The organism is Pseudomonas muyukensis, from assembly GCF_019139535.1.
GTDB classification, from domain to species: domain Bacteria; phylum Pseudomonadota; class Gammaproteobacteria; order Pseudomonadales; family Pseudomonadaceae; genus Aquipseudomonas; species Aquipseudomonas muyukensis.
Genome location: NZ_CP077073.1, coordinates 4969416 through 5025542 on the forward strand (window position 1 = coordinate 4969416; position 56127 = coordinate 5025542).

At 65.1% G+C, this 56127-nt stretch carries 52 protein-coding genes, 1 tRNA gene and 2 pseudogenes (1 of these 55 cut by a window edge); 10 read left to right on the plus strand and 45 right to left on the minus strand.

Going from position 1 to position 56127, the window contains the following annotated elements:
- Positions 1 to 26 precede the first annotated feature (26 nt).
- From prfB to KSS95_RS22110, 13 genes are all read right to left on the minus strand, one after another.
- Positions 27 to 1122, minus strand: a protein-coding gene (prfB, locus tag KSS95_RS22050; RefSeq protein ID WP_217849609.1) for a peptide chain release factor 2 whose coding sequence is annotated in 2 segments (ribosomal slippage) — positions 27 to 1049 and positions 1051 to 1122 — 1095 coding nt in all. Because the reading frame shifts where the segments join, the coding sequence is not laid out codon by codon here.
- Positions 1048 to 1383 carry a hypothetical protein gene (locus KSS95_RS22055; RefSeq protein ID WP_217854087.1) on the minus strand — a complete coding sequence of 112 codons (336 nt, stop codon included), beginning with the start codon at positions 1381 to 1383 and terminating at the stop codon, positions 1048 to 1050. Before KSS95_RS22055 ends, prfB begins: the two co-directional genes overlap by 75 nt.
- Before the next feature lie 772 nt (positions 1384 to 2155).
- Complete coding sequence (locus KSS95_RS22060) at positions 2156 to 3160, minus strand: response regulator (protein WP_217849611.1); 1005 nt, start codon at positions 3158 to 3160, stop codon at positions 2156 to 2158.
- Positions 3161 to 3211: 51 nt separating this feature from the next.
- Positions 3212 to 4225 (minus strand): chemotaxis response regulator protein-glutamate methylesterase, encoded by a 1014-nt coding sequence (locus KSS95_RS22065; protein ID WP_217849613.1) that lies wholly within the window; start codon positions 4223 to 4225, stop codon positions 3212 to 3214.
- Complete coding sequence (locus tag KSS95_RS22070; RefSeq protein WP_217849615.1) at positions 4222 to 6504, minus strand: hybrid sensor histidine kinase/response regulator; 2283 nt, start codon at positions 6502 to 6504, stop codon at positions 4222 to 4224. The genes KSS95_RS22065 and KSS95_RS22070 overlap by 4 nt, the downstream gene beginning before the upstream one ends.
- Entirely contained in the window at positions 6501 to 7148 is a 648-nt protein-coding gene (locus KSS95_RS22075; protein ID WP_437179627.1) for a chemotaxis protein CheW, read from the minus strand. Before KSS95_RS22075 ends, KSS95_RS22070 begins: the two co-directional genes overlap by 4 nt.
- A gap of 8 nt (positions 7149 to 7156) precedes the next feature.
- A complete protein-coding gene (locus tag KSS95_RS22080; RefSeq protein ID WP_217849619.1) occupies positions 7157 to 8413 on the minus strand; it encodes a CheR family methyltransferase in 1257 nt (418 codons plus the stop codon).
- Positions 8410 to 8916 (minus strand): chemotaxis protein CheW, encoded by a 507-nt coding sequence (locus tag KSS95_RS22085; RefSeq protein ID WP_217849621.1) that lies wholly within the window; start codon positions 8914 to 8916, stop codon positions 8410 to 8412. The genes KSS95_RS22080 and KSS95_RS22085 overlap by 4 nt, the downstream gene beginning before the upstream one ends.
- A 5-nt stretch (positions 8917 to 8921) precedes the next feature.
- The gene (locus tag KSS95_RS22090) at positions 8922 to 10544 is read right to left on the minus strand and encodes a methyl-accepting chemotaxis protein (protein ID WP_217849623.1); all 1623 of its coding nucleotides are present in this window, start codon (positions 10542 to 10544) and stop codon (positions 8922 to 8924) included.
- A gap of 128 nt (positions 10545 to 10672) precedes the next feature.
- On the minus strand, positions 10673 to 11356 hold the full coding sequence (locus KSS95_RS22095; RefSeq protein WP_217849625.1) for a tellurite resistance TerB family protein: 684 nt from the start codon (positions 11354 to 11356) through the stop codon (positions 10673 to 10675).
- A 117-nt stretch (positions 11357 to 11473) separates the two neighbouring features.
- Positions 11474 to 12580 (minus strand): NADH:flavin oxidoreductase/NADH oxidase, encoded by a 1107-nt coding sequence (locus tag KSS95_RS22100; RefSeq protein ID WP_217849627.1) that lies wholly within the window; start codon positions 12578 to 12580, stop codon positions 11474 to 11476.
- Between the two features lie 1041 nt (positions 12581 to 13621).
- Positions 13622 to 15331 (minus strand): single-stranded-DNA-specific exonuclease RecJ, encoded by a 1710-nt coding sequence (gene recJ, locus KSS95_RS22105; RefSeq protein WP_217849629.1) that lies wholly within the window; start codon positions 15329 to 15331, stop codon positions 13622 to 13624.
- 30 nt (positions 15332 to 15361) lie between these two features.
- The gene (locus tag KSS95_RS22110) at positions 15362 to 15904 is read right to left on the minus strand and encodes a YaeQ family protein (RefSeq protein WP_217849631.1); all 543 of its coding nucleotides are present in this window, start codon (positions 15902 to 15904) and stop codon (positions 15362 to 15364) included.
- Between the two features lie 129 nt (positions 15905 to 16033).
- On the opposite strand from KSS95_RS22110, the gene KSS95_RS22115 reads away from it, so the two are divergent.
- Both KSS95_RS22115 and KSS95_RS22120 read left to right on the plus strand, forming a co-directional pair.
- Entirely contained in the window at positions 16034 to 17233 is a 1200-nt protein-coding gene (locus KSS95_RS22115; protein WP_217849633.1) for a CaiB/BaiF CoA transferase family protein, read from the plus strand.
- Positions 17234 to 17252: 19 nt separating this feature from the next.
- A complete protein-coding gene (locus tag KSS95_RS22120) occupies positions 17253 to 18113 on the plus strand; it encodes a TIGR02285 family protein (protein WP_217849635.1) in 861 nt (286 codons plus the stop codon).
- Between the two features lie 173 nt (positions 18114 to 18286).
- On the opposite strand, the gene KSS95_RS22125 is transcribed toward KSS95_RS22120, so the two are convergent.
- The 8 genes and pseudogenes from KSS95_RS22125 to xerD all read right to left on the minus strand — a co-directional run bounded on the left by KSS95_RS22125 (position 18287) and on the right by xerD (position 23871).
- Entirely contained in the window at positions 18287 to 18568 is a 282-nt protein-coding gene (locus tag KSS95_RS22125) for a DUF3509 domain-containing protein (RefSeq protein ID WP_217849636.1), read from the minus strand.
- A 91-nt stretch (positions 18569 to 18659) separates the two neighbouring features.
- A complete protein-coding gene (locus KSS95_RS22130) occupies positions 18660 to 19070 on the minus strand; it encodes a histidine kinase (RefSeq protein ID WP_217849638.1) in 411 nt (136 codons plus the stop codon).
- Positions 19071 to 19208: 138 nt separating this feature from the next.
- Positions 19209 to 19532, minus strand: a complete 324-nt coding sequence (locus KSS95_RS22135) for a PALP domain-containing protein (RefSeq protein WP_217849640.1) — start codon at positions 19530 to 19532, stop codon at positions 19209 to 19211.
- Positions 19530 to 19634 (minus strand) — tRNA-OTHER (locus KSS95_RS22140). Before KSS95_RS22140 ends, KSS95_RS22135 begins: the two co-directional genes overlap by 3 nt.
- 51 nt (positions 19635 to 19685) lie before the next feature.
- Positions 19686 to 20618: pseudogene (gene thrC / locus KSS95_RS24715) on the minus strand (threonine synthase); the annotation flags it as partial.
- A gap of 53 nt (positions 20619 to 20671) precedes the next feature.
- The gene (locus KSS95_RS22150; protein ID WP_217849642.1) at positions 20672 to 21976 is read right to left on the minus strand and encodes a homoserine dehydrogenase; all 1305 of its coding nucleotides are present in this window, start codon (positions 21974 to 21976) and stop codon (positions 20672 to 20674) included.
- A gap of 82 nt (positions 21977 to 22058) precedes the next feature.
- Positions 22059 to 22820 (minus strand): thioredoxin fold domain-containing protein, encoded by a 762-nt coding sequence (locus KSS95_RS22155; RefSeq protein WP_134694042.1) that lies wholly within the window; start codon positions 22818 to 22820, stop codon positions 22059 to 22061.
- 154 nt (positions 22821 to 22974) lie between these two features.
- Entirely contained in the window at positions 22975 to 23871 is an 897-nt protein-coding gene (gene xerD, locus KSS95_RS22160; RefSeq protein ID WP_217849643.1) for a site-specific tyrosine recombinase XerD, read from the minus strand.
- Between the two features lie 68 nt (positions 23872 to 23939).
- On the opposite strand from xerD, the gene KSS95_RS22165 reads away from it, so the two are divergent.
- Positions 23940 to 25745, plus strand: coding sequence for a cation:proton antiporter (locus KSS95_RS22165; RefSeq protein WP_217849645.1), 1806 nt, complete (start codon positions 23940 to 23942; stop codon positions 25743 to 25745).
- Between the two features lie 498 nt (positions 25746 to 26243).
- Here KSS95_RS22165 and KSS95_RS22170 read toward each other — a convergent pair whose 3' ends face one another.
- The 6 genes from KSS95_RS22170 to ffh form a co-directional block, all read right to left on the minus strand.
- Entirely contained in the window at positions 26244 to 26651 is a 408-nt protein-coding gene (locus tag KSS95_RS22170; RefSeq protein ID WP_134694046.1) for an acyl-CoA thioesterase, read from the minus strand.
- 100 nt (positions 26652 to 26751) lie between these two features.
- On the minus strand, positions 26752 to 27102 hold the full coding sequence (gene rplS, locus KSS95_RS22175) for a 50S ribosomal protein L19 (RefSeq protein WP_023629812.1): 351 nt from the start codon (positions 27100 to 27102) through the stop codon (positions 26752 to 26754).
- 42 nt (positions 27103 to 27144) lie between these two features.
- A complete protein-coding gene (gene trmD / locus KSS95_RS22180; protein WP_008094486.1) occupies positions 27145 to 27897 on the minus strand; it encodes a tRNA (guanosine(37)-N1)-methyltransferase TrmD in 753 nt (250 codons plus the stop codon).
- A gap of 3 nt (positions 27898 to 27900) precedes the next feature.
- Positions 27901 to 28437, minus strand: a complete 537-nt coding sequence (gene rimM, locus KSS95_RS22185) for a ribosome maturation factor RimM (protein ID WP_134694047.1) — start codon at positions 28435 to 28437, stop codon at positions 27901 to 27903.
- Between the two features lie 5 nt (positions 28438 to 28442).
- Positions 28443 to 28694, minus strand: coding sequence for a 30S ribosomal protein S16 (gene rpsP, locus KSS95_RS22190; protein ID WP_011535318.1), 252 nt, complete (start codon positions 28692 to 28694; stop codon positions 28443 to 28445).
- Between the two features lie 232 nt (positions 28695 to 28926).
- Positions 28927 to 30303, minus strand: a complete 1377-nt coding sequence (ffh, locus tag KSS95_RS22195; RefSeq protein WP_186658580.1) for a signal recognition particle protein — start codon at positions 30301 to 30303, stop codon at positions 28927 to 28929.
- Between the two features lie 221 nt (positions 30304 to 30524).
- Here ffh and KSS95_RS22200 point away from each other — a divergent pair, with 221 nt between their 5' ends.
- The 3 genes from KSS95_RS22200 to KSS95_RS22210 all read left to right on the plus strand — a co-directional run bounded on the left by KSS95_RS22200 (position 30525) and on the right by KSS95_RS22210 (position 34078).
- Complete coding sequence (locus KSS95_RS22200; protein WP_217849647.1) at positions 30525 to 31334, plus strand: cytochrome C assembly family protein; 810 nt, start codon at positions 30525 to 30527, stop codon at positions 31332 to 31334.
- 9 nt (positions 31335 to 31343) lie between these two features.
- Positions 31344 to 32531, plus strand: coding sequence for a transporter associated domain-containing protein (locus KSS95_RS22205; protein WP_217849650.1), 1188 nt, complete (start codon positions 31344 to 31346; stop codon positions 32529 to 32531).
- A gap of 242 nt (positions 32532 to 32773) precedes the next feature.
- Positions 32774 to 34078 (plus strand): MFS transporter, encoded by a 1305-nt coding sequence (locus KSS95_RS22210; protein ID WP_217849652.1) that lies wholly within the window; start codon positions 32774 to 32776, stop codon positions 34076 to 34078.
- A 113-nt stretch (positions 34079 to 34191) separates the two neighbouring features.
- Here the strand turns inward: KSS95_RS22210 and purT are convergent, their stop codons facing one another.
- The 5 genes from purT to KSS95_RS22235 form a co-directional block, all read right to left on the minus strand.
- A complete protein-coding gene (gene purT / locus KSS95_RS22215) occupies positions 34192 to 35373 on the minus strand; it encodes a formate-dependent phosphoribosylglycinamide formyltransferase (protein WP_217849654.1) in 1182 nt (393 codons plus the stop codon).
- A 74-nt stretch (positions 35374 to 35447) separates the two neighbouring features.
- The gene (locus tag KSS95_RS22220; protein WP_217849656.1) at positions 35448 to 35915 is read right to left on the minus strand and encodes a VUT family protein; all 468 of its coding nucleotides are present in this window, start codon (positions 35913 to 35915) and stop codon (positions 35448 to 35450) included.
- Positions 35916 to 36127: 212 nt separating this feature from the next.
- Complete coding sequence (locus KSS95_RS22225) at positions 36128 to 36325, minus strand: DUF1289 domain-containing protein (protein ID WP_217849658.1); 198 nt, start codon at positions 36323 to 36325, stop codon at positions 36128 to 36130.
- Entirely contained in the window at positions 36318 to 36842 is a 525-nt protein-coding gene (locus tag KSS95_RS22230) for a gamma carbonic anhydrase family protein (protein WP_217849659.1), read from the minus strand. The genes KSS95_RS22225 and KSS95_RS22230 overlap by 8 nt, the downstream gene beginning before the upstream one ends.
- A 66-nt stretch (positions 36843 to 36908) precedes the next feature.
- Positions 36909 to 37508 carry a CoA pyrophosphatase gene (locus KSS95_RS22235; RefSeq protein ID WP_217849661.1) on the minus strand — a complete coding sequence of 200 codons (600 nt, stop codon included), beginning with the start codon at positions 37506 to 37508 and terminating at the stop codon, positions 36909 to 36911.
- 136 nt (positions 37509 to 37644) lie between these two features.
- Here KSS95_RS22235 and KSS95_RS22240 point away from each other — a divergent pair, with 136 nt between their 5' ends.
- From KSS95_RS22240 to KSS95_RS22255, 4 genes are all read left to right on the plus strand, one after another.
- The gene (locus KSS95_RS22240; protein WP_217849662.1) at positions 37645 to 38199 is read left to right on the plus strand and encodes an NUDIX hydrolase; all 555 of its coding nucleotides are present in this window, start codon (positions 37645 to 37647) and stop codon (positions 38197 to 38199) included.
- A gap of 20 nt (positions 38200 to 38219) precedes the next feature.
- Positions 38220 to 38798, plus strand: coding sequence for a L,D-transpeptidase family protein (locus KSS95_RS22245; protein WP_217849664.1), 579 nt, complete (start codon positions 38220 to 38222; stop codon positions 38796 to 38798).
- Between the two features lie 354 nt (positions 38799 to 39152).
- Entirely contained in the window at positions 39153 to 40826 is a 1674-nt protein-coding gene (locus KSS95_RS22250; RefSeq protein WP_217849666.1) for a ShlB/FhaC/HecB family hemolysin secretion/activation protein, read from the plus strand.
- 31 nt (positions 40827 to 40857) lie between these two features.
- Complete coding sequence (locus KSS95_RS22255) at positions 40858 to 45294, plus strand: two-partner secretion domain-containing protein (protein ID WP_217849668.1); 4437 nt, start codon at positions 40858 to 40860, stop codon at positions 45292 to 45294.
- A gap of 426 nt (positions 45295 to 45720) precedes the next feature.
- Here the strand turns inward: KSS95_RS22255 and KSS95_RS22260 are convergent, their stop codons facing one another.
- The 13 genes and pseudogenes from KSS95_RS22260 to gspD all read right to left on the minus strand — a co-directional run.
- Positions 45721 to 46788 carry a type VI immunity family protein gene (locus KSS95_RS22260; RefSeq protein WP_217849670.1) on the minus strand — a complete coding sequence of 356 codons (1068 nt, stop codon included), beginning with the start codon at positions 46786 to 46788 and terminating at the stop codon, positions 45721 to 45723.
- A gap of 137 nt (positions 46789 to 46925) precedes the next feature.
- A pseudogene (locus tag KSS95_RS24945) lies at positions 46926 to 47083 on the minus strand (VgrG protein); the annotation flags it as partial.
- Positions 47074 to 47319 carry a hypothetical protein gene (locus KSS95_RS22265; protein ID WP_217849671.1) on the minus strand — a complete coding sequence of 82 codons (246 nt, stop codon included), beginning with the start codon at positions 47317 to 47319 and terminating at the stop codon, positions 47074 to 47076. The pseudogene KSS95_RS24945 and the gene KSS95_RS22265, both read right to left, overlap by 10 nt.
- Positions 47320 to 47508: 189 nt before the next feature.
- On the minus strand, positions 47509 to 48156 hold the full coding sequence (locus KSS95_RS22270) for a type II secretion system protein N (protein WP_217849673.1): 648 nt from the start codon (positions 48154 to 48156) through the stop codon (positions 47509 to 47511).
- Positions 48153 to 48539 (minus strand): type II secretion system protein GspM, encoded by a 387-nt coding sequence (gene gspM / locus KSS95_RS22275; protein WP_217849675.1) that lies wholly within the window; start codon positions 48537 to 48539, stop codon positions 48153 to 48155. Before gspM ends, KSS95_RS22270 begins: the two co-directional genes overlap by 4 nt.
- On the minus strand, positions 48536 to 49612 hold the full coding sequence (locus tag KSS95_RS22280) for a GspL/Epsl periplasmic domain-containing protein (RefSeq protein ID WP_217849678.1): 1077 nt from the start codon (positions 49610 to 49612) through the stop codon (positions 48536 to 48538). Before KSS95_RS22280 ends, gspM begins: the two co-directional genes overlap by 4 nt.
- The gene (locus KSS95_RS22285; protein WP_217849679.1) at positions 49609 to 50199 is read right to left on the minus strand and encodes a prepilin-type N-terminal cleavage/methylation domain-containing protein; all 591 of its coding nucleotides are present in this window, start codon (positions 50197 to 50199) and stop codon (positions 49609 to 49611) included. Before KSS95_RS22285 ends, KSS95_RS22280 begins: the two co-directional genes overlap by 4 nt.
- Positions 50196 to 50564, minus strand: coding sequence for a type II secretion system protein (locus KSS95_RS22290; protein ID WP_217849681.1), 369 nt, complete (start codon positions 50562 to 50564; stop codon positions 50196 to 50198). Before KSS95_RS22290 ends, KSS95_RS22285 begins: the two co-directional genes overlap by 4 nt.
- Positions 50561 to 50998: a type II secretion system minor pseudopilin GspH gene (gene gspH / locus KSS95_RS22295; protein ID WP_217854060.1), complete on the minus strand. Its 438-nt coding sequence runs from the start codon at positions 50996 to 50998 to the stop codon at positions 50561 to 50563. Before gspH ends, KSS95_RS22290 begins: the two co-directional genes overlap by 4 nt.
- A 145-nt stretch (positions 50999 to 51143) precedes the next feature.
- A complete protein-coding gene (gspG, locus tag KSS95_RS22300; protein ID WP_217849683.1) occupies positions 51144 to 51578 on the minus strand; it encodes a type II secretion system major pseudopilin GspG in 435 nt (144 codons plus the stop codon).
- A gap of 14 nt (positions 51579 to 51592) precedes the next feature.
- Positions 51593 to 52795, minus strand: coding sequence for a type II secretion system inner membrane protein GspF (gene gspF / locus KSS95_RS22305; RefSeq protein ID WP_217849685.1), 1203 nt, complete (start codon positions 52793 to 52795; stop codon positions 51593 to 51595).
- A gap of 2 nt (positions 52796 to 52797) precedes the next feature.
- Positions 52798 to 54246 (minus strand): GspE/PulE family protein, encoded by a 1449-nt coding sequence (locus tag KSS95_RS22310; protein ID WP_217849687.1) that lies wholly within the window; start codon positions 54244 to 54246, stop codon positions 52798 to 52800.
- On the minus strand, positions 54246 to 56127 hold the 3' portion of the coding sequence (gene gspD / locus KSS95_RS22315) for a type II secretion system secretin GspD (protein WP_217854061.1). 68 nt of this gene lie beyond the right edge of the window; only the last 1882 of its 1950 coding nucleotides appear in the window; its start codon lies off the right edge, out of view; its stop codon occupies positions 54246 to 54248. The genes KSS95_RS22310 and gspD overlap by 1 nt, the downstream gene beginning before the upstream one ends.

Genomic DNA, 56127 nt, shown 5'->3' on the forward strand with positions numbered 1-56127 from the left:
CAGGTAGCGCGGCGGTGGTGCACGGCTTACAGGCCCTGCTTGAGGCTCGCTTCCAGGTACTGGTCGATGTCGCCGTCCAGCACCTTGTTGCAGTCGCTGCGCTCGACGCCGGTACGCAGGTCCTTGATGCGCGAGTCGTCGAGCACGTAGGAGCGGATCTGGTGGCCCCAGCCGATGTCCGACTTGCTGTCTTCCAGGGCCTGGGAGGCGGCGTTGCGTTTTTGCATCTCCAGTTCGTACAACTTGGCCCGCAGCATTTTCATGGCGGTGTCCTTGTTGGCGTGCTGGGAGCGTTCGTTCTGGCAGGCCACCACGGTGTTGGTCGGCACGTGGGTGATGCGCACCGCCGAGTCAGTGGTGTTGACGTGCTGACCGCCGGCACCGGAGGAGCGGTAGGTGTCGATGCGCAGGTCGGACGGGTTGATCTCGATTTCGACCTTGTCGTCGATCTCGGGCGACACGAACACCGCGCTGAACGAGGTGTGGCGACGGGCGCCGGAGTCGAACGGGCTCTTGCGTACCAGGCGGTGCACGCCGATTTCGGTGCGCAGCCAGCCGAAGGCGTACTCGCCCTTGATGTGCACGGTGGCGCCCTTGATGCCGGCGACTTCACCTTCGGAGAGTTCGATGATGGTGGCGTCGAAGCCGCGCTTGTCGGCCCAGCGCAGGTACATGCGCAGCAGGATGTTGGCCCAATCCTGGGCCTCGGTGCCGCCGGAGCCGGCCTGGATGTCCAGGTAGGCGTTGTTCATGTCCATCTCGCCGCTGAACATGCGACGGAACTCGAGCTGGGCGAGGGATTCCTCAAGCCCTTGCAGCTCGGTCTCGACATCGCTGACGGCGCCTTCATCGTTCTCCTCGACAGCCATGTCGAGCAGGTCCTTGCAGTCGGTCAGGCCGTTGGACAGTTTGTCCAGGGTCTCGACCACCTGTGCCAACATGGCGCGCTCGCGGCCCAGGGCCTGGGCGTACTCGGGCTTGTTCCAGACAGCGGCGTCTTCCAGCTCGCGGTTTACTTCGACCAGACGATCATGTTTGTGATCGTAGTCAAAGATACCCCCGAATGGACTGGGAACGCTCGGTGAGGTCCTTGATGGTGTTCAGGATCGGTTGGATTTCCATGGGCGGGCAGCTCTCGTACGAATTCGGTGAAAAGCCCGCGAGTATAACCGAGTCTGGAGGATGGCGGCAGACCCGCCGGGCGGTATGGACGCATTCCATGAACACAGTGTTGCCGTTGCCGTTGCCGTTGCCGTTGCCGTTGCCGATCAAGAGGCTAGCGCCATAGCCCACGAGCGACAGCTGCGCCAGCCCAGGCGCCGCCCGTAACTTCGCGACTTCAGGAGGCCGAACGCAGGCCTTGCGTAGGGAGGTGACGGGCATGGATGCCCGTCAAGCGCTGGGGCCCAGGATGGGCCCTACAGCGCGGTCCTCCCGGGAGCAAGGCCGGAGTGAGGGAACCCGGAGCGTAGCGTAGGGCCGGATGAATGGAGCGCAGCGTTTTTTGGTTACTTTTTGTCGCGTTTGACAAAAAGTGACTCGCCGTAAGGGCGAAAAGGTGATTAAGCGTCGATATAGCAAATGAATGCGTTTACATCTGTGAATACCCACGCCGATTGACTTTGACTTTGACTTTGACTTTGACTTTCAGAGCGTGAGTTTTGAAAGCTATACGCGTATTCATTGGCGATGGCGACGCATAGTCACCTTTCCGCCCTTACGGCGGGTCCCTTTTTTAAGGATCAAAAAGGAACCAAAAAATCCTCGCTCCATTCATCCGGCCCCTACGCTGCGCTCCGGGGTCCCCTCGCTCCGTTCTTGCTCCCGTGGGTACCGCGCTGTACGCCCCATCCTGGGGCGCAGCGCTCGACGGCCATCCATGGCCGTCGCCCCACTACGCAAGAACTCCACTCGGCCTCCTGAAGTCGCAATTGGTGTTGCCTAAACTATCGCGCGCTTAGAAGCAACAGCAACAGCAACAGCAACAGCAACAGCAACAGCAACAGCAACAGCAACAGCAACAGCAACAGCAATTAAAATGAGCAAAGAGCAAAGCGATTAGAATCTCAGTCTTTGACTGTCATTTCCTCTCGCCGGCAAGCCGGCTCCCGCTGGACGAATACAAGTCTTGAAACTTCACCCTGCGGGAATACACTTAGGCAATCCCAACCTGATTACGCCCATTGTTCTTGGCCAGGTACAACCCCTTGTCCGCCGCCGAGATCAACTGCCGGCAATGGCTGCCCACCCCGGGCGTCAAGGTCGCCAGGCCGATGCTCACGGTCAGGTGCGAAGCCGCCTCTGGCACGGTGTGGGCGATGTTAAGCGCCATGATGGTCTGGCGCAGTTTCTCGGCAATCAGCCGCGCGCCCCCCGGCGAGGTATTCGGCAACACCAGGGCGAACTCCTCCCCCCCATAACGCGCCGGCAAATCGGTGGGCCGCGAACAGCAACCACGGATTGCCTCGGCTACCTGGCGCAAGGCTTCATCGCCGGCCAAGTGGCCGAAACTGTCGTTGAACACCTTGAAGAAATCCACGTCGATCATCAACAACGACAACTGCTGCTGTTCCCGCATGGCCCGGCGCCACTCCAGCTCCAGGTATTCGTCGAAGTGGCGGCGATTGGACAGCCCCGTGAGCCCATCCGAGTTCATCAGCCGCTGCAGCATCAGGTTGGTGTCGAGCAACTGCTGCTGGCTCACGCGCAAGGCCCGGTACGCCTCGTCGCGCTGCAGCAAGGTCAGGTACGAGCGCGAGTGGTAGCGGATACGCGCCACCAACTCGATGGTGTCGGGCAACTTGACCAGGTAATCGTTGGCCCCGGCGGCGAACGCCGCGCTCTTGACCAACGGGTCCTCCTTGGTCGACAGCACGATGATCGGGATATCCTGGGTGGCCGGGTTGTTACGGTACTCGCGCACCAGCGTCAGGCCGTCCAGCCCGGGCATGATCAGGTCCTGGAGGATCACCGTGGGCTTGATGCGCATGGCCTGGGCCACCGCCTGGTGCGGGTCGGCGCAAAAGTGGAAGTCGATGTTCTCCTCGTGGGCCAGGCCACGACGCACCGCCTCGCCGATCATCGCCTGATCGTCTACCAGCAGGACCATCGCCGCACTTTCGTTGATGGTCGTAAAACCTTCGATTGGTAGATCATTCATCCGTAGTCACCCGATCACTACCGCAGCGGCGGCGTGACTCAATACATATCGTCATTTCGAAAAGATTTCCATCAGCCGCCCGGCAATTCGCTCCAAGGGGCGGATCTCCACCGCCGCGTGGATCGCCGCAGCGGCCTTGGGCATGCCGTACACCGCGCTGCTCTGCTGGTCCTGGGCGATGGTCAGGAAACCCTGCTCGCGCATCAGCTTCAGGCCCTGGGCGCCATCGCGGCCCATGCCGGTGAGCAGCACGCCCACCGCCTCGCCCGACCAGTAGCGCGCCACACTCTCGAAGAACACATCGATCGAGGGCCGGTAGATTTCGTTGACAGGTTCGGCAGTGTAGGCCAGTTCGCCGTTTTTCAGCAGGCGGATGTGGTGGTTGGTGCCCGCCAGCAGCACCTGCCCCGGTTGCGGCGGCTCGCCTTGGCGGGCCAGGCGCACCGGCAGGCCGGATGCCGAGCTGAGCCATTCGGCCATGCCGGCGGCAAACACCTGATCGACATGCTGGACCAGCACGATGGCCGCCGGGAAATTGCGCGGCAACCCCTTGAGCAACACCTCCAGCGCCGCCGGCCCACCCGCGGAGGAGCCAATGGCCACCAGCGCCCGGCGCTGCGAGACGTCGCGCAGGGGGGCGGCGACCGCCCGCGGCGCGCTGGGCCGCTGCTGGCCGATCAGCCAACCGATATTGAGGATCTTGCGCAGCAGCGGGGCCGCGGCTTCGCGGGCATCGCCAGCACCCAGCGCCGGGGTGTCGACCACGTCCAAGGCGCCGTGGCCCATGGCCTCGAACACCCGGTGCACGTTCTGCTTGCGGTCTACCGTAACGATGACGATGGCGCACGGGGTCTCGGCCATGATCCGCCGGGTGGCCTCGACGCCATCCATCACCGGCATGATCAGGTCCATGAGGATCAAATCCGGCGTCTGCTCGGCGCAGCGCTGAACCGCCTCGGCGCCATTGCCGGCGACCCACAGCACCTCATGGGCCGGTTCGAAGGCCAACGCCCGACGCAAGGCCTCCACGGCCATGGGCATGTCGTTGACGATGGCGATCTTCATCCCTGAGCACCTCCGATCAGTTCCACCACCGCGTCCAGCAACGCATCATCGTGGAAGCTGGCCTTGGCCAGATAATAGTCGGCGCCGGCATCCAGGCCACGGCGGCGGTCTTCCTCGCGGTCCTTGTAAGACACCACCATCACCGGCAACGACTGCAGGCGCTGGTCGCGGCGGACCAGGGTGACCAGTTCGATGCCGTCCATGCGCGGCATGTCGATATCGGTGATCAGCAGGTCGAAATCGTCGCTGCGCAGCGCGTTCCAACCGTCCATGCCATCCACCGCCACGGCTACGTCGTAGCCACGGTTGCCCAGCAGCTTGCGTTGCAGTTCGCGCACCGTGAGCGAGTCGTCGACCACCAGGATGCGCTTGCGCGCAACGCCCTTGCCACTGCGGCTACCACGCTCGATACGCTCCAGGCGGCCGGTGCTGAGCAGCTTGTCGACAGAGCGTAGCAGGTCCTCGACATCGATGATCAGCACCACCGAGCCATCATCGAGCAAGGCCCCGGAGGAAATGTCCTGGATTTTGCCCAGGCGCGGGTCGAGCGGCATCACCACCAGCACCCGTTCACCGATCAGGCGCTCCACCGCCACCCCATAGAGCTGGTCGCGCTCACGAATCACCACCACCCGCAGGCTCTGCTCATCGCCCTGGGTGGTTGGCCGGTTGAGCAACTGGCTGGCGGCCACCAAGCCGATATGTCGCTCGTCGTGCCAGAAGTGCTGACGCCCTTCGATCTGCACGATGGCCTCGGCCGGGACCTCGACGGTGCGCTCGATATGCGCGAGCGGGAAGGCATAGGCCTCGCCACCGACCTCCACCACCAGGCTGCGCACCACCGACAGGGTCAAGGGCACTTCGAGGTGGAAGCAGCAGCCCTGCCCCGCGACCTGGGTCAGCTCGATCGAACCGCGCAGCTCGCGCACCATGTGCTGCACGGCATCCAGGCCAACGCCACGGCCGGACACCTCGGTCACCGTGTCGCGCAGGCTGAAGCCCGGCAGGAACAGGAACGTCAGCAGCTCGGCCTCGCTCATCTGCGCCACGGTCTCGGCCGGCGACAGCGCCCGCTCGACGATGCTCTGGCGCAAGCGCTCAAGGTCGATGCCGGCGCCATCGTCGGCCAGTTCCAGGATCAGCAGGCCGGCCTGGTGCGAGGCGCGCAGGCGTACCGTGCCCTCGCTGGGCTTGCCCGCCAGCAGCCGGCGCTCGGGCAGCTCGATGCCGTGGTCGACGGCATTGCGCAACAGGTGGGTCAGCGGTGCTTCGAGTTTCTCCAGCACATCGCGGTCGACCTGGGTCTTCTCGCCCTCCACCACCAGCCGCACCGGCTTGTCCAGGGAACGGCCGAGGTCGCGGACCATGCGGCTCTGCCCGGCCAGCACGTCGGCGAACGGGCGCATGCGGCACGCCAATGCAGTGTCGTACAGCAACTGCGCGCGCTGGCTGGCCTGCCAACCGAATTCGTCCAGGTCGGCGGCCTGCTGCAGCAGGATCTGCTGGGTCTCAGCCAACAGTTGCTGGGTCTGGGCCAGGGCCTCGAGCACTTCCGGGCCCTGGCCGCTGTCCTCCAGCTGGGTCTTGAGGCCGTCCAGGGCACGCATGCCCTGCCCGTGCATGCGCTTGAGGCGCTGCAAGGTCGCCAGGTAGGGTTTCAAGCGCTGGGTCTCGACCAGCGACTTGCTCGACAGGTCGAGCAAGCTGTTGAGGCGATCGGCGGTCACCCGCAGCACCCGCTCGCCACCCTCGCCACCCCGCTTGCCCACTTTGCGTGCGGCGCCAGTTTCCGGTTCAGGCTCCGGCTCGCTGGGCACCGTGGGGGTGGCGATGGGCTCGGCCGGCAGCGGCGCGACAGGCTGCGGCAGCGGCGCCATCAGCACCGGCGCCGCCGGGTCGAGCACCGCCGCCATCTGTGCCAGAAACGCCGGGACCATCGCCTCGCCAGCCGGGTCGCCCGGCGTGGCAATGCGCATCAATAGATCGGTGCCCTGCAGCAGGACATCGATGTGCTCGGCACGCAGCAGCAGACGCCCCTCCTGGGCCGCCACCAGGCAGTCCTCCATCACGTGGGCAACGCTCACCCCGGCATCGATGCCGACGATACGGGCCGCACCCTTGAGGGAATGCGCCGCGCGCATGCAGGCTTCGAGCTGGTCGGGCTGGGCCGGGTTGCGCTCCAGCGCCATCAGGCCCGCGCTGAGCACCTGGGTCTGTGCCTCGGCCTCCAGGCTGAACAGCTCGAGCAGCGAGGCGTCGCGCATTTGCTCCGGGGTCATGACAGGCTCCGCTTCACGGCTGACAGCAGCTGTTGTTCATCCAGCACGCGCACGCTGCGCCCACGCCACTGCAACACAGCCGTGGTGAAATGCGCGGCGTCGCGGCCATTGTCCTGGCCGGCGAGGTCGAGGCGGTGGATGCCGTCGATCTCATCCACCGCCACCACCACCGGCCCGCCCTCCACCGCCAGGATCAGCATCCGCGGCATGGCCCGGCCATCGCGCTGCGCACCCGCTTCGCCCGGCAAGCCGAGCAGATCGCCCAGCGACAGGCAAGGCACCAAGGCCCCGCGCACATTGGCCACCCCCTGCAATACCCGTGAGCGCTGGTGCGGCAGGGAGTGCACCGGTTGCAGGGGGGAAATTTCGCTCAGGCAGGCGGTGGCCAGGGCCAACCACTCCTCCCCCAGGCGAAACAACAGCAGCGAGCGACCGACGACGGCCTGCACCGTCGCTGGCACCGCGATCTCATCCTCCTGCAGCAGCGCATAGCGGTCCAGCAAGCGCGTTGCAGCATCGGCATAGACTTCGCAGTTGCGGCAATGCACATGCCGCTCGAGCAATGGGCATTGCTTGTCGCCATGTACGCCAATGCGATTCCAGCAATCGTCGATTGCCTGGTCATCGTGGGCAATCAGTTGCATGTCGTAACTCATCGTTCAGACTCCCTGCCAGCCCGCGCCGCACGTTCCTGCAGGCGCCGGGCGCCCACCTCGTCCCCTTGCGAGGCCAGCAGCGCGGCCAGGTGCACCAGCGCTTCCGGGTGCTGGGGTTCGAGGTACAGGGCCTTGCGGTAATGGGTGATGGCCTGGGCGACTTCGCCCTGGGTGTCGCTGAGCAACCCCAGCCAGTAGAAGATCTGCGCCTTGGGCGCAAAGTGGCGCAGGTAGCGCTCGCAGCCTTCGCGGGCCTGCGCACTGTCCCCGGCATTGGCATGGCGAGCGATAGCCGCCAGCAACTGCGCCTCGCCTTCGGCCGCGGCGGGTTTCGCCGCCACCGTGGGGCGGGGCGGCGGCAGCCGTGGCGGCAGCGCCACGAGCCGCGGCGACGGGTTCGCCGGCGCAGGTTGGCGCGCAACGGGCAGTGGCTTGCTGACCGGCGCAGGCGCAGGCGGGTTGTCCTGGCGTACATAGGCGAACGACTGGGCAATGCCCAGCGGGCGCATGCCCAGGCGCGCCAGCAGGCTGCCTTCGGCTGGCCCGATGAACAGCACGCCCTGGCCGTGGGTCAGGTGCTTGAGCACCTCGAACACCCGCTGCTGGGTCGGTACATCGAAATAGATCAGCAGGTTGCGGCAGAACACAAAGTCATACAGGCCCTCGCGCCCCTTGAGCAGTGGGTCGAGCACATTGCCCACCTGCAGGCTGACCTGCTGGCGCACCCGCTCGGCAAGGCGATGGGCCTCGCCGGCTTCGCTGAAGTAGCGCTCGCGAAACGCCAGGTCAGTGCCGCGGAAGGAATTGCGCCCATACACGCCCTGCTCGCCCTTGGCCACCGAGCTGGGGCTGATGTCGATGCCGTCGATGCGAAACGCACCCGGATTGATCCCGGCATCGAGCAGCGCCATGGCGATCGAGTAGGGCTCCTCGCCGGTCGAGCACGGCAGGCTGAGGATACGCAGCGGCCGCGCGCCGGCCAATTCGGCCACGCGCTTGTGGGCCAGCCCGGCCAGGGCGGTGAAGGATTCGGGATAACGGAAGAACCAGGTCTCCGGGACGATGACCGCCTCGATCAGCGCCTGCTGCTCTTCGGCAGACTGCTGCAGGCGCAGCCAGTAGTCATCCAGGTCGGCGGCCTGCAGCAGCGTGCAGCGCTGACGCAAGGCACGCTCGATCATGGGCGCGCCAACCGACTCCACATCCAGGCCGATGCGCTCCTGCAAGAACCGGAAAAAACGTTGTTCGTTCATGTGGGCACCTGCCCAGGCTCGGCCGGGTACAACAACGCCTGCACTTGGTCGCTGAGCAGGTCGTCCACCCGGATGCGCTGCAGCAGCCCCCGCGCATCCTGGCGCACCGGCCCCAGGTAACGGGCCTCGCCGTTGTCCAGGCCATAGGGCTGGAACGCCTCGGGGTCGCAGCGCAGGGTATCGGTGGCCTGTTCAAGGATCAGCCCCAGCTGCAAGCCCTGGCGATAGTGCACCAGGACCAGCCGCGTGCTGCTGCGCGCCGCCGCTGGCACGGCGAAGCTCAGCGCCGAGAGGTCGATCACCGGTATCAACGCGCCACGATGGGCGAGCACGCCGGCCACCCAGGCCGGGGCCTGGGCGATGGGTTTCAGGGCACGGCGCGGCAGTACCTCGATCACCTCGCGCGCATCCAGGGCAAAGCGCTGGTCGGCGATGCGAAATTGCAGGTACAGCACACCATGGTCAGCCGAGGCTTGGGGCGCGCGGGCAGGCAAGTCGTTCATCGCCGTCAGACTTTGAACCGCGATACACCGCCGCGCAGGCCCGCCGCCACCTGGCTCAGCTCATCGATGGCAAAGCTTGCCTGACGCAGCGATTCGACGGTCTGGGTGCTGGCGTCGCTGAGCTGGGCCAGTGCCTGGTTGATCTGCTCGGCACCGGTGGCCTGGGCCTGCATACCTTCGTTGACCATCAGCACCCGCGGCGCCAAGGCCTGGACCTGGTGAATGATCTGGCTCAGTTGTTCACCCACCTGCTGCACCTCGAACATGCCGCGGCGCACTTCCTCGGAGAACTTGTCCATGCCCATCACCCCGGCCGACACCGCCGACTGGATCTCGCGCACCATCTGCTCGATGTCGTAGGTGGCCACGGCGGTCTGGTCGGCCAGGCGACGCACCTCGGTGGCGACCACGGCGAAACCACGGCCATACTCGCCGGCTTTCTCCGCCTCGATGGCGGCATTGAGCGACAGCAGGTTGGTCTGGTCGGCCACCTTGACGATGGTGACCACCATCTGGGTGATGTTGCTGGCCTTCTCGTTGAGGATCGCCAGCTTGGCGTTGACCAGGTCGGCGGCGCCCATTACCTGGTGCATGGTCTCCTCCATGCGCGCCAGGCCCTGCTGGCCGGAACCGGCCAGGCTCGAGGCCTGGTCGGCGGCGCTGGTGACCTCGGTCATGGTACGCACCAGGTCGCGGGAGGTCGCGGCGATTTCCCGCGAAGTGGCGCCGATCTCGGTGGTGGTGGCGGCGGTTTCGGTGGCGGTGGCCTGTTGCTGCTTGGAGGTGGCGGCGATCTCGGTGACCGAAGTGGTCACCTGCACCGACGAACGCTGGGCCTGGGACACCAGGTTGGCCAGCGACTCGGCCATCTCGTTGAAACCGCCCTCGATGGCGCCGAACTCATCCTTGCGGTCCAGGCTCAGGCGCATGCTCAGGTCGCCCGAACGCAGGCGGTCCAGGGCATGCACGATACGCAGCATGGGCGCGGTGATCGCGCGCATCAGCAGCAGGCCACACACACCGGCCGCGACGATCGCCAGCAGCAGCGAGACGATCATGCTGCCTTTGGCCGTGGTCACGGCACCGACGATTTGGTTGGTGGCGGCATCGGCGGACTCGCGGTTGCGCTCGATCACCTCGTTCAGGTGCTGGCGCCCTTCCTTCCAGGCCGGGGTAAGCACCTCGGCGATCAGGCGCTGGGCCTCGGCATAGTTCTTCTGCTGGTAGGTGGCCAGCACTTGGTCGACGAGCTTGACGTAGGCTTCTTCCAAGCGGGTGAATTCGTCGAAGGCAGCCTGGTCACTGGCCTCGCGAATGGTCGCCTGGTAACTGGCCATGTGCTTCTTGAGTCGATCGTCGAAGCTGTCGAACAACTGCTGGTCGGCAGTGGTGAATTCGCGGTGGTTGGACAGGCCCACCAACTGCTGGCTGGTGACATAGCTGTCGACCCAGGCGCTACGGATCATCGAGCTGTAGTAGAGGCCAGGAATGCTGTCGGAGCCGACCGCCTCCTCGCTGGACTCGATCGCCACCAACCGCGAATACGCGGCCACGATCATCAGCAGCATGATGGCGATGATCACGGCGAAACTTGCCAGGATCCGTTGGCGCAAGGTCCAGTTCTTCACATTCAGCCCTCAGGAATTCGATACGAGCGGGAAAAATCGCCGAAGTATAGCCCAGGCTTCTTGTGCAATCGCGGCTGAATGCTGCGGGATTCAGGCGTCCCTGCCTGCTGGAATGGCCAAAAGCCGGTTCATTGACCCGCGGCAAGCCGGACCTGGTTCTCCAGCTCCTGACGCAAAACCGGGTCGAGGCGCAACTGACGGGCCAACTCATCGAGGTAGGCGCGCTCCATGAAGTTTTCCTGGTCGACCATCATCACGCTGGCCAGGTACATCTCGGCGGCCATCTCCGGGGTCTGCGCGGCGCGGGCCACCTCGGCCGGGTCCAGTGGCTTGTTCAGCTCGGCATGCAGCCAGTGCTGCAACTCGCGATCGCTGTCCAGGCGGGTGAACTCGCCTTCGATCAACGCCCGTTCGCGTTCATCGATATGGCCATCGGACTTGGCCGCCGCCACCAGTGCCCGCAATACCGCCTGGCTATGCTGCTCGGCCTGGGCCGGCGGCAGGCGGTCGAGGGTCTGCGGCTCGCGATTACCCTCGCCCTGGCGTGCCTGCCAGTTGCCGTAGGCCTTGTAGGCCAGCACACCGAGCGCGGCCAGGCCGCCATAGGTGAGGGCCTTGCCGCCGTACTTGCGCGCTTGCTTGCTGCCCAGCAGCAGGCCCATGGCCCCGGCCGCCAGGGCGCCACCGCCGGCACCGGAAAGCAGGCTGCCCAGGCCTGCCGTGCCCTTGTCACTGGCGCGCTTGCCTTGATGCTCCTGCAACAGCGACTGACCGGATCTGAGCAATTGATCGAGCAGACCGCGAGTGTTCATCTGGCATACCTCCTGAGGGTGAAGGCGTCAGGGTAGGCCTACTCGCTGAATCCTCGCTTAACGCATTTGCATCTGGATGTTGCTCCTACGCCTTCAATCAGCCGGCCTGCCGCGGCATCAGTCGCGCAGGTCCGACTCGTGGATCGGGTTGGCTCGGCTGGTGGCCCGCTGGTACTGGGCCGGCCAGGTGGCCTTGTTGCCGCCGAGGTCATCATCGGCGTGCAGCGGCCAGTACGGGTCGCGTAGTAGCTCGCGGGCAAGGAAGATCACATCGGCCTGGCCGGTGCGCAGGATGTGCTCGGCCTGGGCGGGCTCGGTAATCATGCCGACAGTGCCGGTGGCGATTTCCGACTCCTTGCGTACCCGCTCGGCAAAGCGGGTCTGATAGCCGGGACCGGTGGGGATCTCGGCGTTGACCGAGGTGCCGCCGGAGGAAACGTCGATCAGGTCGACGCCCAGGCCGCGCAGGCGGCGCGCCAGCTCGACGGTTTCGTCGGGGTTCCAGCCGTCCTCCACCCAGTCGGTGGCCGACACCCGCACGAACAACGGCAACGCCTCGGGCCATGCCTTGCGTACCGCCTCGGTGACCTGCAGGGTCAGGCGGATGCGGTTCTCGAAACAACTGCCATAGTGGTCGCGGCGCTGGTTGCTCAGTGGCGAGAGGAACTGATGCAGCAGGTAGCCATGGGCCGCATGGATTTCCACCACCTTGAAGCCTGCTTTCAAAGCGCGTTCGGTGGCTGACACGAACGCGTTGATGACGCCCTGGATCTCGTCTTGGCTCAGTTCCCGCGGTGGCGTGTGTTCGGGGTCGAAGGCGATCTTCGACGGCCCCACCGGTTGCCAGCCGCCGTGTTCGGGCTTGACGCTGCCGTGCTGGCCGAGCCAGGGGCGATGGGTGCTGGCCTTGCGTCCGGCATGGGCCAGCTGGATGCCGGGGACGGCGCCTTGGGCGGTGATGAAGCGGGTGATGCGTTGCAGGGGTTTGATCTGCTCGTCATGCCACAAGCCGAGGTCTTCGGCAGTGATGCGCCCGTCGGCGGTGACCGCCACGGCCTCGCTGATCACCAGGCCAGCGCCGCCAACGGCGCGGCTGCCCAGGTGGACCAGGTGCCAGTCGTTGGCCAGGCCGTCCACGGCGGAGTACTGACACATTGGGGATACGGCGATGCGGTTGGGCAGGGTCAATTGACGCAGGGTGTAGGGCTCAAGCAGCAGGCTCATGAGGGCACCTCCCAGGGACTCCAATGGTTTTTCCGGTCCGGGTGCTCGTTTTTCTCAGAGGGGTGGGCTCGGATCCGGTAGTTTCAGACTAGACCATGGGGTTTGGGTTCGGGTTCGGGTTTTATAGTGTGGGTTTTGTATTCTTTATGCGCATTCGTAGATGATGTCGACGTATAGTCACCTTTTCGCCCTTACGGCGACCTACTTTTGCACGCGGGCAAAAGTAGGCAAAAACCGCTGGCTCCATTCATCCGGCCCCTACGCTGCGCTCCGGGGTTCCCTCGCTCCGCTCTTGCTCCCGTGGGTACCGCGCTGTAGGGCCCATCCTGGGCCCCAGCGCTCGACGGCCATCCATGGCCGTCGCCCCACTACGCAAGAACTCCGCTCGGCCTCCTGAAGTCGCAATTGGCGGCGCCTGAACTATCGCGCGCTTAGAAGCAAAATCAACAGCAGATCAAGAGCAGATCAAGAGCAGATCAAGAGCAGATCAAGAGCAGATCAAGAGCAGATATTTTTGGTTTGTTAGTTGGGAATGTGTTGTTTGTTCCGACGCCATCGTGGGGCAAGCCCACTCCCACGCTTGGCCACTTTATCGGTTTGGAGTGGGAGCGGGCCCCGCAATGCGTTCCAGAGTTCCCAGTGATTCAACTAGCGACTAGCTGCGCCAGTGCAGGCGCCGCTCCTAACTTCGCGACTTCAGGAGGCCGAACGCAGGCCTTGCGTAGGGAGGTGACGGGCATGGATGCCCGTCAAGCGCTGGGGCCCAGGATGGGCCCTGCAGCGCGGCCCTCCCGGGAGCAAGGCCGGAGTGAGGGAACCCCGGAGCGAAGCGTAGGGGCCGGATGAATGGAGCGAGGATTTTTTGGTGACTTTTTGATCCTTCAAAAAGTTACCCGCCGTAAGGGCGCAAAGGTGACTATGCGTCGACATCATAAATGAATGCGCATACAGCCTTCAAAACACAAACAAACCAACAAACCAACAAACCAACAAACCAACAAACCAACAAACCAACAAACCAACAAACAAAAGGTACGCGGTCTACCGCGCCTCCATATGCGCAATCATCAACTGCACACTCTCATTCCCACGAAACTCATTCACATCCAGCTTGTAAGCCAACTCCACCCAACGCACGGTAGGGTTCGGCCACACCTCCCGGTCGATCCCGAAGGCAATCCCATCCAGCCGCACCGACCCGCACTCGCTCTTGAGCACCACCTTCAAGTGCCGCTCTCCCACGACCCGCTGCTCGACCAGCTGGAACACCCCATGGAACAACGGCTCGGGAAAGTGCTGCCCCCAAGGCCCGGCATTGCGCAGGGCCCGCGCCAGGTCCAGGTGGAACTCCTCCACCGCCAACGTGCCATCCGACAGCAACCGCCCAGTCAGGTCCTCTTCGCGCAGCTGGCGCCGAACCTCCTCATCGAAGGCCTCGGCAAACGCCGGGAAATGCTCGGCCGGCAGCGACAAACCCGCCGCCATGGCGTGCCCGCCAAACTTGCTGATCAACGCCGGGTGCCGCGCCGCCACCGCATCCAGCGCATCACGAATATGCAGCCCCGCCACCGACCGCGCCGACCCCTTGAGCATGCCCTCCCCTGCATCGGCGAAAGCAATGGTCGGGCGGTGGTAACGCTCCTTCAGGCGTGAGGCCAGAATGCCAATCACCCCCTGGTGCCAATCCGCATCGAACAGGCACAGGCCGTAAGGCATGGACTCCACCGGCAAGTCCTTGAGCTGGGCCAGCGCCTCGCGCTGCATGCCCTGCTCGATGGACTTGCGGTCCTGGTTCAGGCCATCGAGCTGCTGGGCCATGTCCAGCGCCAGCGCCGCGTCATCGCACAACAGGCACTCGATACCCAGGCTCATGTCGTCCAACCGCCCGGCCGCATTGAGCCGAGGGCCGAGGATGAAGCCCAGGTCGGTGGAAGTGATACGCCGGTGATCACGCCGGGCCACTTCGAGAATGGCCTTGAGCCCCGGCCGCGCACGGCCGGCGCGGATACGCTCCAGGCCCTGATGCACAAGGATCCGGTTGTTGGCATCCAGCGGCACCACGTCGGCGACACTGCCCAGGGCCACCAGGTCGAGCAACTCGCCGATGTTCGGCTGCGCCTGCGTTTCGTAGCGGCCCAGGCTGCGCAAGCGAGCCCGCAATGCCATCAGCACATAGAAAATCACCCCGACTCCAGCCAGGGACTTGCTCGGGAAGCCGCAGCCCGGCTGGTTCGGATTGACGATGGCGTCCGCGTCCGGCAACTGCTCGCCCGGCAAGTGGTGGTCGGTGACCAGCACCTTGAGCCCCGCCGCCTTGGCCGCCGCCACGCCCTCGACACTGGAAATACCGTTGTCCACGGTGATCAACAGCTGCGGCTGGCGCTGCAAGGCAACCTCGACGATCTCCGGGGTCAAGCCATAGCCGTACTCGAAACGGTTGGGCACCAGGTAGTCGACATGGGCCGCGCCCAGCAGACGCAGGCCAAGCATGCCCACGGTGCTGGCCGTGGCGCCGTCGGCGTCGAAGTCGCCTACGATGAGGATGCGCTGGCGCAGGTCCAAGGCCTCGACCAGCAGGTCCACCGCCGCCTCGATGCCCTTGAGCTGCTGGTACGGCAGCAGCCGCGCCAGGCTCTTGTCCAGTTCGACCGCCGACTGCACACCACGGGCGGCGTACAAGCGGGTCAGCAACGGTGGCAGGTTGCCCAGCAACGGCAGGGGCGATGGCAGGGGGCGGGGTTCGATATGCATGGGGCCTTCGTCGATCAGGGGTGAATCAGGTCAGCCGCGCTCGCCGAGCAGCCACTGCAGTTGCACTTCGTGCTGGCCACGGTCGTCGGTGACGAACACCGTGCCTTCGCTGATCATCACGTCCCACTTGATAGCACGCGGCATATCAGTGGCCAGGGTCTCCAGCACCTCTTGCGGCACGGCGGCGACGTTGAGGTTCTTCAGGCCCTTGACCGCGCCGAGCACCTTGGTTTCCCAGACCCGCAGGCTGCCATAGGCCAGCAGGCTGGTGCGTTCGGTGCGGCGCGAACACCAGGTCAGGCGATCGGCGTCGGGCTGGCCGACTTCGATCCAGTGCAGGATGCGATCGTCCAGGCTCTTTTCCCATACTGCCGCTTCATCGACATCCGACAAGCCCCGGCCGAACGCCAGGTTTTCGTTGTACCACAGGGCATAGGCCAGCAGGCGCACGGCCATGCGCTCTTCGGTTTCCGAAGGGTGACGGGCGATGGTCTGCTTGACGTTCTCGTACACGTTGCGGTCGAGGTCGGTCAGATTCAGTTCGAACTTGTAGGTGGTGGACGGCTGGGCCATGGGCGCTGGGCTTCTTGCGGGGGAAAGTCGCACAGTCTAACCGATAGCGCCGGTTCGGACGACGCCGGTATACCTGCCGTTGCCGAGCTGTGATACAACCTGCGCACGCCCAGCCGCCACGGATGCCCCATGCCCACGCCCAGCAAGCCACTCGCCGGCCTGAAAGTCATTGAACTCGGCACCCTGATCGCCGGCCCGTTCGCCTCGCGCATCTGCGCCGAATTCGGCGCCGAGGTGATCAAGGTCGAGTCGCCTGACGGCGGCGACCCGCTGCGCAAATGGCGCAAGTTGTATGAAGGCACCTCGCTGTGGTGGTTCGTCCAGGCGCGCAACAAGCAGTCGCTGACCCTCAACCTCAAGCACCCAGAAGGTCGCGAAGTGCTCAAGCGCCTGCTCGCCGAGGCCGACATCCTGATCGAGAACTTCCGCCCCGGCGTGCTGGAGAAACTCGGCCTGGGCTGGGACGTGCTGCATGCGCTCAACCCGCGCCTGGTCATGGTGCGCCTGTCGGGCTTCGGCCAGACCGGGCCGATGAAAGACCAGCCGGGCTTTGGCGCGGTTGGCGAGTCCATGGGCGGGCTGCGCTACATCACCGGCTTCGAGGACCGCCCACCGGTGCGCACAGGCATTTCCATCGGCGACTCGATCGCCGCGCTGTGGGGCGTGATCGGCGCGCTGATGGCCCTGCGTCATCGCGAGGTCAACGGCGGCCAGGGCCAGGTGGTGGACGTGGCGCTGTACGAGGCGATCTTCGCCATGATGGAAAGCATGGTCCCGGAGTTCGACGTGTTCGGCTTCATTCGCGAGCGCACCGGCAACATCATGCCCGGCATCACGCCTTCGTCCATCCACACCACGTGCGATGGTCGCCACGTGCAGATCGGCGCCAACGGCGACGCGATCTTCAAGCGCTTCATGCAGGCTATCGGCCGTGACGACCTGGCCAACGATGCCGCGCTGGCTAGCAACGACGGCCGCGATGCCCGCCGCGACGAGCTCTACGGCGTGATCGACCGCTGGGCCAACAGCCTGCCGCTGAACGAAGTCATGCAGACGCTCAACGACGCCCAGGTGCCGGCCAGCCGTATCTACAGCGCCGAAGACATGCTGGGCGACCCGCAATTCCTCGCCCGCGAGATGTTCCTCCAGGCCCGCCTGCCAGACGGCAAGCCGTTCAAGATGCCCGGTATCGTGCCCAAGCTGTCCGACACCCCGGGCTCTGCCGAATGGATCGGCCCGACCCTGGGTGAACACACCAACGCGCTGCTCACCGACCTAGGTTACGACGCCGCCACCATCGCCCGCTTGCGCGCCGACGGCGTGCTCTGAGCGCGCGGCGGCCTGGCCCATGCGTATCGCGCAGCTGCCTGCCCTGCTCTGCTTGCTGCTTGCCAGCATGCACATGGCCGAAGCCAAGGAACGCCTGCTGTGGCTGGTGCGCGACCTGCCGCCGTTCACCATCTTCGAAGGCCCCTCGCAAGGGCGCGGGGTGATCGACCAACTGCTGCCGCAGCTGATCGCACAGATGCCCGAGTACGACCACCGTATTGTCCGGGTCAACCGCGCGCGCGGCATCCAGATGCTCCAGGAACCCAGCTTCACCTGTGACCCGACCTTGCTGTGGACCCCTGAGCGAGCGCGCTACGTACACTTCTCCAAGCCCTCGCTGGGCGTGCTCAGCAGCGGCCTGGTGATCCGCAAGCAGGACCAGGCGCTGCTCGCCCCCTTCCTCGATGGCGAGCAAGTGGACTTGCAGCGCTTACTGGCACAGACCCAACTGAAACTCGGCATCGTCGCCGAACGCAGCTACAGCGTGCAGGTCGACCAGGTGCTGCAGCAACTGCCCGACAGCGCCTTCAGCCGCCACTACGGCAACGACGCCACTGCCAGCCTGCTGCAGATGCAGCAGCTGGGTCGCCTGCAACTGGTGCTGGGCTACTGGCCGGAGGTGCGCTACCTGATCCAGCAGCAGGGCGGCACACTGGACGACTACAGCTTCCATCCGATCCGCGGGGTCGATCGCTACCAGTTCCTGCATGTGGGCTGCTCGGACACCGCCCTGGGCCGAGAGGCCATTGCCCACATCGATCAATTGCTGCCCGACCTGCGTGAGCACAGCCTCCCCGAGCTATACGCCGGCTGGTTGGACCCGGCGTTGCAACAGGACTACCTCGAGCAGGCCCGGCATTTCTTCGAACCCAGGCATTGAGGCGCAGGCCGCAGCGCGTTGCCCGCTTCGCCGGCACGGCAGGCAAAAAGAAACCCCGGTCGCTGGGGAAGACGACCGGGGTCAAGCGAAAGCCCTTGGGACTTCCAGTGGCAGCCTGAACGATACCGGAGCAAAGCATCGCCAGGCGGCCCTTGAAGCGTCTGATCTGGCCGTCAGGCAAAGGTTCCCTGGGGCTGCTGGCGATGCTGCAACGCGGCGATCACGCATGGCTGCAAACGCCCTTCGACAATCTGCAGGTCACGGTGCAGGCCATCCACCAGGTCGACCAGCAACTGCTGTTCCAGCAACTGCCGTGCACAGACCGTACGCCGCAGGATCAGCGCACCGTGTTGGTCATACAAGGTCAATTGCCGGTTGCCGCCGGCATCGAGCGCGCCAAGCGCGGCCTGGTAGGGGGTCAGGGCATCGTTGAGCAGTCTGCAGATTCGTTCCATCCGGATCACTCGCTGGCTAGGGACATGTGAGAACTGACCGTCGGGCGTGATGGAAAGTTCGCATCCGCCCCGATCCTGCGAGCATGCGCGGTCAACATGACAGTTTCGCCAGCGGCCTTTGCACCCCCTGCGCCAGGCCATCCAGCGCCCGGCCCAAGGCCACGGCCAGTCTGGGCCACGGCACATCCACCAGCACCCGCAGGCCATGGCGTCGCGCCTCATGGGCAAGGCTGGCACCGGCTTGCGCCTGGCCGACGAACAGGAGCGCGCGCGTCGAAGCGACGGACGCCAGGCGCGCGAACAACGGCAAGGCCTCCTGCCGCGCCATCCCATGGTCGAGCACCAGCAGGTCGGCAGGCTGCCCGCGCGCCAGGTCGCTGATGATCTCGCCCACGTCGTCGCTCAAGCGGACGTTGTAGAGCCCCTGGGCGTTGAACGCCTGGTGCAGGCGGATCTGGTGGAAGGGGCGTGTCTGATGGATAAGCACATGAAGGTTGTGCATGGGCCGGCTCCTGGGCAATACGCCGTGAAAATCAGGCGATCACTGTAGGGAGAGGCCAGCGGGTAGTTCTATAGGAAATGTCCGAAAACGATGAGGGCCACTCACGTGGCCCTCAAAGGATAAATACGACCGCGCGCCTTACAGCGGCTTGCCGCGATTGCCATGCTGGCTGACGAAGGCCTGCACGGTCTTCAGGTCGTTGGCCAGCACCGTGCAACGCTCTTCACGGCTGAACAGGTCGCTCAGGTGGGCCGGCAGCTCCAGGGCCTTGCCGACGCCGGCCTGCTCCACCGCCTCGGGGAACTTGACCGGGTGCGCGGTGCCCAGCACCACCATCGGCGTGTCCAGGCTGCGGCGGCACTCGCGGGCGGCCTTGACGCCGATCGCGGTGTGCGGGTCGAGCACCTCACCGGTACTGGCGAACACTTCGGCGATGGTCTCGCAGGTCTGCGCGTCGGTCACGGCCAGCGAATCGAACAGCTTGCGCGCCTCGGTCCAGCGATCCTGCTCGACACTGAAGCCGCCGCCCTGCTTGAAGGTGTCCATCAACTGGGCTACCGCCGCGCCATTGCGACCGTGCAGGTCGAACAGCAGGCGCTCGAAGTTGGACGAGACCATGATGTCCATCGACGGCGACAGGGTCGGGTGCAGGGCATCCTTGACGTACTGGTTGCCGCTCATGAAGCGGTGCAGGATGTCGTTGCGGTTGGTCGCCACCACCAGCTGGCTGATTGGCAGGCCCATGTTGCGCGCCAGGTAACCGGCGAAGATATCGCCGAAGTTGCCGGTCGGCACCGAGAACGCCACCGAACGGGCCGGGCCGCCCAGCTGCAGGGCTGCGTGGAAGTAGTAGACGATCTGGGCCATGATCCGCGCCCAGTTGATCGAGTTGACCGCCACCAGGCGGGTGCCCTTGAGGAATGACTGGTCGGCGAAGCTGGCCTTGACCATCTCCTGGCAGTCGTCGAAGTTGCCTTCGATGGCGATGTTGTGGATGTTGTCGCCGAGGATGGTGGTCATCTGCCGGCGCTGCACTTCCGACACACGCTGGTGCGGGTGCAGGATGAAGATGTCGACGTTGTCGCAACGGCGGCAACCTTCGATGGCGGCCGAGCCGGTGTCGCCACTGGTGGCGCCGACGATCACCACGCGCTCGCCGCGCTTGACCAGCACATGGTCGAGCAGGCGGCCGAGCAGTTGCAGGGCGAAGTCCTTGAACGCCAGGGTCGGGCCGTGGAACAGCTCCATCACCCACTCGTTGCCGTTGAGCTGGCGCAGCGGCGCCACCGCGGCATGGGCGAAGTTGCCGTAGGTTTCTTCGAGGATCTTCTTGAAGTCGGCATCGGCGATGCTGCCGTCGACGAACGGGCGCATCACCCGGAAGGCCAGTTCGTGGTACGGCAGGCCGGCCCAGGAGGCGATTTCTTCCTGGGTGAAGCGTGGCAGGTTTTCGGGGACGTACAGGCCGCCATCACTGGCCAGGCCAGCCAGCAGGACGTCTTCGAAGTTCAGGGCCGGAGCCTGGCCGCGGGTACTGATATAGCGCATGGGACAAACCTTCGATGCTGGGCGCGGGCCACCCGGGCGGCCCGCCGCTGAGATTAATTGAGCTGTTCGACGCGAATCCGCACGACCTTGCCGACTACGTCCTGCAGGGCTTCGAGGGCCACGATGGCGTCGTCGATGCGCTGCTCGACCACGCGGTGGGTCAGCAGGATCATCGGCACCAGGCCGTCCTGTTCCTCGGCCTCCTTCTGCATGATCGACTCGATGTTGATGCCGCGCGCCGAGAGGATGCTGGCGACCTGGGCGAGCACGCCCGGGTGGTCCTTGGCCTGGATGCGCAGATAGTAGGCACTTTCGCAGGCCTCGATCGGCAGGATCGGATGGGCCGACAGCGCGTCTGGCTGGAAAGCCAGGTGCGGCACGCGGTTCTCCGGGTCCGAGGTCATGGCGCGAACCACGTCGACCAGGTCGGCGACCACCGACGAGGCAGTCGGCTCCATGCCAGCACCGGCACCGTAGTACAGGGTCGAGCCTGCGGCATCGCCGTTGACCATCACCGCGTTCATCACGCCGTTGACGTTGGCGATCAGGCGGTCATTGGGGATCAGTGTCGGGTGCACGCGCAGCTCGATGCCCTCGGCGGTGCGGCGGGCCACGCCCAAGTGCTTGATGCGGTAGCCCAGGGCCTCGGCGTAGTTGACGTCGGCGGTGGTCAGCTGGGTGATGCCCTCGGTGTAGGCCTTGTCGAACTGCAGCGGGATGCCGAAGGCGATGGACGCCAGGATGGTCAGCTTGTGCGCCGCGTCGATGCCTTCGACGTCGAAGGTCGGGTCGGCCTCGGCATAACCCAGCGCCTGGGCTTCGGCCAGCACGTCGGGGAAGGCGCGGCCCTTGTCACGCATTTCGGTGAGGATGAAGTTGCCGGTGCCGTTGATGATCCCGGCCAGCCAGTTGATGCGGTTGGCCGACAGGCCTTCACGGATCGCCTTGATCACCGGAATGCCGCCGGCCACGGCTGCCTCGAAGGCGACGATGACACCCTTCTCGCGGGCCTTGGCGAAGATCTCGTTGCCGTGCACGGCGATCAGCGCCTTGTTGGCGGTGACCACATGCTTGCCGTTGTCGATGGCCTTGAGCACCAGGTCGCGGGCGACGGTGTAGCCGCCGATCAGCTCGATGACGATATCGATCTCGGGGTTGCTGGCCACGTCGAACACATCAGCGGTAATGGGGGTACCGGTAATCTGGCAGTTCGGGTTCGGCGAGCGCATGGCAATCTGTGCCACTTCAATACCGCGCCCGGCACGGCGGGCAATCTCCTCGGCGTTGCGCTGAAGTACATTGAAGGTTCCGCCACCGACGGTCCCCAACCCACAGATGCCTACTTTGACCGGATTCACAGTGAACTCCCCATTGAACGGCCGGCACCTGCGCCGACCGTGAAACATGCCGTCACCCCATGACGACGGCGTACTGAATTGATTACTTGGCGGCTTGTTGCTGGCCCGCCAGAGCCAGCTTGGCCACTTGTGGCGCCGGCTGGTAGCCCGGGATCACCTGGCCGCTCTCGAGCACGATCGCCGGCGTGCCGTTGACCCCGATCGACTGCCCCAGGGCGAACTGCTTGCCGACCGGGTTGGCGCACTTGGCGGCCTTGATTTCCTTGCCATCGACCATCTTGTCCAGCGCCGCGCGGCGGTCGCTGGAACACCAGACCGCCTGCAACTGCTCGTCACCCGGCGAGCCCAGCCCCTGGCGCGGGAAGGCGACATAGCGCACCTCGATTCCGCGACGGTTGAGCTCAGGCACTTCGGCGTGCAGTTTATGGCAGTACGGGCAGGTGGTGTCGGTGAACACGGTGATGTGCGACTTGGTCTCGCCCTTGGCCGGATAAACCACCATCTCCCCTTTCGGGATGCCGTTGATCAGCTTGGCGACGCCTTCACGCTCGGTCTTCTCGGTGAGGTTGACCGGCTTGCCGTCCTGGATCTGGAACAGGTAGCCCTGCATCACGAACTGGCCATCGGCGCTGGCGTACAGCACGCGCCCGCCCTGCAACTTGACCTCGTAGAGGCCATTGAGCGGGCTGCTGGCAACGCTCTCGACCGGCACTTCCAGTTCGAGGTTCTGCAACGACTTGCGGATCGCCTGCTCGGCGCCGGCGTTGGCGTCGCTGGCGGCAGCGACAGCAAAGGTACTGGCCAGCGCCAGGGCGGCGGCGGCGAAAATCTGGGTCACGCGCATGGGGTACTCCTGAAGGCGGACGGGGCCGTTGGGGCGTCGCTCGCGCATCGCGCGCGGCGAAAAACAGGCCCTTGCAACAAACCGTCCAAGCCTACCACAACAGACCGGCGCAGTAGGGGTCCTCAGGCACCGGTCGGCGGAACATGAAAATCATTCATCCACGTGGATGGTGCTGGGCATGCAGCTGTTGCAGGCGGGCCTTGGCGACGTGGGTGTAGATCTGCGTGGTGGACAGGTCACTATGGCCCAGCAGCATCTGCACCACCCGCAGGTCGGCGCCATGGTTGAGCAGATGGGTGGCGAAGGCATGGCGCAGGGTGTGCGGCGACAGCGCCTTGCCGATCCCGGCGACCTGGGCGTGGTGCTTGATCCGGTGCCAGAAGGTCTGGCGGGTCATCTGCTCGCCCCGCTGGCTGGGGAACAGCACATCACTGGGGCGGCCATTGAGCAGTTCGGCACGACCATCGCGCAGGTAGCGCTCGATCCATGTCACGGCCTCCTCGCCCATCGGCACCAGGCGCTCCTTGCTGCCCTTGCCCATCACCCGCAGCACGCCCTGGCGCAGGTTGACCTGGTCGAGGGTCAGGCTGACCAGCTCGGTCACCCGCAGGCCACAGGCATACAGGACCTCGAGCATGGCCCGGTCGCGCTGGCCGATGGCCTCGCCCAGATCGGGGGCTTGCAGCAGGGCCTCGACGTCGGCTTCCGACAACGACTTGGGCAAGGGCCTACCGAGCTGTGGCATGTCGACCTGCAGCGTTGGGTCGACGGCGATCATCCGCTCGCGCAGCAGGTAGCGGTAGAAGCCACGCACACCGGAGAGCATCCGCGCCGTGGAGCGCGGCTTGTAGCCTTGCTCGAAGCGCCAGGCCAGGTGCTCGAGGATCAGCTCGCGGCCGGCATCGGGCAACAGCACGTGCTTTTCCTGCAGCCAGCCGTTGAACAGCGCCAGGTCGCTGCGGTAGGAAGCACGGGTGTTGTCGGACAGGCCTTTTTCCAGCCAGAGGGCGTCGAGGAACTGGTCGATCAGGGGGTGGTCCAGTGCTGGCATGAAGACTCGATGGCAAACGGCGAAAAGGCGCTTAGTCTTTCATAACCAGGCATGCAGAGGGAGCCCGCATGAACGAACAGCAGATTCTTTTGAGCGTCGGTGGCATCGGCGCGGCCGCGCTGCTCTGCCAATGGCTGGCCTGGCGCCTGAAATTGCCGGCGATCCTGTTCCTGCTGCTCTGCGGCATCCTGGCAGGCCCCATGCTGGGCTGGTTACAACCTCAGGCCTTGTTCGGTCCGCTGCTGATGCCGCTGGTCTCCCTGGCCGTAGCGCTGATCCTGTTCGAAGGCAGCCTCACCCTGCATCTCTCGCAGTGGCGCGAGATCGGCAGCGTGGTACACCGCCTGGTCAGCGTCGGCGCGCTGAGCACCTGGCTGGTGATCGCCGTCGCCACCCACTGGCTGCTGGGCTTCGATTGGCCCCTGGCAATCCTGTTCGGCACCCTGACCCTGGTCACCGGCCCCACGGTGATCGTCCCCATGCTGCGGGTGGTGCGCCCGAAGGCGGCGATTGCCAACATCCTGCGCTGGGAAGGCATTGTCATCGACCCGATCGGCGCGCTGCTGGCGGTGGTGGTCTACAGCTTCATCATCGCCAGCGCCGCCGGCAATGGCCTGAGCCAGAGCCTGGTAACCTTCGCCGGGGTGATCTTCTGCGGCAGCGCGCTCGGCGCCGCCGGTGGCTGGCTGCTGGGGCAGGTGATGCGCGAGCAGTGGCTGCCAGAATACCTGCACAACCTCGCCTCGCTGGCGGTGGTACTGGGCATCTTCATCGCCGCCAACCAGATCGTTCATGAGTCGGGGCTGCTGGCGGTCACCGTCATGGGCATGTGGCTGGCCAACATGCCCGGCGTAGATGTGCGGCAGATCCTGCACTTCAAGGAAAACCTCAGCGTGCTGCTGATCAGCGGGCTGTTCATCCTGCTGGCGGCGCGGCTCGACCTGCATGCGCTGCTGGCCCTGGGCCCTGCGGTACTGGCACTGCTGCTGGTGATCCAGTTGCTGGCACGACCGCTGAACGTCTGGCTGTCGACCCTGGGTTCACCCTTGAGCTGGCGCGAGCGCGCGCTTTTGGCTTGGATTGCGCCACGGGGCATCGTCGCCGCGGCGGTGTCGGCGATCTTCGCCATCCGCCTGGACGAAGCCGGCCATCAAGGCGCACTGCTGCTGGTGCCACTGACCTTCGCCGTGATCATCGGCACCGTGGTGCTGCAAAGCGCCACGGCAAGGCCGCTGGCACGCTTGCTCAAGGTCGCGGAGCCGGCGCCCAGCGGGTTTCTCGTCGTGGGTGCCAACCCACCCGCGCGCGCTATCGCCAAGGCGCTGCAACAACTCGGCTGCCGGGTGCTGCTGACCGACTCGAGCTGGGAGAACATCCGTGCCGCGCGCATGGAGAACCTGCCCACCTACTTCGGCAACCCGGCCTCCCAGCATGCCGATGCCCACCTTGACCTGGTCGGGCTCGGCCACCTGCTGGGGCTATCGCCGGCCGGGGAGATCAATGCGCTGGCCTGTGCGCGCTTTCGCCATGATTTCGGCCACGGCCGGCTGTTCGTGCTGGCCAGTGGTCTTGAGAAGCAACGCAGCGACAAGCACCGGGCCAGTGAGGAGCACCGCGGGCAATTGCTCGGCTCGCGCCCCTTGACCTACGGGCAACTGGCCAAGCTGCTGAACCAGGGGGCCGAGCTGTACAGCACCACGCTGACCGAGGCATTTACCTGGGCGGGCTACCAACAACTGCATGGCGAACGCGCAACCTTGCTGTTCGCCCGCGACAGCCAAGGCTGGGTGCATGTGGCCAGCCCGGAAAACCCGCTCAAGCCTCAACCGGGTTGGACGCTGGTGGCGCTGGTGGAACCGGAGCCCAACCTGTAGGCCAGCTAGCTGGCAGACCAGGCACCGCGGTGGATGGCACCGGCTGCGCCGGTGTTCGCCGGCAAGCCGGCTCCTACACGTTTGCGGCGCACCCCGTCCCGTAGGAGCCAGCTTTGCTGGCGAAGCAGGCGGCGCGGAGGATGGCACCGGCTTTGCCGGTGTTCGCCGGCAAGCCGGCTCCTACGCTGTTTTCGGCCTGGCATTGCCCGGTAGCCAGCTTGCTGGCGAACCAGGCGCCGCGGTGGATGGCACCGGCTTTGCCGGTGTTCGCCGGCAAGCCGGCTCCTACGCTGTTTTCTGCCTGGCATTGCCCGGTAGGAGCCAGCTTGCTGGCGAACCAGGCGCCGCGGTGGATGGCACCGGCTTTGCCGGTGTTCGCCGGTAAGCCGGCTCCTACACGTTTGCGGCGCACCCCGCCCCGTAAGAACCTGCGCGCCATGACAGCACGGTGGCGCCTGCGTTCGCCAGCAAGGCTGGCTCCTACAAGAGCTCGAAACGTCAGGCGGCCGGCAGCACCGGTACCGGGCGCTTGTCTTCGTCGATGGCGACGAAGCTGAACACACCATGAATGGCGCGTTCGCGACCATCCAGGTACATGTTCTCGACGAACACGTCCACCTGCACCTGCAAGCTGGTATTACCCACCTTGACCACACTGCCCACCAGCTCGACGATCGAACCGGCCGGGATCGGGTGCTTGAAGTCGATACGGTCGGTGGACACGGTCACCAGTGGCAGGCGGCAAAACCGGGTGGCGGCGATGAACGACACTTCGTCCATCCACGCCAGCGCCGTGCCGCCGAACAGGGTGTTGTGGTGGTTGGTGGTGTTGGGGAACACCGCCTTGGTCACGCGGGTCACCGACAGCTCGGTGCGGCGCTGGATTTCCTGGTCTCTGTCTGTCATCACCGGGTTACTTCGCAAGGGCAGAATTCAAAATGCAAAAAAGCAGCCCGAAGGCTGCTTTTTTCTCGCAAGGGGCCTCAGGCCACCAGGCAAACTGTACTCAGGACAGTTTTTCCTTGATGCGAGCGGCTTTGCCGGACAGGTCGCGCAGGTAGTACAGCTTGGCTTTACGCACGTCACCACGACGTTTCACGGCCAGGCTGTCGATCTGTGGGCTGTAGGTCTGGAAGGTACGCTCAACGCCTACGCCGCTGGAGATCTTGCGCACGGTGAAGGCGCTGTTCAGACCGCGGTTACGCTTGGCGATAACGACGCCTTCGAACGCCTGCAGACGCGAGCGGTCGCCTTCCTTCACTTTAACCTGGACGACGATGGTGTCGCCTGGTGCGAAGGTCGGGATCTCTTTGCTCATCTGCTCGGCTTCGAGCTGCTGGATGATCTTGTTGGTCATGCTGTGCTCCTAAGATGGATACGGGATCCACCATCGATACGTTTAACTATCGTCCCGCTCGCGGAGGTATTCCTCGAGCAGCTTCTTCTCTTCTCCAGAAAGCGAGCGACTTTCCAGAAGATCGGCGCGTCGTTCGAAGGTCCTACCAAGGGACTGCTTCATCCGCCAACGCCGGATATGTGCATGGTTGCCACTTAGCAACACGTCGGGAACGCGCTGATCCGCATACACCTCAGGTCGGGTGTAGTGCGGGCAATCAAGCAGACCGTCGGTGAAAGAGTCTTCCTCCGCCGAGTCCACATGCCCTAAAGCTCCGGGCAGCAGCCGCGTAACCGCATCGATCAGTACCATGGCCGGCAGCTCGCCACCGGAAAGCACATAGTCGCCAATCGACCACTCCTCATCGACATGAGCCTCGATAAAGCGCTCGTCGATGCCTTCATAACGACCGGCGATCAGGATCAACGATTCCTGTTCGGCCAGGCCTTTGACCGCCTGCTGGGTCAGCTTGCGGCCTTGTGGCGAAAGGTAGATCACCTTTGCCGATGCTCCGGTCGCCTGCCTGGCGCTAACCAAGGCGTCTTCCAGAGGCTTGATCTTCATCACCATGCCCGGACCACCGCCAAACGGCCGATCATCCACGGTGTGGTGGCGATCTGTGGTGTAGTCCCGCGGATTCCAGCAGGTCACTTGCAGCAACCCCTGTTTCACCGCGCGGCTGGTAATGCCGTACTCCGTGATGGCCGAGAACATCTCGGGGAACAACGTGATGACGTCTACGCGAAGGTTACCCATCGTTTAGAAGTCCGCGTCCCACTCAACCCGCATCACGCCTGCTTCCAGGTCGATACCGAGCACGCATTGCGCCGTATAGGGCAACAGACGCTCGCGATCATCCAGGCTGCCTGCGCAGGGCTTGACCACCATTACATCGTTCGCGCCGGTCTCCAACAGGTGATCGATCGTGCCGAACAGTTGTTCGTCCTGATTGATGACCTTCAGGCCCACCAACTGGTACCAGTAGTACTCGTCGGCTGCCAGGTTGGGCAAAAGGCTCCGCGGGATGCAGATTTCGAAGCCGCTCAGAAGACGGGCTTCATCACGATCATCGAGGCCTTTGAGCTTCACGACCAGGCCCTTTTGGGAGCCACGACCGCTGACCAGCTCGACCTGCTTTACCTTGCCTTCGTGCCTGAGCGTCCAGCGCGGATAATCCAACAGGTTTTCAATCGGATCGGTAAAGGAGTACACCTTCACCTCGCCGCGAACGCCGTGAACCGAAAAAATCTTGCCAACGACGATCAGGTCGTCAGCCTTTTCTGGCGTCGCGTTCATACTGCTCAGGCTGCGGCCTTGGCAGCTTCCTTCAGCAGCTGAGCAACGCGCTCAGACGGCTGTGCGCCCTGGCTCAGCCAGTAGGTGACGCGCTCTTGGTTGACCGACAGCTTGACTTCGGCGCCCGATGCGATCGGGTTGAAGAAGCCAACGCGCTCAACGAAACGGCCGTCACGGGCGTTACGCGAGTTGGTCACGGTCAGGTGGTAGAATGGGCGCTTTTTCGAGCCGCCACGGGCCAGACGAATGGTTACCATGTGAACATCGTTCCTATAGTCGGTGCTGCAAAACTGAATGCCCAATGGGCACACGGGTGCCCAAAAGGCCGCATATTCTCGGGGAATACACGGACATTTGCAAATGCCTTTTTCGGCAAGCCCTGGGCCCGCCGTTCAATTCTGCCGGTTTAAGCCGCCGGATGGCGGCCATGTACCCGCCAAAGCGGGGTCTGGCCAGCCTCCTCTTTATAAGGAAGCCGGCCGGATTGGTTTACAGCTTCGGCATGCCGCCGCCTGGCAGCATCCCGCCCAGGCCGCGCATCATCTTGGCCATGCCGCCCTTGGCGGAGAATTTCTTCATCATCTTCTGCATCTGCTTGTGCTGCTTGATCAGCCGCCCGATGTCCTGCACCTGGGTACCGGAACCCAGGGCGATGCGGCGCTTGCGTGAACCGCTGATCAGGTCGGGGTCGCGGCGCTCGGCAGGGGTCATGGAGTTGATGATCGCCTCCATCTGCTTGAACTGCTTCTCGGCCGCGCCCTGGGCATTGCCCATCTGCGACAGGTTGACGCCGCCGATGCTGGGCAGCTTGTCCATCAGGCCGCCGAGGCCGCCCATGTTCTTCATCTGCTGCAGCTGGTCGCGGAAGTCTTCGAGATCGAAGCCCTTGCCCTTCTTCAGCTTCTTGGCCAGCTTGTCGGCCTTGGCCTTGTCGATGTTCTGCTCGGCCTGCTCGATCAGGCTGAGTACATCGCCCATGCCGAGGATGCGCGAGGCGATACGGTCGGGGTGGAACGGCTCGAGGGCCTCGGTCTTCTCGCCCATACCGATGAACTTGATCGGCTTGCCGGTGATGGCACGCACCGACAGCGCGGCACCGCCACGGGCGTCACCGTCGACCTTGGTCAGCACCACGCCGGTCAACGGCAGCGCATCACCGAAGGCCTTGGCGGTGTTGGCGGCGTCCTGGCCGGTCATGGCGTCGACCACGAACAGGGTTTCGATCGGCTTGACCGCGGCGTGCAGGGCCTTGATCTCGTCCATCATGTCGGCATCGACATGCAGGCGACCGGCGGTGTCGACGATGACCACGTCGATGAACTTGAGCTTGGCCTCGCGGATCGCCGCCTCGGCGATGGCCACCGGCTTCTGGCTGATGTCGGACGGGAAGAAGGTCACGCCGATGTCGTTGGCCAGGGTCTCGAGCTGCTTGATCGCCGCCGGGCGATAAACGTCGGCGGACACCACCATCACGCTCTTCTTCTTGCGCTCCTTGAGGTGGCGCGCCAGCTTGCCGGCGGTGGTGGTCTTACCCGCACCTTGCAGACCGGCCATCAGCACCACGGCAGGCGGCGCGGCGTTGAGTGCCAGCTCTTCGTTGGCCGCGCCCATCAGGCTTTCCAGCTCGGCCTGGACGATCTTCACGAAGGCCTGGCCCGGGGTCAGGCTGCGCGACACCTCGGTGCCGACCGCACGTTCCTTGATGCTGTTGACGAAATCCTTGACCACCGGCAGGGCGACGTCGGCCTCGAGCAGGGCCATGCGCACTTCGCGCAACGTGTCCTTGATGTTGTCTTCGGTCAGCTTGGCCTTGCCGGTGACATGGCGCAGCGTCTGTGACAGGCGGTCGGTCAGGTTTTCGAACATGGTGATCCTTACAGGCCCAGTGAAGCCGAGGTTTTTCAGGTGCCCGGGGGAACATGCACACGCGCCGGGCACAGCAAGGCGGCGATTATAGCGGAGACTGCTGGCGACGCACACCTCGCGCTGGACCACCGGCCGCTTGCCCCGCGATTGATACGCAGTCTTCCTTGCCCACCGCGTTCTATGCCAAACTCCGTCCCTTTAGGGCTCGCCTGCCAGGACTTATGTTCTCTTCACCCAGCCTCATCCCCAATCTGCTCGCCGCCTTCCTTTATCTGGCCGCGACCGTCTACCAGGCCACCGGCCTGGCCCGTGGCAACCGTGCCGACAAACGGCTGCTCGGCGTGCTCGGCGCCCTGGCGGTGATCGCCCAGGGCGGTGCCCTGTTCTTCCAGCTGATCACCCCGCTGGGCCTGAGCCTGGATTTCTTCAGCGCCGCCAGCCTGATCGCCGCAGCGGTCATCGGCCTGACCCTGATCGCCTGCCTGAGCATTCCGGTGGAAAACCTGCTGGTGCTGCTGTTCCCGCTCGGCGCCGTCACTGCGCTGCTGGCGCAGTTCGCCCCGCCCGGCACGGTGCCGTTGATCAACGAAGAGCCCGGTATCCTCGCGCATATCCTGCTGTCGATCCTGGCCTACGGGCTGTTCACCATCGCCGTGTTCCAGGCGCTGCTGCTGCTGTTGCAGGACCGTCAGCTGAAGAACAAGCACCCATCCGGGATGATCCGCAACTTCCCACCGCTGCAAACCATGGAGAGCCTGCTGTTCGGCTTCCTCTGGGCCGGCTGGGGCCTGCTGTCGCTGTCGCTGGTCTCCGGCTGGCTGTTCCTCGACAACCTGTTCGCCCAGCACCTGGTGCACAAGACCCTGCTGGCCTGCGTGGCCTGGGTGGTGTTCAGCGTGCTGCTGTGGGGCCGCACCCGCCTCGGCTGGCGTGGCCACAAGGCCATCCGCTGGACCCTGGCCGGCTTCTGCCTGCTGATGCTGGCCTATTTCGGCAGCAAGCTGGTCCGCGAATTCATCCTGCATATCTGACGACCCGCCATGGACAGCCTGCCGTACGCCCCGCTGCTCGGCATCATCGCACTGGCGCTGTTGTGGGCGGCGCTGTTCACCGCGGTGGACGCCGCCCGCCAGCAGCTCAATGGCCATGGCGAGCCTGCCCTGCCCAGCCAGGGCCTGGTGCTCGGCGCCAGCCTCGGCAAGCTGCTGGTGCTGGGCCTGGCCTGCCTGATTGGCCAACGCCTGAACGGTGAACACGGTTTCTGGCTGGCCGGCCTGGGCGCCGCGCTGGGCCTGCTGGTGCTCGCCGAGTACCTGCCGCGACGCCTGGCCCGGCGCAGCCCGCAGGCTTTCCTCAGCCTCGGCGCTAGCCTGCTCAGACTGCCCCTGGCCCTGCTGCAACCCTTGGGTTGCGCCCTTGACGGCGGCGCCCGGCTGATCCTGCGCCCGTTCCGCGTGCAGGCCACCGCCGTGGCCCTGCACCCCCAACAGGAGGCGCCCTACGATGAGGACGCGCCCGCTGACAATGGCCGCCATGGCCTGCTCGAAGGCTTGCAGGCGCTGGACAAGATTACCGTCAACGACATTCTGGTGCCGCGCAACGAAGTCGACGGCATCAACCTCGACGAGCCCATCGAGCGCATCGTCGAGCAGTTGATCGTCAGCCGCCATACCCGCCTGCCGGTCTACCACAACGACATCAACCAGGTCGAAGCGGTGCTCAACACCAAGCTGATCAGCCACTTGCTGCCACGCGCCGAGCTGACCCCGGACACCCTGCGGGCGGCCTGCTACGAACCCTACTTCGTGCCCGAGAGCACCCCGCTGCACCTGCAGTTGCTGAATTTCCACAAGCAGCAACGGCGCATGGGCGTGGTGGTGGACGAGTACGGCGAGGTGCTGGGCATCGTCACCCTGGAGGACATCCTCGAGGAAATCGTTGGCGAGTTCGAGGACGAACAGAGCCTGGACAACCCCCACGTCCATCCCCAGGTGGATGGCCGCTTCATCATCGAAGGCACCGCCTCGCTGCGGGAAATCAACCGTACGCTGGGCTGGCACCTGCCCTGCGATGGCGGCCCGAAGACCCTGAACGGCCTGGTCACCGAAGCCCTGGAAAGCATTCCAGCCAGCGCGGTTTGCCTGAGAATTGGCAGATATCGGCTGGAAATCCTCGAAACCGAGGATAATTGTGCAAGCAAGGTACTGGTCTGGACAGTAGCTCGATAGCTATACTCGGACCACGCTTACCCAGCCCTGCCGTCCCGCCTGCTACCCGCACCCGGCGCTCCACGGCCAGTGCGCATCACTGACACGCCCCGCGGCCCTGCTTCAACACCCCGAACAGCGCCCGCTCCCACCTATCCCCTGGGCTATCGTCAGTGACGCGACTCATAACAATTCGCTCCGGCTCCCGTGTGCCTGTCACATGGGCCGTGCCCCATGGAGCAACGACTGTCAGGGACCTTCGCATGACTACCAGCAGCACTTACGCCGAACCTGCCACGGCGGCCCCGGCCAACTCGCCTGCCCGGGTGGCCACCGCCAGCTTCATCGGCACCGCCATCGAGTTCTACGATTTCTATGTCTACGCCACCGCCGCCGCGCTGGTGATCGGCCCGGTGTTCTTCCCCTCCGGGTCCGGCACCGCGCAGATGCTCGCGGCGTTCCTCACCTTCGGCATCGCCTTCCTCGCCCGGCCCCTGGGCTCGGCGCTGTTCGGCCACTTCGGCGACCGCATCGGGCGCAAGTCGACCCTGGTGGCCTCGCTGCTGCTGATGGGCGTGTCCACCACGCTGATCGGCGTGCTGCCCGGCTACGACAGCATCGGCGTATGGGCGCCGATCCTGCTCTGCCTGCTGCGCTTCGGCCAGGGCCTGGGGCTGGGTGGCGAATGGGGTGGCGCGGCGCTGCTGGCCACCGAGAACGCCCCCGAGGGCAAGCGCGCCTGGTTCGGCATGTTCCCGCAGCTCGGCCCTTCGATCGGTTTTCTCGCCGCCAATGGCCTGTTCCTGACCTTGGCGCTGCTGCTCAGCGACGAGCAGTTCCGTGAGTGGGGCTGGCGTGTGCCGTTCCTGCTCAGCGCCGCGTTGGTGCTGGTGGGGCTGTATGTACGCCTGAAACTGGAGGAAAGCCCGGTGTTCGCCAAGGCGGTCGCTCGTCATGAACGGGTGAAGATGCCCGTGGTCGACCTGTTCGCCCGCTACTGGCTGCCGACCCTGCTCGGCGCCGCGGCAATGGTGGTGTGCTACGCGCTGTTCTACATCTCCACGGTGTTTTCGCTGAGCTATGGCGTGACCACGCTGGGTTACAGCCGCGAGACCTTCCTCGGCCTGCTGTGCTTTGCCGTGGTCTTCATGGCCCTGGCCACGCCGCTGTCAGCCTGGCTCAGCGACCGTTACGGGCGCAAGCCGGTGTTGATCGTCGGCGGCCTGCTGGCGATCGCCTCGGGCTTTACCATGGAGCCGTTGCTGACTTCGGGTTCGACCACCGGCGTGGCGCTGTTCCTGGCGATCGAGCTGTTCCTGATGGGGGTGACCTTCGCGCCCATGGGCGCGTTGCTGCCGGAGCTGTTCCCGACCCATGTGCGCTACACCGGTGCCTCGGCGGCGTACAACCTGGGCGGAATCGTCGGCGCCTCGGCGGCACCGTTCTTTGCCCAGAAGCTGGTGAGCATGGGCGGGTTGAGCTGGGTGGGGGGGTATGTGTCGGTGGCGGCGGTGATCAGCCTGATTGCTGTGTTATGCCTTAAAGAGACTCGTGATACCGCGCTTTGACCCCTGGGGCTGCTCTGCAGCCCAATCGCGACACAAGGCCGCTCCTACAAGGGTGATGCGATCCCTGTGGAGCGGCCTTCGCGAAAGGGGCGCGAAGCGCCCCCAGCAGCAGATCAGAACTCGACCTTGACCGCCTGCGAAGCGCGGGTCGCCTTGGCTCGCGCGGCCTCGACCGACGCGTCGCGCGCCAGGCACACGCCCATGCGGCGCGTGCCATTGATTTCGGGCTTGCCGAACAGGCGGATGGCGGTGTCCGGTTCGCTCAGCGCCGCACCGAGGTTGGCGAAGCGGGTCTGCTGCGACTGGCCTTCAGGCAGGATCACCGCCGAGGCCGATGGACCGAACTGGCGCACCACCGGGATCGGCAGGCCAAGAATCGCCCGGGCATGCAGGGCGAACTGCGACAGGTCCTGGGAAATCAGGGTCACCAGGCCGGTGTCGTGCGGGCGCGGCGATACTTCGCTGAACCACACCTGGTCGCCCTTGACGAACAGTTCCACGCCAAACAGGCCACGCCCGCCCAGGGCGTCGGTGACCGCCTGGGCCACCCGCTGCGACTCGGCCAGGGCCTTCGGGCTCATGGCCTGTGGCTGCCAGGACTCCTGGTAGTCGCCCTTCTCCTGGCGATGACCGACCGGGGCGAGGAAGGTAGTGCCGCCGACATGGCGCACGGTCAGCAGGGTGATTTCGTACTCGAAATCGATGAAGCCCTCGATGATCACCCGGCCCTTGCCGGCGCGACCGCCCTCCTGGGCATAGTCCCAGGCCTTGCGCAGGTCATCGGTGCTGCGCAGCAGGCTCTGGCCCTTGCCCGACGAACTCATCACCGGCTTGACCACGCAGGGGTAGCCCAGGTCCGCGACCGCCTTGCTGTAGTCCTCGAAGGTATCGGCGAAATGGTACGGCGAGGTCGGCAGGTCCAGCTCTTCGGCAGCCAGGCGGCGGATGCCTTCGCGGTTCATGGTCAGCTGGGTGGCGCGGGCGGTGGGCACCACGTTGAAACCCTCGCTTTCCAGCTCGACCAGGGTGGCAGTGGCGATGGCTTCGATCTCGGGGACGATGTAATGCGGCTGCTCCGCCTCGATCACCGCACGCAGGGCAACCCCATCGAGCATGTTGATCACGTGGCTGCGGTGCGCGACCTGCATGGCCGGGGCATTGGCGTAGCGGTCCACGGCGATCACCTCGACGCCCAGGCGCTGCAACTCGATCACCACTTCCTTGCCCAGCTCGCCGCAGCCGCACAGCAGTACACGGGTCGCGGTGGGCGACAATGGGGTTCCGATACGGGTCATTTCAGGTCCTCGAAGGCGTCCGGGGCCGCGCCACGCTGGCTGCCGCCCGCTGAAAAATGGACCGCCATTCTACATCAGGATGCCGCCAGCGCGCGCCGTGCGCGCCAGGCCATGATCAGCCACACCACGGTGACCCCGGCGAACTTCGAGGCCAGGGCGGTACCGATCACCGCCGGGGTCAGCGCGCCGATCATGCCGAAGAAGATGAAGGTATCCACCGGGATGCTCAGCGCCGAGCTCAGCCACAGGCGATCCCGCAAGGGGCGACGGGTGATGCTGAACACCAGCCAGTCGATCAGCTCGGAAACGAAGAACGCCGTGGCGCTGGCCAGGGCGATGGCGGGCTCCGAGGTGGCGTAGGAAAGTACCAGCGCCACCAGCATCGCCAACAGCGCGCCATGGCCGTAGCGGGTCTGCACCATGTCGCGCAGGATGAACACCAGGCCGCCCCAGGCGGACCAGATCACGTCCAGGTGCGGCGCGCTGGAGAAGGCGTAGTTGATCAGCACCACGCTGCTGATGTAGGCGATGAGATAGAACATGGTCTGGGTATTCAGGTGGGCAAGCCGATCAGAGTAGCGTCGGGCCTGCCACTGGACAAGCCCGCGCGCCCTTGCTGGCGCCTAGGCTCTGTACGACAAGCCTTGATACTCGTTCATGCTGCGTTGAAAACCGCCTCGCAATGCTCATGTACGCCAGTACACTGCGCTTGCTCGGCTGTTTTCGCCTTGCCTGACCTTCGTCTCAAGACTTTTCATACAGAGCCTAGTATCAAGCCAGCGGCGACCGCACGCTCGTGGCAAAGCTTGAGCACGGCGCGACGTTGCGTATTGTCCATGCGCCCCCAACGGCTGATCTCGTCCACCGTGCGTTGGCACCCGGTGCAGATATCCTGCTCGTCCAGCGCGCAGATGCTGACGCAGGGCGAGGCCACGGGCCGTTCGTCAGTCATCGTCGCCCACCAACTCGCGGGCATAACGCTGGGCGTTGTGCACGTAATGGGCGGCGCTGGCCTCGAGCATGCGCTTTTGCTGCTCGGTCAGCTCGCGCACCACCTTGCCCGGCGAGCCCATCACCAGCGAACCATCGGGGATTTCCTTGCCCTCGGCGATCAGCGCGTTGGCGCCAATGATGCAGTGCTTGCCGATGCGCGCACCGTTGAGGATCACCGCATTGATGCCGATCAGGCTGTAGTCGCCCACGTCGCAGCCATGCAGCATGGCGTTATGGCCGATGGTCACGCCCTTGCCGATGTTCAGCGGCGAGCCCATGTCGGTGTGCATCACCGTACCGTCCTGGACGTTGCTGTCCTCGCCGATGTCGATCAGCTCGTTGTCGCCGCGCAGCACCGCGCCGAACCACACGCTGGCACGGGCCTGCAGGCGCACCTTGCCGATCAGCGTGGCATTGGGCGCAGCCCAGCTGGTGGGGTGGGTCTCGACGCGCAGGTCGCCCAGGCGGTATTTCATGTCTCGCTCCTCACGGTATAAGGCTTTTCATACAGAGCCCAAGGCCAGTGGCGGGGTCGGCCCCGCTCAGTACTTGATGAAACGCTCGGGGGGTTGGTGCAGGCTGATGCCGGCATCGAACAACAGGTTGACCAGCTCGACGATCATGATCGCCGACAGCCCCCAGATCTTGTAGTCGCCGTAACGGTAGCTGGGCACATACCAACTGCGGCCCTGGTAGTCGATACGGTGGGTGTGGTCGCGTGGGTCCTGGCGGAAGAAGGCCAGCGGCACGCTGAAGACTGCGGCGATTTCCGCATCGTTGGCGCGGTACTCGACGTAGTCGGGGATCAAGCCGACGAACGGTGTCACCTTCAGCCCATGCAAGGACACCAGCGGGCTGAGCGGCCCGACCACCTCGACCAGCCCAGGCGGCAGGCCGATTTCCTCCTCGGCCTCGCGCAGGGCGGTGAACACCAGGTCTGGGTCCTCCGGGTCGCGCCGGCCACCGGGGAAGGCTACTTCGCCACCATGGGTGGACAGCCCCTTGGCGCGCAAGGTCAGGACCAGCTCGGGCTCTTCGCTGCGGGTAATGGGCAGCAGCACCGCCGCTTCGGGGAAACGGCGGTCCGTCTCCAGTGACGCGGGGGTATGGTTGCTCATTCGGCGAAGAAGCTCGTCCAGCATTACGCACTCTCGATTCCAAGGCCTGCCCTGCATGATGCACCAAAGCCGCAAGGCACCCAAGCCCCGACCGGGGGGCGCTTGCGGTGGCCAGGCCGGGCGCGCCAAGATAGCCCGACCCCACAGGAATGAATAAAGCATGAAATTCTGCAGCGCGTGCGGCCAACCGGTCACCCAGCGGATCCCCGAAGGCGACAGCCGCCTGCGGTATGTCTGCGACCACTGCCAGACCATCCATTACCAGAACCCCAACATCGTCGCCGGGGTACTGCCCACCTGGGGCAGCCAGGTGCTCCTGTGCCGGCGCGCCATCGAGCCACGCCGCGGCTTCTGGACCCTGCCCGCCGGTTTCATGGAGAACGGCGAGACCCTGGAACAGGCCGCCCGTCGCGAAACCGTCGAGGAAGCCTGCGCCCGGGTCGCTGAAACGCACCTGTACCAGCTGTTCGATCTGCCGCACATCAACCAGGTGCACGTGTTCTTCCGCGCCGAACTCAGCGACCTGGACTTCGCCATCGGCGTCGAGAGCCTGGAGGTGCGCTTGTTCGAGGAACAGCAGATCCCGTGGGCCGAGCTGGCTTTCCGCACCGTCACACGCACACTAGAATGCTATTATCGCGACCGCATCAGGCAGCACTACCCGATTGGCCATGAATACCTGCCGCCGATGAACGTCGCGTCGTCCACCACCTAAGTTTTCAGGGATACGGTTTCATGCGCTGGCTGCTCGCCCTCTTCTGCCTCAGTGTCGCCTCGGTGTCGCAAGCGGCCTTCACCGAGACCATCATCCGCAAGACGCCTTCGGCGCAGCCGTCGCCGGTGCAGCCGTCGCCGGTGCAGCCGGCCGCCACTGCCGCGCCGCAGGAGCGCCTGATCGACAAGGTGCTGGTGATCAAGTCCGAGCGCCGCCTGCAACTGATCAGCCGTGGCGAGCCGCTCAAGACCTACCGCATCTCGCTGGGCAAGCAGCCCAAGGGCGCCAAGGACCGCGAGGGCGACAAGAAGACCCCTGAAGGCCTGTACTGGCTGGACTGGCGCAAGGTCAGCGACCGCTACAACCTGGCCATGCACATCTCCTACCCGAACATCAGCGATGCGGCCAAGGCGCGCAGCGAGGGGGTCGCCGCCGGCAGCATGATCATGATCCATGGCACGCCGATCAACGAGGAGTACCCGGAATGGTACTTCCACACCCTCGACTGGACCGAAGGCTGCATCGCCATGCGCAACGACGACATGCGCGAGGTCTGGAGCATGGTCAAGGACGGGACGATGATCGAGATTCGCCCCTGAGGCTCGAGCAAGCTGGCTGATCAGGCGCTTGGGCTTGCAACCGATGTCGATGCCCAGGCCAGACCCGATGAGCGGTACCAAGTGAGCGCAATTGCCACGGCACGGCAAGCCCCCCTGCCCTGCACACCAGGCGCGGGCAGCCACTGTGGGCCATCGGCCTCGCGACTGCCTGCCCAGGCGTAGACCCGTGGTTTCAACCCCTGAGCCGCCCCGGCAACTTGCCGAAACTTCCCACGCAAAACACTCCGCCTTAGTACAGGCCCCATGTGCATTTGACACATTCAAACAGGTGATCGTTTTTTTAGAGTTCTCGCATGCCATTCGTAGCTTCCTACAGCATTTTGCGAGACCTCTATGCCATCACGGGATACAGCCCACAAAGCCTTCCTATGTGCCGTTTTCGCACTATGGCCCTTCACCGGCGCCCAGGCTGACCCCGCCAGCCAACAGTTGCGTGAACAACAGCAATTGCTGCGCCAACAGGAACAGCTGCAACAACTGCAACGCTGGCAGCCCGTAACCACGCTCGAGCCCCCCGACGCCGGGCCTGGCGACCCGCGACCAGCGGCACACTGCTGGGCGATCACCGATGTGCGCCTGACCGGCAACCACACACTTTCCCAGGATCAGTTGGCACCCACGCTGCGAACGCTGTCGCGGCCCTGCATGACGGTTGCCGACCTCGAACGACTGCTCAGGGCAGTGACCCTGCGTTACGTGCAAGCGGGCTATCCGACCAGTCGGCCTTACCTCGCGCGCGCCCCCAGGGACCACGCCCCCCTCGATATCGTCGTCATCGAAGGCTTCGTGGAAACCCTTGAGCTGGCCGCCGCCGACCTGCCGTTGTCGCTGTCCGGAGCCTTTGCCGGCATGCTCGGAAAAGCCCTGTACCTGCCCGATCTCGAGCAAGGGCTGGATCAGCTCAACCGGCTACGTGCCTACGAGCTGGGCATCGAACTGCTGCCTGGTGAGCAGCCAGGCGGCACCCGGGTGGTACTCACGCCTTATCGGGTCACCTCCCGCTGGCACCTCGACGCACGCCTGGACAACCACGGCAGCGCCCTGACCGGCCGCCACCGCCTGAGCCTTGGACTGGGCCTGGACAGCCCGCTGGGCCTGAATGACGAACTGCGCCTCTCGATACTCGCCAGCGGTGTCGCCACACCTGGCCAAAGCATGGGCGCCAGCCTGCACTACAGCCTTCCCCATGGCCCCTGGAGCTTTTCCCTGAACGCCAGCCAGATGCGCTACCGCGCGCCTGTACCACAGACTCGCCTCACCAGTTCAGGGCACAGCGAGGTCTTCGCTTTTGGCAGCGAACGCATGCTCTGGCGCAATCAGCACAGCCTGCTCAGCGCCAGTGCACGGCTCGAGCGAAAACAGCTGCTCAGCCGTATCGGGCAGGCTGTCATTGCCCAGCAAAGCCCGACCCTGACCAGCGTGGAGACCGGCCTCAACCTGCTCTGGCTCGAGCATGGGTTGTGGAATTTCTACCTGGGGGTGAGTCGCGGTACAGACTGGCTCGGTGCTGACCGGCCAACGCCCGGCACCCGAACCCCACGTCCGGACTTCACCAAATACCGCGCCAATCTGCTGCACCTGCGCCAAGGCCCGGTGCATTTGCCCTGGCGCTGGCAGAGCGAGCTGACCCTGCAGCACAGCCGTGAGCTGCTGCCAGCCGTCGAGCAGTTGCAGCTCACCGCCCCTGCGAGCGTTCGTGGCTTTCGCCAACACAGCGTGGCCGGTGCCGATGCCGCCGTGTGGCGCAACACCCTGAGCCAACCGCTGGCGCGCCGCTGGTCCCTGCCCCTGGAGATTCGCCCGATGGTCGGGCTTGACCTGGGCTGGGCCCGCTTCGCCCGCGACAGCCCTTCGCAGCGCCTTGCCGGGGCCACAGCGGGCATCGAGCTGAGCCTGCCACAAAGTCGCCTGCGCCTGGATTACCAGCGTGCGCTCCATGCCAGCGATCTACCCCACAAGCGCCTCGAGGAAGGCTTCTGGGCCATGGAATGGACCCTCGCCATCTGACACCGCCTCCCACATCGAAGAGACCTCTGCCATGCCTCCAACCTTTTCCCTGCCGCCCGCTGCCAGGCCGGACACGCTGCGCAAGGCGATCCTTGTCGCCCTGTTGGGCACCACCCAGGCCCAGGCTGCCCTGCAAGCCACCGAAGGCGCCACTGGCACGCCGTTCATCGACCATGGCCACGGCGTGCCAGTGATTCAGATTACCGCGCCCAATGGCCAGGGCCTTTCCCATAACCGGTTCACCGACTACAACGTCGGTGTGCAAGGCCTGGTGTTGAACAACGCCCTGGAAGCCGGGCAATCGCAGCTGGCCGGGCAACTGTCCGGCAACCCCCAGTTCCAGGGCACCGCAGCCACGACCATCCTCAATGAAGTGGTGTCGCACAAGGCTTCGTTGATCGAAGGGCCTCAGGAAATCTTCGGCCAGCGTGCCGATTACCTGCTCGCCAACCCCAATGGCATCACCGTCAACGGCGGCCGCTTCATCAATACCGCCACCGCCAGCCTGGTGGTCGGCACCCCCGTCTTGCAAGACGACAAGCTGCACCATCTTTCCACCGAGCAGGCCACGGGCTCCCTGCAGATACAGGCACGCAACGCTATCGACAATGGCCTGCACAACCTCGACGGCGCCCTGCATCTGATCGCGCCGCGCCTGGACAGCACAGGCCACCTCGCAGCGAAGGACGACCTGCAGATCGTCGTCGGGCGTAACCATGTCGACAGCAGCACGGCCCAAACCCTCCACACCGTCCAACCCGAGACGGCCCGTATCGATGCACAGCTGCTAGGCGCCATGAGCGCGGGACGCATTCACCTGAAGAGCACCACCCTGGGCGCAGGCGTACGCATGGCGCCGACCTGGGTCACGTCGAACAGCGACATCACCCTCGACTCGGCAGGGGCACTGACGATCGCAGGCGAGCCTGATCGTCCCGTGTACCTGGATGCCCAGGACGGCGCATTGCGCCTTACCAGCACCGATGACCTGCAGCTGACATCCGTAGGCGGCCGGGCGCAGCACATCAGCATCGACTCGGGCCATAAGCTGAGCGTCGCAGGATCGGTTCTCGATCGCCGCCAAGCCCCTGGGCGCGACCACCCGCCAGCAGCTGTCGAGCCCCTCGAACGGTATCAGGTCAACCAACTCAGAAGCACCGGCGACATCAGCCTGAAATCCGTGGCTGACATGGAACTGACCGCAGCCCAGCTGTTGGCCGAGGGGACCTTGCGGCTGCAAAGCGAGGGGGCTGTGCAAATCGTCGCGGGGCGCCACGACCAGCGCAGCGAAAGTCCGCTCGGCGAACAGCACCAGGTCCACACCCGGCAAACTGCCACAGGCAGCCGGTTGCTGAGCAAAAACATGGAGATCGAGGCGACGGACGCCCTCATCGTCCGTGGCAGCCTTCTCGATAGCCTCGAGGCGCTGACCGCCAAGGCCGAGACAGTGACGCTGGAGCATCAGCCGCTGCTTGAAGGCCCGGTGGGGGCGTTCGATACCCACCACGATGCCCCCTACACCTGGAGTTCCACCCCCAGCGCGGTTCGCGCCCGGAACCTGGCCATCCACGGCGGACAGATCAGAATCGCCGGGAGCCATTTGACCAGCTACGGCGACACCCACCTGGAAACCAGCACCGGACCGCTGCTGCTGGAAAGCGTTGCCACGCTCAGCAGGTCAAGCCAGTTCACCCCTGGCAAGACACTCTTCGGCAAGTCGATCGGTCATCAGACGACACAGACCACCCACACCCAGGCACACCACAGCACGGTGCAGTCACAAGGCAGCCTGACACTGCAGAGCGCCGGCGAATTACGCGTACACGGCGCCGACCTCAAGGCCAACCGCGACCTGCGCTTGCAGGCCAACGGTGCGCTGACCCTCGACAGCAGCACATCGAGCCTCAAGAGCAGCCACTCGATCCTGGATCCGGGTTTCACCGCGGGCATCCGGCAGACGCTGGACCCTCAGGATGGCAAGCCTGGCTCCCGTCAGTGGGAGCTGTATGCCGGTGTCGAGCGCCCCGAGCAGACCATTTCGAAAACCGAAATCACGCAGAACCCCAGCACCGTCGAGGGATCGACCGTGAGCCTGCACAGCGGCGTCCTGGTGCAGGCCAATGGCGCCAGGATCATCGCTGGCAACGGTGACCTTGACGTGAAAGGCCCGACCGTCTCACTGGGCGCCGCCTACCACGAGCGCGAGGGCGAGCTGCACCTGAGCAACCTGGGGACAGGCCTGGCACTGAGCGCAGGTGTGGAGCGCCTGGGAAATGCCTGGGAAGGCAGGCGCGAAAACCAAATGTCGCATGCCCGCCAGCGCACGGCGCTGGGCAGTGAACTGCTGGCCAGCGGCAACATCACCATTGCCAGCGACACACTGCTCACGCAGGCGAGCGCTATCAAGGCCGGCGCCGCACTGCAGATCGACACCGGCAACATCGCCAACCGCACCGCGCAAGAGGTCGTGGAACGCTCGAGCCTGATCGACAAATGGCGGGCCAGTATCGGTGCCAGCCTGGAGTATTTCGGCTTGACCAAGCCAGTGCTCGAGGTCATCGACGGCAAGCCCGCCGATCGCTTCCAGCAGGCCTCCATCGAAGAGGCGCTGTCGCCTCCCTCCGTGGGCGTGGATGCCACCTGGCGCATGAAGAATCGCCTCGACTTCGAACGTGACACGCGGGCCAAGGCAAGCGAACTGAGCGGCGCGACGATCAAGGTCAACGCCGCGGTCATCGACGACCAGGGTACTGCCTGGCGCGCCAGCACCGGCACCCTCGACATCACGGCGCGACAGCACCACCAACTGGCCGCCAGGCACAGCAGCGAACGCAACGTGACTAACCTGGATGCCAGCGCCGACCTGCGCGTGGACACTGTGACCGGCAAAGATGTCGGTATACGCATCGCAGGCAAGGGCTCGGCCCTGGACAGCCTGAAATCGACCAGCACCGCCGTGGCCAGCAGCCTCGAAGGGCAAGCAGGCGTCGCACTCACGCTCGAGGGGGATGGCCTGTACGAAGGTAGCCGGATCGTCGCAACGGACGGCAAGGTGATGATACGCAGCACGGGTAACCTCGCCTTCACAGCAGCCGCTGACAGCAGTGGCTCAAGCGACGCGGTACAGACCGGCAGCGGCCGCATCAAGCTCAGTAGCAAGCCAGGCGAACAGGGCGGCGAAGTACGCGGCTATCTGGACCTGAGCAAGAAGTACAACACCGCGACCACTGCCAAGGTGGCGCAGATCGATGCCAAGGACGAAGTCCTGATCAACAGCCGTGGCGAACAGTCCCATCAGGGCACGCGCATCGACAGTGAACAAGCCATCAGCCTCTACAGTGGTGGACGCTTGGCCATCACCGAGGCCCGCCATGCCCAGCAAGCCGACGGCAATCGCCACGACGGCGGATTCGAGCTGCTCGCCAAGCTCGGTGCGACGCAGGGAGGCGGGCTGGGCGGTCACCTTGGCCAAGGCAGCCTGGCTGAGAACGACAGCCAGGCTGTGGGGGCAATCTTGAACGGCGCCGGCAACCTGACCCTCAGCAGCCGTGCGCAAGATGACCAGGCCCTGCACCTGCGCGGGCTGCAGGCTTCATCCGCGCACCTCGAGTTGCATGCGATCAATGGCGGCATGCTCATCGAAGCTTCGGACAACCGGGAGCTTCATGACAGCCTTGATGTCACTGGCGGGCTTGGCCTGCTGAGCACCACGGGCAAGACCGACACCCGCGGAGTCTTCGCCCGTGCCAAGGTCGAACTGGACCGGCGCGACAACCAGATGTGGAACGCCAGCACCTTGAAGGCCAACCGCATCGATCTGTTCAGCAACGGTGATACCCGCCTGGAAGGCGTCAGCCTGCACGCCGACTCCATCGACGCCAATGTAGGGGGCGACCTGCGCCTGGCCAGCCGCCAGGACGATGTCGATACGCTGGTGGTGAAAACCGACCTCGGCGCTAGCCATGAAAAGAACCCCCAAGGCTTCCTGACCGCAATCAATGCCCTCGGCGGGCGCTGGGGCAAGGATGCCAAGGAGCAGTTGGGCAACCTGCCACAGCAAGCCCTCCATGGCACCTTGATGATCGACGTGCAGCGGGAAGTACGCGACAACGTGGCGCACCAGGCCGTCATCGCGGCCAGCAACGGCATGAAGCTGAACGTTGGCGGCAGCGTGCAACTGATAGGCGCCCGCCTGGAATCATCTGAAGGTGATGTCACACTTGGAACGAGCCCCCTATCCACAGAGACATTGGCAGGCAGCAACTTCCATCGGGCAGTGTCGGTCGACCTGACCAACCACTTGCCGGAACTGGCCCTGATGGTTGCCAGCAACGCTCAGGAACAGCCAGCGGCCAAAGGGCAAAGCCCGCTGGACCTGCTGCTGTTCAAGACCAGCGGCCATGACCGCGATGCTCAATGGTCGTCCCATGTCAAGGGCCAGACTGACACCCTGGCAGACGCGATCTGAGATCGAATGCGCACAAGGGCGGATGATGCCGGACCATCAACTGGCGGTCCCGCGTCCCAACCGGTCTTGCTGAACCGGCCATTGCCCAGCACAGAGCACAGGCGTCGGTGCTCAACCCGCCATCAACCCCAAGCCCGCAAAGGCCTGTCCTGCTCACGCATGACAGGCCTTTGCTTGCTATGCCTGCAAACGTCTCGCTACCCAGCGCCTTGCTGTTCCAAGGCTCTGTATGAAAAGCCTTGATACTCGGTGATGCTGCGTTGAAACAGCCTCGGAATGCTCATTTACAACCCGTAGAGTCGTGCACGACTCCGACCGTTCTTCGGCTGTTTTCGCCTTGCCTGACCTTCGTCTCAAGACTTATCGTACAGCCCCTAACATCGGGGCATCGACTAGTGGGGTTTGCCTGGCACAGAGGCAAGGAAATCATCCAACTGCCTCTTGTTGCGGGCAGTTTCCTCCCGCTCGGCTTGCGATACCCAGCGGTATTGAAGCGGGGTCACGGGGAGCGCGGCTCCCGACGGCAAATCGAAGCGCCTGAGCCAGGCGTTGCTCAAAAACTGATTCATCCGCACCTCCCCTGCAATGGAGCCATAGTGCAACGCCCCCAGATCCGCTACTCGCAGGCACTTGATAGTCTCGTTGACTCTCACATATGTGCTCAGGTCGCTCATCGACTCCGACTTTCCACAGCACCGGCCAATCGCCAGCCCGAATCAGCGTGCCTGAAGGCAATGCGTGGACGCCAATTCTTGTATCATTCAACGCCTTCGACAGCTCGTCATGTGTGCCTAACTTGCGCACCCACGCGCCATTGAGATAGCTATACCAATTCAAATTGCTATAGCCCGCCCGCCAGCCTGGATGCCCCCGAGGTCGAACGATATCCAGCCCTTGATAAGCGTTCGCTACCTCGAACTCGATATGCTGAAAGTCCTCCCACTGGTAGGTATGTTGTACGCCCAGGCCAGCCGCCGCATGCAAGGGTTCAAGCAAACGGCACATTTCATTGAGCAACTCATCAAATCGCGCCTTTCTTCCCTCAAGGATTTCCTCTACAGGCAGATAAAATCGCAAGGTCGTCAGGCTACCGTGGATGTCCTCCATCCAACCTGCAGGCGAATAGCCATCGATCATGTAGTCCGGTACTGTTGCAAAACCCTCCGCAGAGGCCCAGCGAAAGGCAAGCGGCTCAGCGAATCCATCTCCCGCCAAGTAGGCCGGCGTCACCTTCGCGTTTTGTGCTGAATAGTCATGCACCTGCAGGTCATCGGCACCTATGTATCCCCACTTCAGATGCGCACCGTGGTGACGGCAAAAAATATCCACGGCCTGGACAATCCGCTGCCGCCCTTCAGGCGTATAGGCTTTTGTGATGTGAAAGGCAGCCACGAGCCCCACATTGATAACGACGGCCTCTTCGTCCAATTCGTCGTAATAAACGAAGTCCTCACGCCAGCGCTCAAATGCATCAACAAATAATTTTTCATTCATCAATGTTCACCGTTGCATTCTCCCAGAGGACATATGACGTTGCAGAATCCGACAGTTGATAGTCGCGCCAATCCGTTGTTCCACGCGCGTCGTTCCGGGTTCCTGTATCAGGTGCTGTAGCGAACGCAGGTGCGGGTGAACACTTCCTGTTGTCCCAGTTCATCTTCAAAACGGAGCTCATTGAAACCCTCCCCTTGTGAGTCTGGCTTTTGATGGTCATGCGGGTTTTGTGATCTGGCAGGTCATACGGCGGTAGCTGGTCGCCACAATAGGTACGCCCGATAATCATCGGCTGAACGTACTGATCAGGCCATGCACATGACGCAAGGGACGTTCACCGGCATAAATGGTGAACAGCGCTGGCTGATCGAGCAGAAGACTAAAATCGACGTCGTCTTCAAAGCTCATCAACTGCAGGTTCAACGTGAACGGTGCGCTGATCGCTTCATCCAGGCTGAATGAGACCACTTCAAACTCAACCGCCCCAGCCAAAGGCTGAAAACTGAAACGTAGATCTGACTGTCTGTACATTAGCCGTTCTTCCTGCATCGATCCGAAGAAGACGAGGCATCACAGACTAAGCAGGCAAAAGGCTTTTTTAAACAAACCAATCGGCTATTAATTGGCCCCAATCGCATGAAAACTCTTACAGCTCAGCAACAGTGCCAGCCCTTTCGAATTAATGGGTTCGAATAAATCGATAACGCCTTCGAGCACGACTCACCAACGCACCTCCCGCTGCCCCCGCAAGGCGTCCCCACCCAGCCACTGCACACTGCGCAACACCGGCGTCAGCGCCGCGTCAGGCTGCACCTCGATGTTCAAGCGCGCCCGCCGCGCCAGCAGGTCGGCATCCAGCGCCAGCACATGCTGCCCGGCTAGCCCCAGGTTGCCTGTCAATCGCCAGCCGCCCTGGCAGGTCATTTCGATCGCGCCTTGGCCCAGGCCCAGCGACCAGGGCTCGGCCAGGGCCAGGTCATTCACCGTGATACGCCCGCTCGCCGCCTGGCACTCCCGCCCCGCGCCCTGTACCTGCAACGCCCCTTGCCAGTGCCCGGCCAGACGATAGCCCTGCGTCGTGCTGGCTTGCCCACCCAGCGTCGCAAGGCCACCCTGCCAGCGCCAGGGCCAGCCGCTGACACGCGCCTGCCATCCCTGCCCCTGGAAGCTGAACGCGACATGCGCCTGCATGCGCCAGGGCTGCAGTTCCCAGCTCAGTGGTCCGACCGCTCCCCACTGGGTCGCCTGCCCCTGCCACAGGCTGCCGACCACGCCTTGCGCCGGCAGCCCCAGCCAACTGGCCGGCAGCTCGGCCAGCACAGCCAGGCAGAACACCAGGCACAGCCAAGCCGCGCCGCGCCGGGTCATGGCCGCACCTGAACAGCAAAGCGCAAGCCATCGGCTTCGCGCGCCAACGCCCACTGCAGCGGCTGCGCCCCCTCTTCACGCAGGGCTTGCAACCACGCTTGCAGGGCCTGGGCCTGGGTAACCTTGCCACGGACCTGCCAGCGCTCACCTTCGGCCTGTATCTCGTCCAGGCCGATGCCCCGCGCCTGGGCCGACTGGCGCAGACGCTCCAGGCTCAGCGCCTGCGGCTCGCGCAGCCCAGCCACCGACTCGGCCAGCACCCGCCACTGCTGCACGTCGCGCCAGTAGCCCAAGCCTTCGCGCAGCGCCAAGGCAACAAGCAGCAGCGCCACCACCCCCCACGCCAGTGGCAAGCGCTGGCGCTGCAACCATTGCCGATTCATGACGCTGCTCCCAGCTCGAACACCACCTGGCGCGCATCGTCCTCGACCCGCACCTGCGCGCCAACCGCCTCGGCCATCGCCTGCCAGGGCGCCGCTTCGCCCTCCCCGTCGAGGGACAACTGCCAACGCTGGCCGTCGTAGTCCAGCGCACGCAATCGCCAACCGGGGTGCTCGGCCAGCCAACCCTGCACCTGGGCCTGCAGGCCGTCGAGCTGGGCCAGACGCACCTGAGCGTCCTGCTGTTCCTCGCGCAGCCGCCTGAGGGCCTGGGCCGCCTGGCCTGGGGTGGCCCGCTTGCCGGTCAGCGCCAAGACCTGATCGCGGTAGAGCTGGGCCTGGCGCCACTGCTGGGTGCACCACAGCCCGCTCCAGGCGATGGCCAGCAGCAGGCAGGCCACTGCCAGGCGCTGCTGGGCACTCGACCAGCGCGGGCGCGCACGGATGCGGCGAGCCTCGAACAGGCCCGGCAGGCCATCGAGGCTGGCCAAGGTTCCCGGCCAGTTGCCCGTCACGCTGCGTCTGGCCCCTTGCAAGCCGTCCAGCGCAGGCATCACGCCCAGTTGCCCAGGCCAGGCCAGCCAATGTGCCCTGCCCTGCTCATCGCGCCCTCGATAGAGCGCCGTTTCCCCACGCTGCCACTGCCAGACCTCGCCCTGCTCGGGTTCGGGCAACAACTGAAACTCGGCCCAGCAGCGCTCCAGCGCCAAGCCCCATGCGCCGCATTGCCCACGCCATTGGGCCAACAGCAGGTTGCTGACCGCCCATAAGCGCAGTTCCCCGGCGTGGCGACCGATGCTCGCGCACGCCACCTCGTCGCTGGCCTGAACCAGCCGCTCTTCGAGCAGCAAAGGCCACTCCTCGCGCTTGAGCCCAGGCGGCGCGGGAAGCTGGAAATGGCTGCAATGCTCGCCGGGCACGATCAACGCCACCCGCGCCTCGAGCCCGCCCGGGGGTTGGCCCCGGCCTTGTCGCCCCGGCACGCCCTGCTCGACCAGCAACCAATCCCAGACCGCGCCGGGGCGTACCAGCAACCAGGGCCGGGCCGGTGCACGGCGTCGCCAATCAAGCTTCATGAACGCCCCCAAGGCAGAACGAAGGTACAGACATAGGGTGCTCCATCACGGACTAACTCCACGCGCACGCCACGTCCGGGGTGCGTCGGTTGATCGGAAGGCCAGGCCAGCCAGCGGCCAGACTGGTAATAGAGGACGCCCATGGCGCTGACCCGTTCCAGGCGCTCACGCACCACCCAGCGGGGCAGCGATGGCGCATACAGGTCCGCCGAGGTTTCCAGCAGCAGGCGTTGCTCGCGCGCCTCGAAACGCAGGCGCTGGCGCTGCAGGCGCGAACCGCCCTCGGCCTGCGGCCAGGCCGCGGCGGCCACCCACAGCAATTGCTGGCGGTCGGGCTGCCAGTCGAGCCAGCGCACCGCCAGCGGCAGGCGCTGCTCGTACAGACGCCGCAGCAGCGGGCTGTCGAAACGCCGCTCCAGGGCCAGGCAGAAGTCCAGTACGCCGGTTTCGCGAACCTGCTCATCGAGGCGCTCGCGCACCTTCAACCAGCCGTTGACCAACGCCGCCAACATCACGCCAAGCAAGGCCGTGAGGGCCAGCGCCAGCAGCAGCTCGATCAGGGTCATGCCCGCCTGGCGCCGCTTCATGGCCGCTCCAGGAAGACCGTGTACTGCCCCAGCGCCAAGCGCTGGTCGCGATCGCCATGCAGCAGCAGCTCGCCCCGACGCAAGTCGCGCACGCCGGTGCGGCGCAGCTGCAGTTGCCAATGGCAAGCCTGGCCACCCTGGCTCAACACGCCACTGTCCTGGTCGGCGGCCGGCCAGTACTGCTCGACCACGAAGCGCGCTTGCAGCTCCCGCGCGCACAACAGGCCCAGACGGTGCTGCTGCACGGTGTCCTGCACCGCCAGGCGTTGGCGCAGGACCTGGCTGGTGATCACCGCCAGCAGCGCGGCAATGCCCAGGGCCACGCTCACCTCCAACAAGGTGAAGCCCCGCTGCCTGCGGCTCATGGCAGCACGCTCACGCGCAACTGGCCGGCGCGGTCCCAGTCCCAGCGCCGGCCGCCCTCGGCCCAGCGCCAGCGCACCGTGCCCGGGCGGGCCCAGCCATCGGGGGTAAACAGCAGCGCCGGGGCCTGGCTGGCGGGCCAATCCGGGCGCAGGCCCTTGGGCCAGTCGCCTAGCGCCACGGTTTGCACCTGCCATCGATCACCTTGGCGCAGGACGAACTCGGGACGCTGGCCATTCCAGCGCAAGCCGCGCAAGTGGCCGGCATGCCGGGCCAGGTCGGCCTGGGCCAAGGTGCTGGCAGCCAGCCGGTCAAGCGCTTGGTCGACGCTGCTGCGACCACTGTCGAGCCAGGCCACCGCCAGGCTGGTCATCAGCGCGGCGATGGCCAGCACCACCAGCAGTTCGAGCAGGCTGAAACCACGCTGATGGCACAGCAACACCGGGGCTGCTTTGCAGCCCTTTCGCGACACAAGGCCGCTCGCACAAGGAAACGCGGTCGCCTGCAGGAGCGGCCTTGTATCGCGAAAGGGGCGCGAAACGGCCCCGACAACGCCAAGCCGGACACACACTCCCGTCACCTCAAAGCGCCCAGTTGCCCAGGTCGGCATCCAGCCCTTCGCCCCCGGGCTGGCCATCGGCGCCCAGCGAGTACACATCGACCCGGCCATGCTCGCCGGGCAGGCGGTACTGGTAGGGGGTACCCCATGGGTCCTCGGGCAGGCGGCGGATATAGCCATCGCTGCGCCAGCTGCGTGGCAGCGGTTCCTGGGTCGGCTTCTTCGCCAGCGCCGCCAGGCCCTGCTCGTTGCTGGGGAAACGCAGGTTGTCCAGGCGGTACATGTCCAGCGCCTGCTCCAGGGTCGCCAGGTCAGCCATGACCTTCTGTTTCATGGCCTTGTCCTGGTTGCCCAGCACGCTGGGCGCGACCACGGCGATCAGCAGGCCGATGATGAAGATCACCACCATGATTTCCATCAGCGTGAAGCCACCCTGGCGGTTGCGTCGTTGTTGCATGAGAAGTCTCCTTGTCACAGTTGCAGTCCCTGGTTGAGCTGCATGATCGGCAGCAGCACCGCCAGCACGATGAACAGCACCACGGCGCCCATCACCAGGATCATCAGCGGTTCGAACAGCGCCATGGCGGTGTCCACCTGGCGAGCGAAGCCGCGTTCCTGGTCGTCGGCCACCCGTTCGAGCATGTCGGCCAGGGTGCCGCTGGCCTCGCCGCTGCCGACCATGTTCACCAATAGCGGCGGAAACTGACGGGCGTTGTCCAGTGCCCGGTGCAGGCTGGTGCCGCCCTGCACCTGCCGGTGCACCTGGGCCATGGCGGCGCGGATACGCCGGTTGCCGACCGTCTCGGTGGCCACCTGCAAGGCCTCGAGCAAGGCCACGCCGCTGCCGCACAGAATCGCCAGGCTGCGGGCCAGCCGGGCGCTCTCCAGCACTTGCAGCAACACGCCGATACGCGGCAGGCGCAGCAGCCAATCGTCACGGCGCAGGCACCAGCGCGGCTTGCGCAGCAGCCAGCCGCCCAGCAGCGCAAGCAGTGTCGCCAGCACCAGCAGATAGGGACCGGCCTGCACCAGGCCCTGGCTCAGGCCGATCAGCAGCGAGGTGATCAGCGGCAGGCTCTGCCCGGAATGGGCGAACTGCTCGGTGAGCTTGGGCACCACGAACGTCATCAGGCCGACCACCACCGCCAGCGACACGCCCATCAGCACCACCGGGTAGATCAGCGCGGTGCGCGCCTTGTGGCGCTGGCGCTGCACCTGTTCGAGGTGGTCGGCCAGCCGGCTCAGCACCTGGCCAAGGCGCCCGGAGCGCTCACCGGCCTCGACCAGCGCGCAATACAACCCCGTGAACGGCGCGCCCTGCCGGGCCAGGCTGCGGGCCAGGCCCAGGCCTTCGGCCAGGGCACCGCGCAAGGCCAGCAGCACAGCGTGCAGCGCCGGCTGGCGCAGTTGTCGCTCCAGGGTGGCCAGGGCATCGACCAGGGGGATGCCCGCACCAACCAGGGTCGCCAGCTGGCGGGTCAGCTCGCACAACTGGGCCCGGCTCAGGCGCTGGCGGCGCGGTTGTGCCTGGTTGCCTTCGTGGCGCTGCAGGCTGCGCGCGAACAGCCCCTGCTCGCGCAGCAACTGCCGCGCATGGCGCTCGCTGTCGGCTTGCACGCAGGCCTTGTGTGGCTTGCCGTCGAGGTCCACGGCCTGGTAGCGATAGGTCGGCATGACTAACCCTGCACCACGCGCAGCACTTCGGCCAGGCTGGTTTCACCGCGGGCCAGGCAAGCGCTGGCCATCGCCAGCAGGCTCTGCCGGCGGCCGTCCAGATAGGCCTGCATGGCCAGTTCGCTTTCGCCGTCATAAAGCAATGCCACCAGCCCGGCATCCAGCTCGATGAATTCGTACAAGCCCAGGCGGCCGACATAGCCGCTGCCCTGGCAGTGCTCGCAGCCAACCGGGTGGTAGCTCTCGCCCAGGCTGCCAAGCTCCGGCCACAGCGCTCGCTCGGCACTTTGCAGTGGCTGCGCCACGGCGCAAGCACACAGGCGGCGTACCAGGCGCTGGGCCAAGACCCCGCGCAGGCAGGAAGCGATCAGGAACGGCTCGATTCCCATGTCGCGCAAGCGCGTCACCGCGCCCACGGCACTGTTGGTGTGCAGGGTCGACAGCACCAGATGCCCGGTGAGGCTGGCCTGCACGGCGATCTGCGCGGTCTCCTGGTCGCGGATCTCGCCGAGCATGATCACGTCCGGGTCCTGGCGCAGGATGGCGCGCAGGCCGCTGGCGAAGGTCAGCCCGGCACGCGGGTTGATGGCGGTCTGGCCAATGCCGGCGATGGCGTATTCCACCGGGTCCTCGACAGTGAGGATGTTGCGGCTGCCATCGTTGAGGCTGTTGAGGCCGGCGTACAGCGTGGTGGTCTTGCCCGAGCCGGTGGGGCCGGTGGACAGCACGATGCCGTTGGGCCGCGCCAGGCAGGCGCGCAGCCCGCGCAGCACGGCGGCAGGCATGCCCAGGTGGTCCAGCGCCAGCAGGCTGGCCTGCTTGTCGAGCACGCGCATCACCACCCGCTCGCCGTGGATGCCGGGCAGGGTCGAGACCCGCACGTCCACCTCGCGTCCGGCGGCGCGCAAGGTGATGCGACCATCCTGGGGCTGGCGTTTCTCGGCGATATCCAGCCGGGCCATGACCTTGATCCGCGACACCAGCATCGCCGACAGCGCCCGGGGCGGGCGCAGCACCTCGCGCAGGTGGCCATCGATGCGCAGGCGCACCACCAGGCTCTGCTCGAAGGTCTCGATATGGATGTCCGAGGCACGCAGGCGCAGTGCCTGGCCAAACAGGCCATTGATCAGGCGGATCACCGGCGCCTCGTCGTCGCTCTCCAGCAAGTCCTCGATACGCGGCATCTCGCTCATCAGGCTGTCCAGGTCGACCTGCTCGCCAATGCCTTCGATCAATGCCGCGGTGGCCGCTTCGCCGGCCTGGTAGAGCTGGCCCAGGCGCTCGTCGAAGGTCGCGCTGTCGAGCTGCTCCAGCGCACTGGGCTGGCCATGCACGCGCAGCAGCTCCTGCACCTGGTCGCTGTCGGCGTCGCCGCGCAGCCACAGCTGCCAGCCGCTCTCGGCCGGGGCCATGGCCACCCCGCTCTGGCGTGCCAAGCGATACGCCAGCATCACCAGTCACCGCCTTCGAGGCGCGCGCGGCTGGCGGGGAACACCTGCAACAGCGGCAGGCCCTCGGCCAGCGCTGGCAGCTTGAGCGGGGTGTTCTGCTGCAGGCTCCGGTACTTCTGCTGGCTCAGCCCGGCCAGGCTCTCGCCGTCGCGCAGGATGCGCGGACGGATGAACACCATCAGGTTCTGCTTGGTGTTCTTGCTGGCGTCGGAGCGGAACAGCCGGCCCAGGTAGGGAATGTCGCCCAGCAGCGGCACACGCTGGTTGCTGGTGCTCAGCTCGTCGCTGATCAACCCGCCGAGGATCACCAGGCCGTTGTCCTCGACCATGACCTTGGTCTTGATCTCGCGCTTGTTGGTGATCACGTCGCTGGCGGCGCTGGAGTCGGCGATCGACGACACCTCCTGGACGATGTCCAGGCGCACGCTGTCGTCGATGCTGATCTGCGGCTTGATACGCAGCTTCACCCCGACTTCCTTGCGCTCGATGGTCTGGTAGGGATTGGCGTTGTTCTGGGTGACAGAGCCGGTGACGAACGGCACCTCCTGGCCGACCAGGATCGACGCCTCGGCGTTGTCCAGGGTCAGCAAGGTCGGCGTGGACAGCAGGTTGAAGCCGCTCTTGCCCTTGAGTGCGTTGACCAGCATGGCGAAATTGAAGCCGCCACCGAAGTGGCCGATGCCGGCGGTGGCACCGGTGGTGGCCGCCAGCAGCTTGCCGAGCTTCTCGTTGTCGCCGCTGCTGGCGGCCCCGGCGATGCTGGCGATGTTTACCCCGTTGCCGCCGAAGTTGACGATGCCGGCGCCGAACTTCTCGTCGGCGAACAGCCATTGCACCCCCAGCTCCTGGGCGCTGCTGTCGGAGACCTCGGCGATGATCGCCTCAACCACCACCTGCGCCCGGCGAATGTCCAGTTGCTCGACGATGCTGCGGTAGGCGGCCAGCTCGCTGTCCGGGCCGACCATCACCACCGCGTTGGTGCCCTCCTCGTACTCCAGGCGAATGCCCGAGTCGCTGGCCGCGGGCACCGGCGCATCCTTGCCTTCGCCCTCGGTGGCCGGCACCGCGCCAGCCTGGCTCAGGCCACGCAGCACCTTGACCACTTCGGCGGCGTTGGCGTGGCGCAGGTAGATGACCTGGGTATTGCTGCTGCGCAGGCTGTCGCTGGGCCGGTCGAGCTGGGCCAGCAACACCCGCACCCGTTCGCGGCTGTCGGCGCTGCCGCGCACCAGCAACGCGTTGCTGCGCGGGTCGGCGACCACCTGGGCGGCATCGCTGCCCTGCTCGCGGGCCAACAGCCGGGTCAGCAACCCGGCGGTGTCGGCGGCGCTGGCATGCTTGAGCGCTATCACCTGCAGCGGCTCGTCGCTGACCTGGTCGAGCTGGCGCAGCAGGCTGTCGATACGCTCCAGGTTGCTGCGCCAGTCGGTGACCACCAACAGGTTGGCCGCCGGGTACGGGGTGATCACCCCGACCCGCGGGTCGATCAGCGGCTTGAGGATACCGAGCATCTGCTCGCTGGCGGCGTTGCGCACATTGAACACACGGGTGGCCACGCCGTCGCTGCCTTCGGCCTTCTTCCCAGCGGTTTCCACCGGCACCGGCTCCAGCCGCGCGGCCTGGTCGGGGACAATCTTCACGCTGCCGTTGGGCAGGTCCACGGCGGCGAAGCCCTGGGCGCGCAACTGGGCAAGGAAGATGTCGTAGATGGCGTCGGCGTCGTGGCGATCCACCGTGCGCACGGTGACCTTGCCCTGAACCCGCGGGTCGACGATGAAGGTGGTGCCGGTGATGCGCGACACGCTGTCGATGAACTCACCGAGCTCGGTGTCGACGAAGTTCACCTCGTACAGCGGCGTGCCATCGTCGGCGAACACTTCC

Excerpts from the sequence above, each read along its gene's own strand:
- KSS95_RS22055 (WP_217854087.1), bottom strand. The coding sequence starts at position 1,383 with ATGCCCGTCACCTCCCTACGCAAGGCCTGCGTTCGGCCTCCTGAAGTC.
- KSS95_RS22060 (WP_217849611.1), bottom strand. The coding sequence starts at position 3,160 with ATGAATGATCTACCAATCGAAGGTTTTACGACCATCAACGAAAGTGCG.
- KSS95_RS22065 (WP_217849613.1), bottom strand. The coding sequence starts at position 4,225 with ATGAAGATCGCCATCGTCAACGACATGCCCATGGCCGTGGAGGCCTTG.
- KSS95_RS22070 (WP_217849615.1), bottom strand. The coding sequence starts at position 6,504 with ATGACCCCGGAGCAAATGCGCGACGCCTCGCTGCTCGAGCTGTTCAGC.
- KSS95_RS22075 (WP_437179627.1), bottom strand. The coding sequence starts at position 7,148 with ATGCAACTGATTGCCCACGATGACCAGGCAATCGACGATTGCTGGAAT.
- KSS95_RS22080 (WP_217849619.1), bottom strand. The coding sequence starts at position 8,413 with ATGAACGAACAACGTTTTTTCCGGTTCTTGCAGGAGCGCATCGGCCTG.
- KSS95_RS22085 (WP_217849621.1), bottom strand. The coding sequence starts at position 8,916 with ATGAACGACTTGCCTGCCCGCGCGCCCCAAGCCTCGGCTGACCATGGT.
- KSS95_RS22095 (WP_217849625.1), bottom strand. The coding sequence starts at position 11,356 with ATGAACACTCGCGGTCTGCTCGATCAATTGCTCAGATCCGGTCAGTCG.
- KSS95_RS22100 (WP_217849627.1), bottom strand. The coding sequence starts at position 12,580 with ATGAGCCTGCTGCTTGAGCCCTACACCCTGCGTCAATTGACCCTGCCC.
- recJ (WP_217849629.1), bottom strand. The coding sequence starts at position 15,331 with ATGCATATCGAACCCCGCCCCCTGCCATCGCCCCTGCCGTTGCTGGGC.
- KSS95_RS22110 (WP_217849631.1), bottom strand. The coding sequence starts at position 15,904 with ATGGCCCAGCCGTCCACCACCTACAAGTTCGAACTGAATCTGACCGAC.
- KSS95_RS22115 (WP_217849633.1), top strand. The coding sequence starts at position 16,034 with ATGCCCACGCCCAGCAAGCCACTCGCCGGCCTGAAAGTCATTGAACTC.
- KSS95_RS22120 (WP_217849635.1), top strand. The coding sequence starts at position 17,253 with ATGCGTATCGCGCAGCTGCCTGCCCTGCTCTGCTTGCTGCTTGCCAGC.
- KSS95_RS22125 (WP_217849636.1), bottom strand. The coding sequence starts at position 18,568 with ATGGAACGAATCTGCAGACTGCTCAACGATGCCCTGACCCCCTACCAG.
- KSS95_RS22130 (WP_217849638.1), bottom strand. The coding sequence starts at position 19,070 with ATGCACAACCTTCATGTGCTTATCCATCAGACACGCCCCTTCCACCAG.
- KSS95_RS22155 (WP_134694042.1), bottom strand. The coding sequence starts at position 22,820 with ATGCGCGTGACCCAGATTTTCGCCGCCGCCGCCCTGGCGCTGGCCAGT.
- xerD (WP_217849643.1), bottom strand. The coding sequence starts at position 23,871 with ATGCCAGCACTGGACCACCCCCTGATCGACCAGTTCCTCGACGCCCTC.
- KSS95_RS22165 (WP_217849645.1), top strand. The coding sequence starts at position 23,940 with ATGAACGAACAGCAGATTCTTTTGAGCGTCGGTGGCATCGGCGCGGCC.
- KSS95_RS22170 (WP_134694046.1), bottom strand. The coding sequence starts at position 26,651 with ATGACAGACAGAGACCAGGAAATCCAGCGCCGCACCGAGCTGTCGGTG.
- rplS (WP_023629812.1), bottom strand. The coding sequence starts at position 27,102 with ATGACCAACAAGATCATCCAGCAGCTCGAAGCCGAGCAGATGAGCAAA.
- trmD (WP_008094486.1), bottom strand. The coding sequence starts at position 27,897 with ATGGGTAACCTTCGCGTAGACGTCATCACGTTGTTCCCCGAGATGTTC.
- rimM (WP_134694047.1), bottom strand. The coding sequence starts at position 28,437 with ATGAACGCGACGCCAGAAAAGGCTGACGACCTGATCGTCGTTGGCAAG.
- rpsP (WP_011535318.1), bottom strand. The coding sequence starts at position 28,694 with ATGGTAACCATTCGTCTGGCCCGTGGCGGCTCGAAAAAGCGCCCATTC.
- ffh (WP_186658580.1), bottom strand. The coding sequence starts at position 30,303 with ATGTTCGAAAACCTGACCGACCGCCTGTCACAGACGCTGCGCCATGTC.
- KSS95_RS22200 (WP_217849647.1), top strand. The coding sequence starts at position 30,525 with ATGTTCTCTTCACCCAGCCTCATCCCCAATCTGCTCGCCGCCTTCCTT.
- KSS95_RS22205 (WP_217849650.1), top strand. The coding sequence starts at position 31,344 with ATGGACAGCCTGCCGTACGCCCCGCTGCTCGGCATCATCGCACTGGCG.
- KSS95_RS22210 (WP_217849652.1), top strand. The coding sequence starts at position 32,774 with ATGACTACCAGCAGCACTTACGCCGAACCTGCCACGGCGGCCCCGGCC.
- purT (WP_217849654.1), bottom strand. The coding sequence starts at position 35,373 with ATGACCCGTATCGGAACCCCATTGTCGCCCACCGCGACCCGTGTACTG.
- KSS95_RS22220 (WP_217849656.1), bottom strand. The coding sequence starts at position 35,915 with ATGTTCTATCTCATCGCCTACATCAGCAGCGTGGTGCTGATCAACTAC.
- KSS95_RS22225 (WP_217849658.1), bottom strand. The coding sequence starts at position 36,325 with ATGACTGACGAACGGCCCGTGGCCTCGCCCTGCGTCAGCATCTGCGCG.
- KSS95_RS22230 (WP_217849659.1), bottom strand. The coding sequence starts at position 36,842 with ATGAAATACCGCCTGGGCGACCTGCGCGTCGAGACCCACCCCACCAGC.
- KSS95_RS22235 (WP_217849661.1), bottom strand. The coding sequence starts at position 37,508 with ATGCTGGACGAGCTTCTTCGCCGAATGAGCAACCATACCCCCGCGTCA.
- KSS95_RS22240 (WP_217849662.1), top strand. The coding sequence starts at position 37,645 with ATGAAATTCTGCAGCGCGTGCGGCCAACCGGTCACCCAGCGGATCCCC.
- KSS95_RS22245 (WP_217849664.1), top strand. The coding sequence starts at position 38,220 with ATGCGCTGGCTGCTCGCCCTCTTCTGCCTCAGTGTCGCCTCGGTGTCG.
- KSS95_RS22250 (WP_217849666.1), top strand. The coding sequence starts at position 39,153 with ATGCCATCACGGGATACAGCCCACAAAGCCTTCCTATGTGCCGTTTTC.
- KSS95_RS22255 (WP_217849668.1), top strand. The coding sequence starts at position 40,858 with ATGCCTCCAACCTTTTCCCTGCCGCCCGCTGCCAGGCCGGACACGCTG.
- KSS95_RS22260 (WP_217849670.1), bottom strand. The coding sequence starts at position 46,788 with ATGAATGAAAAATTATTTGTTGATGCATTTGAGCGCTGGCGTGAGGAC.
- KSS95_RS22265 (WP_217849671.1), bottom strand. The coding sequence starts at position 47,319 with ATGTACAGACAGTCAGATCTACGTTTCAGTTTTCAGCCTTTGGCTGGG.
- KSS95_RS22270 (WP_217849673.1), bottom strand. The coding sequence starts at position 48,156 with ATGACCCGGCGCGGCGCGGCTTGGCTGTGCCTGGTGTTCTGCCTGGCT.
- gspM (WP_217849675.1), bottom strand. The coding sequence starts at position 48,539 with ATGAATCGGCAATGGTTGCAGCGCCAGCGCTTGCCACTGGCGTGGGGG.
- KSS95_RS22280 (WP_217849678.1), bottom strand. The coding sequence starts at position 49,612 with ATGAAGCTTGATTGGCGACGCCGTGCACCGGCCCGGCCCTGGTTGCTG.
- KSS95_RS22285 (WP_217849679.1), bottom strand. The coding sequence starts at position 50,199 with ATGAAGCGGCGCCAGGCGGGCATGACCCTGATCGAGCTGCTGCTGGCG.
- KSS95_RS22290 (WP_217849681.1), bottom strand. The coding sequence starts at position 50,564 with ATGAGCCGCAGGCAGCGGGGCTTCACCTTGTTGGAGGTGAGCGTGGCC.
- gspG (WP_217849683.1), bottom strand. The coding sequence starts at position 51,578 with ATGCAACAACGACGCAACCGCCAGGGTGGCTTCACGCTGATGGAAATC.
- gspF (WP_217849685.1), bottom strand. The coding sequence starts at position 52,795 with ATGCCGACCTATCGCTACCAGGCCGTGGACCTCGACGGCAAGCCACAC.
- KSS95_RS22310 (WP_217849687.1), bottom strand. The coding sequence starts at position 54,246 with ATGCTGGCGTATCGCTTGGCACGCCAGAGCGGGGTGGCCATGGCCCCG.